Raw genomic sequence first — 57671 nt, forward strand, 5'->3', positions numbered from 1 at the left:
CGTCGGCGAGACCCTGGACGCGGGCGTGGACGACCGCGCGGAGGGCACCCTCGCGGCGACCTCGGTCGCGGCCTACCTCGGTGCGCGGGTCTTCCGCACCCACGACGTCCCGGGGACACTGCGTGCCCTCGAGATGGTGTCGTCGATCGTGGGGACGCGCCGACCTGCGCGAACCGTACGCGGCCTGGCGTGACTTGCCACACCGCCGGGGGCGGGCCGTGTGCCAGACTGGCCGCGGCGCTAGTCACTACAGGAGGGGAGCACGGGAATGCTCACCATCGTCGTCTACGTGGTCGTCACCCTGGTCGTTGCGGCGGGGCTGTTCGGGCTGTCGCTCGTGGTGTTCGGTCGTTCCGAGGTGTTGCCGCCCGTGGCCCGGGACCACACGGTCACCCACCTGCCGGACGGGGCCCTGACCGGTGATGATCTCCGGTCGGTGCGATTCGGTATGTCTGCGCGTGGTTACACCATGGCGGAGGTCGACTGGGCACTCGAACAGGCCGCGGTCGAGATCGACCGGCTCCGGGCCCGGTTGGGCGAGGACGTCACCGTGGCCGGGGACGCCGCGGCGAACGGGGCGCAGAACGGGGTGGACGGTCGTCCCGCTACGGCGTCCGGACGCGGCCGGACGCGCTAGAATCGACATCATCCACTCAGCAGTACCGATCGTGGGGACGGGCGCCCGCACAGTGCGCCGCCCCGCGGACAAGGACGAAGGGAAACGACTCGATGGCGGCTATGAAGCCCAGGACCGGTGACGGACCGATGGAGGCGGCCAAGGAAGGCCGTGGGATCGTCATGCGCGTCCCTCTGGAGGGTGGCGGGCGTCTCGTCGTCGAGCTGACCCCCGATGAGGCCAAGTCGCTCAGCGAGGAGCTGTCGCAGGCCATCTCCTGATCTCGTCGCCCCACCGATGCCGGCGCATCCGACCCTCGTGGCGGGTGCGCCGACTCATATCCCGGAAGGTCCTCCCGATGTCCGTCGTCCCTGGCCGTCCCCTGCCCTCGCTCCGTGTCGTCTCCGGTCCCGCCCCCGATGCCGCGCTGGCGGTCGTCACCCGCGCTCCCGAGCCCGGTCGCGTGCCGCTGGGGCACGCCGACGAGGCGCGGGTCTCCGTCCACGACGGGCGACCGGTGGTCGAGGTCGAGTTGGCCGACTCCGCGCCCCGTCCCGGCTGGTCGGGGGCGGTGGATCACGGTCTGGGGCACCGGCGGGCGGGCGCCGCGTTGGCCCGCCACCTACGGGACTCGCGGGCGGAGGGGCCGGTGACCGTGGCCGTGCCCGGGGCCCTACCGGCGGACCGGGTAGGCGATCTGGTCATCGGGTACCTCCTGGGTGCGCGGGGCCAGGACGTCTTCGCCGCGGACCCCGCACCGGTCGTTCCCGATCTGGTCGTGGAGGTGGCGGCCGGTCCGGGCAGCGGCGATGACGACGAGGTGATCGTCGCCCGCGCGGTGGCGGCGGCCGAGGAGGAAGCCCGGGCCACGGCGATGGCGCGCGATCTCGCCGGGGCCCCCTCCGATCTGAAGACACCCGAGTGGCTGGTGGCCCGGATGGCCGAGGCACTGGGCGAGGCGGGCATGCGGACCGAGGTCATCGAGGGAGAGGGGCTCGTCTCCGGCGGGTTCGGCGGCGTGCTCGCGGTGGGCGGGGGCTCGGCGGCCGGCCCGCGCGTCCTGGTGGCCCGCCGCCCCGGCCCGGGCCCGCGGGTGCTGCTGGTGGGCAAGGGCATCACCTTCGACACCGGGGGGATCTCGGTCAAGCCCGCCGACGGGATGCACCTCATGCGCACGGATATGGCGGGCTCGGCCGCGGTCGTGGCGGCGGCCGCGGCGTTCTGTTCGGACGGGTCGCCCGGGTACGCCGATGTCGACCTGACCGTGGTGGTGCCCTCCGCCGAGAACATGCTGTCCGGTTCCGCCTACCGCCCGGGTGACGTCGTCACGCACGTGGGCGGAACGACGTCCGAGGTCACGAACACGGACGCGGAGGGCCGGATGGTCCTCGCCGACGCGCTCGCCCACGGCATCGCCGAGTGCGACCCGGAGGTCGTCGTGGACGTGGCCACCCTCACGGGTGCGATGAAGGTCGCGCTGGGGATGCGCACGGGAGCGGTCATGGGGAACGACGACGACCTCGCCGACCGGGTCGCCGCGGCGGGGGCCGCGGCGGGGGAGCGATGGTGGCGGCTGCCGCTCCCCGACGATCTGCGCCCGGCGGTCCGCTCCGACATCGCCGACCGTCGGCAGGCACCCACGGGGCCGGGTGCCATCACCGCGGCGTTGTTCCTCGAGGGCTTCGTGGACGGTCGGCCGTGGGCGCACCTCGACATCGCGGGGCCGGCCCGCTCGTCCGAGGAGATCGATGAGGTCGGGCCGGTGGCCACCGGGTTCGCGACGCGCACGCTCATGGCGTTGCTCCGCGACCTCGCGGACCGGCCCCGCCCGTGAGTTCCTCCCCGTCAGCACCTGCGGGCTCGGGGCCGGCCGCCCTCGACCGCGTCGTGCCGCTGTTGCGCTGTCCGGTCTGCGGACAGGGTATGGAGGCCGTGGGCCGGGCGGTGGTGTGCGCTGCCGGGCATTCGTTCGACCGGGCCCGGCAGGGGCACCTCAGCCTCTTCGGTCCCCGCGGCCGGCGCTTCCCCGGCGACGGAGCGGACCAGGTCGCGGCGCGCGACCGGGTCCTCGGCTCGGGACTGTTCGACCCCCTCGTGGCGATCCTCGCCGGAGTCGCCCGCGAGGCGTTCGCGCCCGGGACCGGCGGCGTCCACGCGGGACCGGCCCGGCCGGTGGTGCTCGAGCCCGGCGCCGGGACCGGCTTCTACCTCGCCGGTGTCGTCGACGCGCTGGCGGGGGCCGGGCGACCGGCCGGCGCGCTCGGGGTCGGCACGGAGATCTCCACCGCGGCGGCGCGCCGACTCGCCAGGGTCCACGATGACGTCGCGGCCCTGGTCGCGGACACCTGGGACGGACTCCCGCTCGCGGACGACTGCGTCGACCTGGTGCAGGTGGTCTTCGCCCCGAGGAACCCGGCGGAGTTCGCCCGGGTGCTCCGGCCGGGTGGCACGTTGGTCGTCGCCGTTCCCGGGCCGGGCCATCTCGAGCCGCTGCGTTCGGCCGGCGGCATGCTGGAGCCGGCCCCGGACAAGTCGGACCGCCTGGACGCGGACCTCGCCGACCACTTCCGCCCCGGCGAGGTGCGTACCGTCGACGTGCTCACCGAGGTCCCCGCCCCGGTGGCCGTGGACCTGGCGCTCATGGGGCCGAGCGGCGTCCACCTCGACAGGTCCGGGCTCGAGGCCCGGTTGGGCCCGCAGGACCGCCCGGTCCGGATACACGTCGAGGTGCACACCTACCGGGCGCTGCCGGCCGGGAGGCCGCCTCCACGGCCGGGGGAGCCTCTACAGCAGTGAGGCGTACATCCGATGGGTCTGCTCGGCGATCGCCTCCCACGAGAACCGGGTACGGGCCCGCTCCTTGCCCGCCAGCCCCATCCGGGCGGCCTTGCCCGGGTCCGCCACCAGGTCGTTGACGGCAGCCGCGAGCCCGGCCTCGAATGCGTCGGTCGCGGATGCGTCGTAGTGCACGAGGGTGCCCGTCTCGCCGTCGACGACCACCTCGGGGATCCCGCCGACATCGGACGCCACGACCGCCGTGTCGCACGCCATCGCCTCCAGGTTGACGATGCCCAGTGGCTCGTAGACCGACGGGCAGGCGAAGACCGTCGCGGCGGAGAGGATCTCGATGACCTCCTCGCGCGGCAACATGTCGCGCAGCCAGAACACACCGTCGCGGGTGGACTGCAGCTCCGCCACCAGCGACTCCATCTCGGCGGCGATCTCGGGGGTGTCCGGGGCGCCGGCGCACAGCACCAGCTGGGCGTCAGGGTGGAAGTCCCGGGCGGCGCGCACCAGGTGGGGCACGCCCTTCTGCCGGGTGATCCGTCCGACGAACGCCACGATCGGCCGGTCCGGGTCCACGCCGTTCCGGCGCAGGACCGAACCCTCGCCGGCGAAGGTCTCGACGGGTGACCACACGGAGGTGTCGATGCCGTTGAGGATCACGTGGATGCGGTCCGGGTCGATCTCGGGGTAGACGCGCAGGATCTCGTCCTTCATCCGGGCGCTCACCGCGACCACCGCGTCGGCTCCCGCGAAGGCGGTGCGCTCCGACCACGACGAGACCCGGTATCCACCGCCGAGCTGCTCGGCCTTCCACGGCCGGCTGGGTTCCAGTGAATGCGCGGACACAACGTGCGGGATGCCGTAGAGCTGCCCCGCGAGGTGCCCGGCGAGCCCCGTGTACCAGGTGTGGGAGTGGACGAGGTCCGCGCCCTCGGCCGCGACGCTCATGCGCAACCCGGCGGAGAGAGTCTGGATCGCGGGGTTGGCGTCCGCGCCCAACTCGGGATCCGGTCGGAAAGCGCGGGCGGTGTCGCGGTCGGCCCCCATGCACAGCACGTCCACCTCGCACAGCGGCCGTAGGTTGGCCACCAGTTCGGTCACGTGCACTCCGGCACCGCCGTAGACCTCAGGCGGGTACTCCCTCGTCATCATCGCTACTCGCACACCGGCCAAGGTAGTCGCTCGGGCCCCCGCCCGAGGCGTGCCCGGCGAACACCGCCCGACCGCGGGGTTACGGTTCGGTACTGGGCGGGGGCAAACCCCACGATGACCGGTCCGGGTGAGGGCGGAGTCGATACGGTGGGGGCGTGAGGAATCAGCCGCACGTCCTAGCAATCGTCCTCGCCGGTGGCGAGGGCAAGCGACTCTTCCCGCTCACGGCGGACCGGGCCAAACCCGCGGTGCCGTTCGGGGGGTCCTACCGTCTCATCGACTTCGTGCTCAGCAACCTCGTCAACGCGGGGTTCATGCAGATCTGCGTCCTCACCCAGTACAAGTCCCACTCGCTGGACCGCCACATCGCCCAGGTGTGGCACATGCGCGGGATGGGCGGCGAGTACGTCGCACCGGTCCCCGCCCAGCAACGTCTGGGCCCCCGCTGGTACACCGGGTCGGCCGACGCGATCCTGCAGTCGCTCAACCTGGTCTACGACGAGAAGCCGGACCACATCGTCGTGTTCGGCGCGGACCACGTGTACCGGATGGACCCCAGGCAGATGCTGGACCACCACATCTCCACCGGCGCCGCCGTGACCGTCGCGGGGATCCGTGTCCCGCGCAGCGAGGCGTTCGCGTTCGGCTGCATCGACGCCGGCGACGACGACCTGATCCGCGGCTGGGTCGAGAAGCCCTCCGACCCCCCGGGCACGCCGGATGATCCGGACGCGACCTTCGCCTCCATGGGCAACTACATCTTCACCACCGACGCCCTCATCGAGGCGCTCAAGGCGGACGCGGAGAAGCCCGACTCCACCCACGACATGGGCGGCGACATCATCCCGGCCCTCGTCGAGCAGGAGCGGGCCTACGTCTACGACTTCGCCCTGAACAACGTCCCCGGCGAGACCGAGCGTGATGCCGGGTACTGGCGCGACGTGGGCACCATCGACGCGTTCTACGACGCGCACATGGACCTGGTGTCGGTGCACCCCGTGTTCAACCTCTACAACTCCCTGTGGCCCATCCGGACCCAGCAGGACAACCTGCCGCCGGCGAAGTTCGTCAACGGCGGCATGTCCCAGGAATCCATGGTCGGCTCGGGGACGATCGTCTCCGCCGCCACCGTGCGCAACTCGGTGTTGTCGAACAACGTCATCGTCGAGGACGGGGCGGTCGTCGAGGGCAGTGTCCTCATGCCGGGCGTCCGCATCGGTCGCGGGGCCGTGGTCCGCAAGGCGATCGTCGACAAGAACTGCCACATCGGCGACGGGGACCTGATCGGTGTGGATCACGAACGCGACCGCAGCCGGTTCCCGGTCAGCGCGGGCGGCGTGGTGAGCGTCGCCAAGAACACCACCACCTCACTGCAGGGCTGACCTCGCGCCCCGGGGGGTGAACCCTTGGGAGGGGAGGACCGCTCAGAGGGTGACCACGGTCAGGCCGGTCCCCACGGGGAGCACCGTGACGTGCGCGCGCTCGGGGAGCTCCGCGTCCTCGGGCAGCGGGGCGTGCTCGCCCATCAGGACCAGCGCGCCGCCGGCGCGCAACAGCTGGTGGGATCGGGAGATCACGCGCGGCACCGAATGTGCCGGGACGTCCGCGACCACGAGGTCGTAGGCGCCGTCCGCGAGTTTGTCGGCCACCTCGAGCGGCCGGGCGGCGATGTAGCGGGCGGAGGAGGCGGGATGGCCCGCGCCGCGGACGGCCGATCGCGCCGCCTCGAGGTGATGCGGGTCGTCGGTGATGCAGGTGACCACGGCTCCGGAGCCGGGCGCGGCCGCCGCGAGGATCGCCAGAGCGGGGACTCCCGGCGCGGGGGTGATGCACACGGCGGCGCGGGTGCCGTTCAAGCGGGCCACCAGGCGGATCGCGTCCGCGGTCAGGGCGTCCGGCGAGGCGGCCCCGAGTTCCTCGGCCTCGGCCCGTGCGGAGGCGTAGAGCGAGTCGTCGACGAGAGCGGCGCTGCGTTGCGCCATCCCGTCGAGACCGGAGCGATCGGTGGCGGGGACATCAGAGGAATCGGACACCTGAGCAGCGTATCCCCGACCGGGGAGGCAGCGGTGACCAACGCGCGGTGATCGGATCGGTATCAGACTCTCAGGGCTGTCTCAGTACGTGTATACCGTGAGGACAGCCCCGTAGGGGAGGGTGGGCACACGTCGCGCCACGAGGGCGCGGCCACCACCGCGCGGGCTCCCACAGGCCCGGGCCGGAAGGCGGCGGCAGCGCATGTACTCACGAACCGTGCACGGGACGGCGATCGCACCGGTCGCCCTCGACGAGGCGGCCGGGACCGCTCGTTTCGACGCCACCGGCGAGGCTACGGACATGCCGTCCTGGTCCGAGCTCGTCGCGCAGCACGGTGACCGTGTCTACCGCCTGGCGTACCGCCTCTGCGGGAACGCCCACGACGCCGAGGACATCACCCAGGAGGCGTTCATCAGGGTGTTCCGCTCGCTGGACCGCTACAAGCCGGGGACCTTCGAGGGCTGGATGCACCGTATCGTCACCAACCTGTTCCTCGATTCCGCACGCCGGCGCGGGCGCATCCGCTTCGAGGCGCTGCCCGAGGACGCCGAAAGGGTGCCCGGTCGAGAACGCAGCCCGGAGCAGGTGATCTCGGAGGAGACGTTCGACCCCGTCCTGCAGACCGCCCTGGCCAACCTGTCTCCGGAGTTCCGCGCCGCCGTGGTCCTCAGTGACATCGAGGACCTCAGCTACGAGGAGGTCGGACGCATCCTGGGCGTGAAGATGGGCACCGTCAGGAGCCGGATCCACCGCGGACGGGCCGCGTTGCGTGCGGAACTCGAGGCGGCCGGGGTCACCGGCGCCCACCAGCGCATCGACTGATCCCTCCGGCGATCGGCACAACCCGCGTCCGTACCGGGAACAGCGGGTGGCGGCGCGGGAACCCTGCGGGTACGCCGGACGTTGACCCCTCGACGGGGACTCGGACGAGCCCACGAGATGACCGGAGAAGGGGAGGGGCGTGGACAGACACCTCCACGAACGCGGACCCGGCCCCGAGTTCACGCTGTCGTTCGACTCGGCGCGGAAAGTGGTCGACAGGACCGGCCCGCCCCGCGCCAGGGAGAGCTTCCTGTCCACCGACCACCTCTCCACGGAAGCCGCGGCAGCCTATGTCGACGGTCGGCTACCGCCCTCGGGGCAGTCCCGGGCCGACGCCCACCTGGCCCGGTGTCCGCACTGTCGTCGGGAGGTCGAGGTCCAGCGTGAGGCACGCCGCGCACTGCGCGGATCCGGCCCCATCCAGATGCCCCGCGAACTCCTCGAACGGCTGCGGTCACTCGAGGACGCACCCGATCCGGCCACGCGGACGGGCCCCGATCCGGTGGCCGGGTCCGAGGAGACCCACGGTTGGTCGAGACTGCTTCGCCGGCTGTGGCGACGCGGCAACTAGGGTGGGCCGGGTGGAGGACGACACAGGCGCGGCCGGGCCCGCGGCGCGGGACGGGGAACCGGACCGCCCGCTTCGTGAACCCGCCCCGATCGATCGGCCGGCCGTGGGCGAGGACGATGTCGCACGGTTCGCCCGACCAGACGGGGTCACCGGTGGATTCGACCCGTCCCGTGCCGGTGCCGCCGCGCACCCCGGCCCGCTCCTCGGCAGCGACGCCGATCCGGTCCTCGAGCAGGCCTTCGCCCCGGCCCCGGGAGCCGCTCGGGGTATAGAGCGGCATCCGGCGTGGCAGGACGAGTCCGAGGTTCCACCGCCGCCCGCTCCGGACCCGTGGCGCGACCCCGACGCTCCGGTCGGGTACGGCGCACCCGCAGTGCCCGCCACTGCCGACCACGAGCCGGTCGACCTGTCGGGCGCGGCCGCGGCCCCCGCTGCCAGGCTCTCGCTGTCCGAGGCACTGTTCGAACGTCGGCTGAGCAGTCAGGCCGTGGCCGGCGCGACCGCGGCCGTCGCCGTCGTCGCCCTCGTCGCGGGCGCCATCGGCGCCGTCGTGGCGGACTCCGCGCGCGTCCTCACCACTTCCACCGTCCGGATCGCCGACGCCCCGGAGAACGTCATCCGATCCGACAACCCGATCGGTGAGGTCGCCCAGCGCGTCCAACCCGCCGTCGTCAACATCTCGGTGTCCACGGCGTCGGCCCAGGGGGAGGGCTCCGGCATCGTCATCGACCCACAGGGCTACATCGTGACGAACAACCACGTCGTCACCATGGACGGCGCCGCCGACCGCGCGGACATCGACGTCATCTTCCCCGACGGCTCCAGGGCCTCGGCCGAGATGGTGGGGCGCGACCCCGCCACCGACCTCGCGGTCCTCAAGGTCGACGACGTCCAGAACCTCACCGTCGCCACCCTGGGCGACTCGGACGACGTCCAAGTGGGGGAGCAGGTCATCGCCATCGGCTCGCCCCTCGGACTCGCCCGGACCGTCACCGAGGGCATCGTCTCGGCGACCCGGCGCCCGATCGCCCTCGGGGAGGCCACCTCGGACGGCGACGTGGTGATCGACGCGATCCAGACGGACGCCGCCATCAACCCCGGTAACTCCGGGGGACCGCTCATCGACGGGACCGGAGCGGTCATCGGTATCAACACCTCCATCTTCACCCAGTCCGGGGGTTCCATCGGTCTCGGCTTCGCCATCCCGGTCAACGACGTCCGCGAGATTGCGACGTCGCTCATGACCGACGGGGCGGTCCGCCACGCCACGATCGGCGTCAACGCCCGCAAGGCGGACAACGGGTCGGTGGAGGGCGCCGAGATCGTCAACGTGCGTGAGGGCTCGCCCGCCGAGGAGGGCGGACTCCGGGAAGGGGACGTCGTGACCAGGGTCGGTGACCGGCAGGTGCGTTCCTCCGATGAACTGGTGGTGGCCGTCCGTCGCGCCGGGGCGGACGTCGACGTCCCGGTCGAGGTCATCCGCGGTGGAACGCGGGTCGAACTGACCGTGCGCCCCGCGCTGGGCTGACCGGGGGCACCGGACAACTCGGGTTCCCACCGGTGAGCCCGGCGACGTATCCTGGCTGCGATGTTCACAAACGTGGGGTGGTCCGAGCTCCTGGTGCTCGGCGTGGTGGCCTTGGTGGTCCTGGGGCCCGAGCGCCTACCCGAGGCCGCCCGTTGGCTGGCCTCGGCGATCCGCAAGGTCCGTGAGTTCGCCAGCAACGCCCAGCAGCAGCTCCGGGATGACTACGGGACCGAGTTCGAGGAGTTCCGGGAGCCCCTCAAGCAGCTCAACGACCTGCGTGGGCTGAGTCCGCGCGCGATGGTCACCAAGCATCTCCTTGACGGTGACGACTCCCTGTTCTCCGGGGACTTCGGAGCCGCTGCGCCGGCGGGCGCTCCCGCGGTCGCCGGCGGGGCGGGTTCCGCGGGAACGGCCTCCGCCGACCCCCGCCGGTCGACGGCGCCGCGGACCGCCGGCACCGCACCCGTCCGGGACACCCCGGCGCCGCCGCCCCCGTCATCGGGACCCGTGTGGGACAGCGACGCCACCTGACCCGCCCTCACGACCGGTCCGGCGCGCGTCCGGCCCGACCCGCGGCGGACAGACGGCACGAACGGCCGGGGGCTGAGCCCCCGGCCGTCGCCGTCCGTCAGAGGTGCCGGGTGGTGTCGATCCCGAGGTTCATCCCCGCCAGGCCCCGGGGGCGCACGGCCAGACCGTCCGCGATCTCGCGGTATGCGCGCCCGGACGGCGAATCCGGCTCGGCGAGGACGATGGGCGTGCCCTCGTCCCCGTGCTCGCGCACGGCCTGCTCCAGGGGGACCTGACCGAGCAACGTGACGGGTGCACCGACCGAGCGGGACAGATTGGCCGCCACCTCGGCACCGCCGCCGGTGCCGAAGACATCCATCCTGGTGCCGTCGGGCAGCTCGAGCCATGACATGTTCTCGATGACACCCGCGATGCGCTGACGGGTCTGCAGCGCGATCGATCCGGCCCGCTCGGCCACCTCTGCGGCAGCCTGCTGGGGCGTGGTGACCACGAGGATCTCCGCGGAGGGGATGAGCTGCGCGATCGAGATCGCCACATCGCCCGTGCCGGGGGGCAGGTCCATCAGCAGGACGTCGAGATCACCCCAGTAGACGTCCGCGAGGAACTGCTGCAACGCCCGGTGGAGCATGGGCCCGCGCCACACAACCGGGGTGTTGCCCTTCGTGAACTGTGCGATCGAGATGACCTTCACGTCGTGCGCGACTGGCGGCAGGATCATCTGCTCCACCTGGGTCGGCCGCGCGTCGGTCCCCAGCATCCGCGGGATCGAGTGGCCGTAGATGTCGGCGTCCAGTACACCCACGGAGAGCCCCCGCGAGGCGAGGGCCGTGGCGAGGTTGACCGTCGCGGTGGACTTGCCGACCCCTCCCTTGCCCGAGGCGACCGCGTAGACGCGGGTCAGGTTGCCGGGCTGGGCGAACGGGATGACGGGCTCCGCGGCATCCCCGCGCAGATGCTTGCGCAGTTCGGTGCGCTGCTCGTCGCTCATCACGTCGAGCTCGACAGCGATCTCGCCGACGCCCGGGACGTCGGCCACCGCCGTGCGGACGCGGTCGGTGATGGTGTCCCGCATCGGACAGGTGGCGACGGTCAGGTAGATGCCGATGTCGACCCGGCCGGTGGCGGGGTCCACCTCGACACCCTTGACCATGCCGAGCTCCGTGAGCGGCTTCCGGATCTCCGGGTCGTCGACCTTCGCCAGGGCGGCCCGGATCAGTTCTTCGCTGGGTGCACTCATGATGCCCCGAGTCTAGGCGTCACGGCACCGAGTGACGATTCAGGCAGGCGGCGGCGGCACGCAGAACGGAGGTATGCAGGGCAACTCGATCACGGGCAAACCCGGTAGCGCCGGAGCCGGGGGCGCCACCGCCGGAGGCGCCGGGCGTTCGGGCGACGGCGTCGGAGTCGGCGTCGCCGACGGCGAAGGCGAGGCGCTGGGCGCGGGCGGGGCCGGAGTCGTCGGGGGCTCGACCTCCGTGCAACCGGGCACCGGGGCCTCGGGCTCACCCGGAGCAACGGGCTCGGGTGCCTCGGTGGGCTCGCCCTCCCATCCCTCGGGGCATCGCTCGGGCGGCTCCGGGGGTTCGATGGTGGGTTCGGGCTGGTGGATCTCCGGCAGGTCCGACGGCAGCGGGACGGCGTTGACCGCATAGCCGTGGGCCCAGGCGTTCACGTTGGCGACATAGGCCAGCGAGTTGTTGTAGGCCAGGACCGCCCGGGTGCGGGCGGCGGGATCGGCCATCGATCCCCCCTGCCCACACAGCAGGGACGCCGCCGACAGCGCGCCGTCGTAGATGTTGTTCGGATCGGCCACCCCGTCGTCGTTGGCGTCGCGACCGAGACCGGCCCAGGTCGAGGGGATGAACTGCACGGGGCCCACCGCGCGGTCGAACTCCGCATCGCCGTCGAACCGGCCCCCGTCCGTGTCGGTGATGACGGCGGTTCCCGGAAGGCTCCCATCGAGGCGGGGGCCCAGGATGCGGCCGATGGTGTTGCCGTGGACGTCGAACCGACCACGTCCCTGGTTGGACTCGACCTGGCCGATACCGGCCAGGAGAGTCCAGTCCATCTCGCAGGCGGGCTTCTCCGCATTGAGGCGGTCCGCGGCGCGGTGATAGGCGTCGAGGGCGATGCCGGGGATGCCCAGCGGCCCGTCCGGGATGGTCGCCGGCTCGATGTGGGCGGCGCCGGGGTCCTCCGGTGCGGCCGGTTCCTCCTCCGGGGACGGCTCTGTGGTGCGGGAGGTGGCGGGAGCCTCGGTCACCGTCGGCGTGCTGGGCGCGTACTCGGCCAGCGGAGTGATGTCCGGCGGCGCGGGGCGACTGGTGTCCATGTTCAGTCCCACGGCCGACAGCACAGCGATCGCGCTGGCGGTAACGGCGGCACTGGTCAGAACCCGGCGATCGGCGTTGTGCGCAAAACGGCGCAAGACTTCCCCCTACGACTTCCCGGTCGGCCCAGCGAACGTGCTGCGCCCCACGACGTTCCGTCCCGGCCGAGGCTACCCCCGGCCCTTGACGTCTGAATCGGTTTTGTTGTGATCGGCGTTACACGTCCCGGGTTCGAGGCCGGAGAGGAGGGTCTCGATCCGCTCGACGGAATCACGGAGGTCGTCGAGCTCCCGCCGGAGGTAGTCGCGGGTGACCGTCTCACCGACGGAGAGCCGGACCGAGGCGAGTTCCCGGGCGAGGAACTCGGTGTCCGCCTTGGTCTGCGTGGCGCGGAGGCGATCCTCCCTGACGGACTCCTTGTCGCGGTCCTCCTGCCGGTTCTGTGCGAGCAGGATCAGCGGAGCGGCGTAGGCGGCCTGCGTCGAGAACGCGAGGTTGAGCAGGATGAAGGGATACGGGTCGAAGCGCAGGGCGACCACCGCGACGTTGATGATGATCCAGACGATCACGATGATCGTCTGGATCAGCAGATATGTGCCGGTCCCGAAGAACCGCGCGACGGACTCGCTGTAGCGGCCGACCGCGTCTGCGTCGAAGCTGATCCTCGGTCTGCGCGAGGTCACCGGCATCGAGAGCGAGGACCGCACGGTGGGCTCGCTCATCGGGTCGCCTCCCTGTCGTCGTGCAGGTCCATGTCCCGCCAGTCGTCCGGGAGGACATGGTCCAGCAGATCGTCGACCGCCACCGCGCCGAGCAGGTGTCCCTCGTCGTCGACCACCGGCCCGCACACGAGATTGTAGGTGGCGAAGAACCTGGTCACGGCGTCCGTCGAGTCGGACGGGCGCAGCGTGGACAGGCTGGTGTCGACGGTCTCGGCCACCATCATCGACGGCAGCTCCCGCAACAGCGCCTGGATGTGGACGCATCCTAGGTACTTGCCCGTCGGTGTCGCGGTGGGGGGCCTCACGACGAAGACGAGGCTGGCCAGGGCCGGGCTGAGGTCGGGGTTGCGGCAGTGGGCGAGGGCCTCGGCCACCGTCGTCTGCGGAGACAGGATGATCGGCTCGGGGGTCATGAGCCCGCCCGCGGTGTCCGCGTCGAACGTGAGCAGACGCCGGACGGGAGCCGAGTCCTCGGGGTTCATGCGTTCCAGGAATGACTCGGCGTCCTGCTCCGGCAACTCGCCGAGCAGATCGGCCACGTCGTCGGGGTCCATCGCCTCGAGCACGTCCGCCGCGCGCTCCAGCTCGAGCCGGGTGACGATCTCGGTCTGCTCGTCGTGGGGCAGCTCCTGCAGGATGTCGGCCAATCGCTCGTCGTCCAGTGTCCGGGCGACCTCCAGCCGACGGACCTCTGGCAGTTCCCGCAGGGCGTTCGCGACGTCGGCCGGGCGCATGTCGGCATAGTGCTCGACCAGGCTCTCGGCACTGTGTTCCGGGGTGCCGATCGCGTCGTCGTCGAGTCCCCGGATCCGGCTCCACGGATGGATCGACACCTCGCCGCGGCGGCCGAGCGAGGCGCGCCCGCGTCGTGCGCGTACGGCGAGTCGGGAGACGAGCCAGTCCCTCGAGCGCTGACGCTCGATCTCCACGTCGACCACCTGGTAACGGATGTCCTTCTGGTCACCGCCCGACTTCTCCGAACCGAGCTGGTCCCGCTCGACTCCGATCACGGAGTCCACCAACGCCCCGAGCACCAGGTTCTCCCCGGGTCGGGACTGGAACCGGTGCAGATTGATGGTGCCCGAGACCAGGGAGACGGACCGGGGGTCGATCGAGGCGACCCTGAGCATCGGCACGAAGATCCTGCGACGCGTGGGTAGTTCGACCACGAGTCCGATCACCCGAGGGGGCTTGTGCCGAGACCGCATCGTCACCACGACGTCCCGGATCCGTCCGATGTCGTCCCCGTCAGGGCCGATCACCGGTAGTCCGGCTAGCCTGGCGACGAAGGCCTTGTTGAGGTTCGCCATGTCGACCAGGCTAGTCACCCACGGGCGGCGCCCGCCCGCCATACCGGACGTAAGGGAGTGCCACTCACGATGACCGCAGCCCCCCACGCGACACCCGCGCCATCGGAGGACGCCGCCGCGGCGCTCTCCGAACTCCGTGCCCGTCCCCGGCGCACGGTACTGGCCGTGCCCGGCAGCAGTGTCAAGATGATCGACAAGGCCAGGGGACTGCCGGTGGACGAGGTCTTCCTGGATCTCGAGGACGCGGTGGCGGGTCCCGCCAAGGAGGAGGCCCGCCAGAACGTGGTGGCCGCCCTGAACGGCGGGGACTTCGCCGCGCCCACGGTCGTGGTGCGCGTCAACGCGTGGGACACCGAGTACACGGTGCGGGACGTCACCGAGATAGTCGGTCGCGCGGGTGCCCGCGTCGACGCACTGTTGCTGCCGAAGGCGCGCTCCGCGGCGGAGGTCGTCGCCCTCGACCTGGTGCTGACCCAGGTCGAGAAGGCGGCGGGACTACCAGTCGGGCACATCGGCATCGAACCCCAGATCGAGGACGCCCTGGGGTTGACCAATATCGATCAGATCGCCACGGCCAGTCCCCGTGTCCTGACGCTGGTGTTCGGTCCGGCCGATTTCATGGCCTCCGTCGGGATGCGCACCCTCACGGTCGGGGAGCAACCGGAGGGTTACGCCCCGGGTGACGCCTACCACCACGTACTCATGACCATCCTCGTCGCCGCCCGCGCCCACGGCCTCCAGGCGATCGACGGGCCCTTCCTCAAGGTGCGGGACGTGGAGGGGTTCCGCCGGGCGGCCGCCCGCACCGCAGCACTCGGCTTCGACGGCAAGTGGGTGTTGCACCCGGCCCAGGTCGACGCGGGCAACGAGGTGTTCAGCCCCCGCCAGGAGGAGTTCGACCAGGCCGAGGCCATCCTCGCCGCCTACGCGCGGTCGACGTCCGTCGAGGGAGGTGCTCGCGGTGCGGTGATGTTCGGCGACGAGATGCTCGACGAGGCCAGTCGTAAGATGGCGCTGGTCGTGTCCGCGCGGGGTCGTGCGGGCGGGATGACCGTGACGGATCAGGCCGGTGCAGGAACGGACCCGGAAGGACGGACATCATGAGCTCTCCCGTGAATCCGGCAGGCGGTAGGACCCGGGCTGGTCAGACCCCGGGCCTGCCCACGCCGCCGACCGGTTGGGTGGTCGGGTCGTACCCCACCTACGCGCAGGCCCAGGCCGCGGTCGATCATCTCGCGGACGAGGAGTTCCCCGTCCACGAGGTCACGATCGTGGGAGTGGACCTGATGCAGGTCGAGCGTGTGACCGGCCGGCTCACATGGCCCAAGGTCCTGCTCGGTGGCCTGGCCACCGGCGCCTGGCTCGGGCTGTTCATCGGCCTGTTGCTCGGCATCTTCACGCAGCCCATGTGGGGAGTCGTCCTGACGGGCCTGGTGGGCGGGTCGGTGTTCGGGGTCGTCTCGGCCTCGCTGTCCTACGCGGCCACCCGCGGCAAGCGTGACTTCGCGTCCACCTCGCAGCTCGTCGCGGGACGGTACGACGTCCTGTGCGAGCCCGCCAACGCGGAACGGGTGCGCGACGAGCTCGCCCGCCTCGGGCTGAAGTAGTGCTGCCCGGCGGTTCGACGAGCTCCTCGGACGTGCTCTCCGTGGTGCGGGCGCATCTGATCGAGCACCACGGCCCGGAGCCCCAGGAGGCGTCGGTGACATTCCTCGGCGCGTCACCGATCAGGATCCTGCGGTTCGTGGACATCGAGTCCGGCGTGGTGCGGTATGTCTCGCTGGGGTGCTCAGCCGAACCGATGGGGGACCCCTCGGCCCTCGTTCCCGACCCCACCGCGCCGCGGGCGGAGCTGAGTCTGATCCTGCGTGGCGGGGTGGACGGTCTGGTCCGCGCGCTGGCGGTGCTCGCGGCCGCACCCGCGGTGGAGGGCCTCGTCCTGTCGGAGGGAGCACTGATCGACCTGGGCGAGCCGCTCTGGCCGGGCGCGTCGTTCACGGGGGTCGTCCTGCGGGCTCCGGAGATTCCGGACGTGCCGTTGCCCGGTGACGCCGCGCCGGTCACCGTGTTCCGGGCCGTTCCGGTCACCCACACGGAGGCGGCGTGGGTACGGATGAAGGGCGCGGCGGAACTGGAGGAGGCGTGGGCGGAGGCCGGCATCGATGTCACCGATCCCGGGCGCTCGGCGGTCAACCCCGGGCTGAACCGCTGATCACAACCAGCGGTTCCGGCGAAACAGCAGGAAGAGCCCGGCGCACATCGCCACCATGATCCCCAGCACCACGAAGTACCCGTATCGCGCCTCGAGCTCCGGCATGTGGCGGAAATTCATGCCGTAGACGCCCGCGATCATCGTGGGTACGGCCGCGATGGCGACCCAGGCGGAGATCTTGCGCATGTCGGTGTTCTGTTGGACCCCGACTATCGCCGCCGCCGCGCTGACGAGCGAGGTGCTCTGCTCGTCCAGGGTCGCGACCACCGCTGCCGCCTGTGCGTGGTGGTCCTGGACGTCGCGGAAGTAGTGGCGGGCCTCGGCAGGGACGAGGTCGAGATGATCGACCGACAGGCGTCGCAGGGGCGTGGTCAACGGCCCGATGACGTGTTTGAGTTCGAGTAGCTCCCGCTTGAGGACGTAGATCTGTTCGATGTCCACCCGGGTGCGCGGCGTGAAGAGCGCCGACTCGAGTTCGTCGATGTCCGCGGCCATCCCCTCGGCGGCCTCGATGTAGCTGTCGACGACACGGTCCGCCACGGCGTGCATCACCGCCGCCGGCCCGATCGCGAACCGTTCCGGCGAGTACCCGGGCGCGCCGACGAGGTCCGTGGGGGTGATCTGGTCCCCGTGGCGGACGGTCACCACGAAGTCCCGGCCCAGGACCACCATGACCTCGCCGGTGGACACGATGTCGGTGACTTGGGTGACCGTCTCGTGGGCCAGGTACCGCACGGTCGACATGTTGAGCACGAGAGCGTCGTCGTAGGCCTCCAACTTGGGACGCTGCCGGCCACTGGTCGCGTCCTCGGTGATGAGCTCGTGCAGCCCCAGGTCCCGGGACAGCGCTTCCATCTGGTCGTGCCCCGGGGCGTCGAGGCTGATCCAGACGAAGCCTCGACCGCTGTCGCGCACGCGGCGGATCGCCTCCCGGTGCGGGACCCGGCCGCGTTCACCGACACCGTCGATGTAGACGACGCAGTCCACGGTCGCGTGGTGCGCCGACCCGGCCGGGTCTCGTGGCGTGGCATCTGCTCGGGTTGTCGACGGCCGTCGTGGTGGGATCGCGGGCACCCGGTCCCCTTTCCTCGTCTCGCCTGACAATATCCGCCGTGCGGGCCCTCGGAGTGACGACCGGCGGGCGTGGCTGGGAGACTGTCCCTCGAGGTGATCCGCGCCGACCGGCGCGGCCGGGGTGAGGAAGGGCGTGGTCGGATGCTGCGGACGGGGGATCGGGCGGGGCGGTGCGCGATGGTGCTCGCGGGGGTTGGCGCGATGGCACTGTCCGGCTGCCAGGCGCAGTCGTCGATCGTTCCCGCGCACCGGGACGATCCGGTGGTGGTCGTCGAGACCGCATCCTTCGGCGAGGTCGAGATCGTCGGTCATATCTACGGCAACGCCCTGGTGCGGTCGGGGTCGCGGGTGACCGCCCGCCCGCAGGCCGGGACCCAGGACGAGGTCGTGGAGTCCGTGGTGACCGGGGAGGCGACGTTCACGATCGGGTTCACCGGTGAGTTGCTCCGGACCTTCGACGAGAACTCCACCGAGGTCGAGGCCGATGAGGTGTACACCGCCATGATGGCCGCCCTCCCGGAGGGCGTGACCGCGGCGGATCCTGCGCCCGCCGAGGACGCCCCCGTGTACGCGGTCACCCGGCACACCTCGGAATCGCGAGGCCTGCGGACGATGTCCGACCTGGCCGGGAGGTGCGGTGAGTTCACCCTCGGCGCACGCGAGGAGGCGCTCGCGGATCGGGAGCTCGCCACATCCGTCGGTACCACCTACGACTGCGGTTTCGGCCGTCGCGTGGCGCTGGGGCCCAACCCCCGCGCGGTGTTCGACGCCCTGCGGGAGGGGGAGATCGGGGTGGGTCTGGTCCAGTCGGCCGACCCCGTCCTCCATCCGGAGGACATCGTCGCGTTGGACGACGACGAAGCTGCAGTCCTCGCCCAGCACCTCGTGCCCGTGTTCCGCAAGGGCTCGCTCTCGGAGGATCAGCTCGCCCTGGTGAACCGCATCAGCGGGGAGCTGACCACCGAGGATGTCCGCGAGCTCCTGCTGGGGGTCGAATTCGGTTCCGCGACCCCCGTCGCGTTGGCGAACTACTGGTTGGACGAGCACGGTTACTGACCTCCGCGAGGGGTGGAACACGAGGAAGGGCCCGACCTGGTGGTCGGGCCCTTCCTCCTACGCGGTCACTCGAGGTCCGCAGTCCTCCGATTCGGCGGTCACTCGAACGCCTGGTCCACCAGCGCCTTCTGCTCGACGGCGTGGACCTTGCTCAGACCCGTCGAGGTCGCGGCCATCGGGCGACGCGAGACCCGCTTGAGGGGCGGGAAGTCCTCGATGCGCTCGGGCAGCTCCAGGGCGAGGAAGCTCCACGCTCCCTGGTTCGCCGGCTCCTCCTGCACCCACCGGACCTCGGTGAGGTTCGGGTAGTGGTCCAACGCCTCGCGCAGGCGGCGGTGCGGCACCGGGTGGATCTGTTCGACCCGGACGATCGCGATGTCGTCGCGGCCCTCCTTCTCCTGGCGGGCGGCGAGCTCGTAGTAGAGCTTGCCGGACACCAGCAGCATGGTCTTGACCTTGCCCGGGTCCTTCGAACCGTCGGCGAACGTCGGGTCGTCGAGAACCGAACGGAACTTGCCGTTGGTGAAGTCCGAGATCGCGCTGACGGCCTTCTTGTTCCGCAGCATCGACTTCGGCGTGAAGACCACCTGCGGCCGCTTGATGCCGTCGGTGGCATGACGACGCATGAGGTGGAAGTAGTTCGCCGGGGTCGACGGCTGCGCGACGGTCATCGAGCCCTCGGCACACAGCTGGAGGAACCGCTCGATGCGGCCGGACGTGTGGTCCGGGCCCATCCCCTCGTGCCCGTGCGGCAGGAGAAGGGTGACGGAGGACTTCTGACCCCACTTGGCCTCGCCGGAGGAGATGTACTCGTCGATGATGGTCTGCGCGCCGTTGACGAAGTCACCGAACTGCGCCTCCCACAGCACGAGGGCCTCCGGGTCCCCGACCGAGTAGCCGTACTCGAATCCGACGCCCGCGTACTCGGTGAGTGCGGAGTTCCACACCTCGAAGCGGCCCTCGGCGTCCTCGAGGTTCTGCAGGGGCGAGTAGGGCTCCGACGTGGTCTTGTCGACCACCACGGCGTGGCGTTGCGTGAAGGTTCCGCGTTGCGAGTCCTGACCTGCGAGACGCACGGTCCGGCCCTCCAAGACGAGGGAACCGATCGCCAGCAGCTCGGCGAACGCCCAGTCGATGTTGCCGTTGTAGGCCATCTTCTGGCGCGCCTCGTAGACCGGCTTCACCCGCGAGTGGATGTGGAAGTCCGCGGGCAGGTTGCCGAAGGCGTCGCCGATGGCGTGGATGACCGACTCGTCCACCGCCGTCACCAGGCGCTTGGGCAGCGGCTGGTTGGGCAGGATCGACTCGGATGCCTTCACCGGGTGCTTCTCGAGCTCGCGGACCTCGTTGAAGACCCGCTCGAGCTGCCCCTGGAAGTCGCGGAGAGCGTTCTCCGCCTCCTTCTCGGTGATGTCGCCGCGACCGACCAGATCCTCGGTGTAGGACTGGCGGACGCTCTTCTTGTCGTCGATGACCTCGTACATCCGCGGTTGCGTCATCGACGGGTCGTCGGCCTCGTTGTGACCGCGGCGGCGGTAGCAGACGAGGTCGATCACGACGTCCTTCTTGAACTGCTGGCGGAAGTCCATCGCCAGCCGGGCGACCCGCACGCATGCCTCGGGATCGTCACCGTTCACGTGGAAGATCGGCGAGCCGATCATCTTGGCGACGTCCGTGGAGTACTGGCTGGAGCGCCCGGCCTCGGGCGCCGTGGTGAACCCGATCTGGTTGTTGACGACGATGTGGATCGTGCCGCCGGTGCGGTAACCGTCGATCTGCGAGAGGTTCAGGGTCTCCGCGACCACTCCCTGTCCGGCGAATGCCGCGTCACCGTGCAGCATGAGCGGCACGACCGGGTACTCGGAGCGCCATTCCGGATCCTCGATGAGGTCCTGCTTGGCGCGGACGATTCCCTCCAGGACCGGATCGACGGCCTCGAGGTGCGACGGGTTGGCGGTGAGCGACACCTTGATCTCGTTCTCGCCGAACATCTGGTACTGGATGCCCTCGGCCCCGAGGTGGTACTTGACGTCACCCGACCCGTGCGCGGCGGAGGGGTCCATGTTGCCCTCGAACTCGGTGAAGATCTGCCGGTAGGGCTTGCCCACGATGTTGGCGAGCACGTTGAGCCGCCCGCGGTGGGGCATGCCGATCACGACCTCGTCGAGGCCGAACTCGGCGGCCTCGTCGATCACCGCGTCCATCATCGGGATGACGGACTCGGCGCCCTCGAGGGAGAAGCGCTTCTGGCCGACATACTTGGTCTGCAGGAACGTCTCGAAGGCCTCCGCGGCGTTCACCTTGGACAGGATGTACTTCTGCTCGGCGACGGTCGGCTTGTCGTCGACCCCCTCGAGGCGCTCCTGGATCCACTGGCGCTGCTCGTTCTCGAGAATGTGGGTGTACTCGATACCGATCTTGCGGCAGTAGGCCGCACGCAACGCGGACAGTACGTCCCGCAACCGCATCTTGTCCTTGCCGACGAACCCGCCGACGGAGAACTTGCGGTCGAGGTCCCACAGGGTGAGCTCGTGGGAGTTGACGTCGAGGTCCGGGTGGAACGTGCGACGCCGCTTGGCGTGCTTCCCGTCGAGCGGGTCGATGTCGGCCATGAGGTGGCCGCGGTCGCGGTAGGCGGCGATCAGCTCGAGGACGCGTGCGTCCTTGTCCACCCGCGGGTCGGTGATGTCCTGACGCCACCGGACCGGCTCGTAGGGGATGCCGAGGACGTCGAAGATCTCGTCGTAGAACTCGTCGGCGATCAGCAGGCGGTGGATCTCACGCAGGAACTCGCCGGATTCTGCGCCCTGGATGATCCGGTGATCATACGTGGAGGTGAGGGTGGTGATCTTGCCGATGGCGTTGTTGGCCAACTGCTCGTCACTCGCGCCCTGGAACTCGGCGGGGTACTCCATCGCGCCCACGCCGAGAATGGCGCCCTGGCCCACGGTGAGGCGCGGGACCGAGTGCACCGTGCCGATACCGCCGGGGTTCGTCAGCGAGATCGTGACGCCGGAGAAGTCGTCCATCGTCAGCTTGCCCTCACGGGCGCGGGCGACGATGTCCTCATAGGCGTCCAGGAATCCGCGGAAGTCGAGCTTCTCGCAGTTGCGGATCGCGGCCACGACCAGGGACCGGCCGGCCTTGGTCTTCATGTCGATCGCCAGACCGAGGTTGATCCCGTTCGGGGTGACGACGTTCGGCTTGCCGTCGACCTCCTCGTAGTGGTTGTTCAGGTTCGGGTAGGCCTTGACGGCCTGGACCATGGCGTACCCGATGAGGTGGGTGAACGAGATCTTCCCGCCGTGGGTGCGCTTGAGGTGGTTGTTGATGACCACCCGGTTGTCGACCATCAGTTTCGCCGGGACCGCGCGGACCGAGGTCGCGGTGGGGAGGGACAGCGACGCGTTCATGTTCTTGACGATCGCGTTGGCCGCGCCCCGGATGACCTTGCTCTCCTGCTCCGCGGGGGGCTCGTACTCGGGGCGTGACGGCTTCTTCGTCGCCGCGGTGTCGGACTTCTTCCGAGTCTCCGACTTGTGCTCCGGGGCGGGCACCCCCTCCCCGCGGGCCTTGCGCTTGGGCGAGGCGTCGGCAGCGGGCTTCGCCGCGATGTCCTTGGCGGCCGCCTCGGGGGTGGAATCGTCGACGGTGATCTCGGACGGCTTCTTGTCTGATGTGACCGATTCCCCGCTGCTCCCACCTCCCGATCGGGGCCGGCTGCTCTTGCCGGATCTACCGCCCGAGCTGCCGGGGGAGGTGCCGTTGGTCGAGTCACCACCGGAGGAGGAGGCGGCCTCCGGGTTGGCGTCGAAGAACTCGTGCCAGGACTTGTCCACGGAGGACGGGTCCTTGGCGAACCGCTCGTACATCTCGTCTACGAGCCACTGGTTCTGTCCGAACTGTGAGACGTTGTTGCTCACGATCTCTTGGTGCCTCTCTGGTTCTGTGGTGGGTTTCACACGTCAATGGATCCAGGCTAGACCTTCTGCCCGCGCCGGGCTCTTCGATCTCACCTGACAGGGGGATGCCCCGGGCCCGTCACGGCGGGTTCACGTGGCGGGCCACGAGTCCGGGGGCGTGCCGAACGCGGCATCGGCGGTATCCACGACAGTGCGCCCCAGCTTCCGGTTGCCCCACCCGCCCACGGCGGCGCCGAGCCCCGCGGGTGCCAGCTTGCCCACGGCGAGCCCTGCCCGCTTCACGGCGAACTTCCGGACGAAGCGGGTCATCATCCGTCGGTTGATCTCCTTCAGCCCGGGTACCCGGAGTGCACGGCCGGCCAACGAGCCGCCCGTGGCCGCCCCTCCCGACGAGCTGACCGCGTTGGCCAGGATGGCGGTGCCGGACGCACCCAACATGACTGTCATGACCAGCAGTTCCTCGTGCTCGTCGTGGCGGACGTCCACGCCGTGGACCTCGGCCACGGCGAGCGTGTAGAACGCGGCGGCCTCGAGGAACACCAGCGACTCCGCGCCGATCGCGCCGAAGGCGACGATGGTTCCGAGACCCGGCACCGCGGCCGTGGCGCCCACGGCCGCACCGGACGCGGTGACGGTGTTCAGGAACCGCGCGTCGAGACGCTCGCGGATCCGGGCCGGGCTCTCGTCCGGGTGATGGGCCCGGAGTGTGCGTACGTAGGCGCGGGCGGCACCGGTCTGACTCCGGATCGCCCGGCGCAGGGCGGCAGTGATCACCCCCGCGGCCGGGCCGGAGACGTCGGATTCAGCGGGCACTCGATCGGGCACTGGGCACTCCTGGAGGTCAAGGCGGCGCGGGGGGCGGGCCGGGCTCGAACCTCCACCGTACGTAAGGCGCGCGGGGTGGTGGTTCAGGGCAGCACACGCTCGGTGTAGTCGTTGCCGAAGACACGCTCCGGGTCGAGACGGTCACGGACGGAGACGAAGTCGTTGAAGCGGTCCACCATGGCGGACAGGTCCTCCGCGGTGCGGGTGTGCATCTTTCCCCAGTGCGGTCGCCCACCGGCGGCGAGGAAGATCCCTTCCGCGAGACGGAACAGTTCGGTGTGATCCATCAGGTGGTACTGGTGCACGGCGATGTAGCAGACCTCGCGCCCGTACGCCGTGGACATCCACACGTCGTCGGCGGCGGCGAACCGCACCTCCACGGGGAACGGGGTGACGATGCCGGAGCGGTCGATGGTGTCGCGGAGGTCGCGCAACACCCCGGTCGCCGCCGCGACGGGCACGGCGTACTCCATCTCCCGGAAGCGGACCCGCCGCGGCGAGGCGAAGACCCGGTAGCTCCGGTCGGTGAAGTCCCGTGCGGACAGAGCCCGTGAGGCGACCCGGTTGAGCCGGGGGGTCAGCGCCGGACGTCGGGTCGCGGCCCGGCACAGCACGTCGAAGACCTCGTTGGAGAGGAGTTCGTCGCCGATCAGACCCCGGATGCGTCCCACCGGGTGCAGCTCGGCGTCCCCGGGCAACCGGGTGTTGCGTTTGACGTTGATCGCGTCGGTGTGGGGGAACCAGAAGAACTCGGCGTGGTCCGCGGAACGGGCGAAACCCTCCAGGTCCGCCAGTGCGGCGGTCAGGGTCCACGGACGCTCCTCGGCCTGCAGTGCGAAGGCCGGGACGCATCGGACCGTCATCTTGGTGATGATCCCCAGTGCGCCGATCCCGAGGCGGGCCGCCTCGAACACCTCGGGGTCGGATTCGCGGGAACAGGTGAGAACGGAACCGTCGGCGGTGACGAGCTGGAGGCCGACGACCGTGGCGGGCAGGCCCGGTGCCGCACATCCCGTGCCGTGGGTCCCGGTCGACACCGCCCCGGCGAGGGACTGTTCGGCGAAGTCCCCGAGGTTCGGCTGTGCCAGACCGAGCTCCCACAGCAGCGGTCCCAGTCGGTGCAACCGGGTACCCGCCCAGACGGTCACGTCCGCGCCGTCGACGCGACCGTCAGCACCACGGGTCGGCACGATCGATTCCACACCGGCGAGGTCGTCCAACGACACGAGCACGCCGTCCGTCGCGGCCGCCGGCGTGAAGGAATGGCCCGCGCCGACACACTTGACCCTGGTTCCGCGCTCGGCCGCCCGCGTGACCACGTCGCTCACCTCGGCGACGGTCGTCGGGAGCGACCGGCCCGAGGGAGAGGCCAGGACATTGCCGGCCCAGTTCTGCCAGGGGGCCACCGAGGTCGTCATGGCAGGAGAGGGTACCCGCGCGAGGCGGGGCGGGAGGCGGTCCTGGACCATCGACCCGGAGTGGGGGCGGACGCCCGGCACGCCGGGGGAGCGGGTGCGGTGAACGGTGTGCGCGTCCACCTCGTCGTCGTACCATGGACGGGTGACCAGACGACTTCCTGCCGATCAGCGCCGGGCGCAGCTCCTCCAGGCCGCCCTCGAGATCGCCGAACACGACGGACTGGGTGCGGTGACCGTCCGCGGCGTGGCCGAACGGGCGGGCGTGTCGCTGGGGGTCGTCCACTACTGCTACACGGATAAGGAAGAGCTTCTCCGCGAGGTCATCGGCGCCGTCAACTCGGAGGTCCACCAGGCCGCCCGGGCCTTCGTGAGCGTCGACTTCGATTCCGGGATCCGGGGCACCGAGGGCCTGCGGCGACGGCTGTACGAGGCGATCGACCTGATCTGGGCGGTGATCTCCGCATCGCCCGACCGGCAGCTCCTCACCTACGAGATCGTGTCGTACTCGCTGAGGACCCACGGGTTGCCCGAAGTCGGCCTGGCCCGCGACCAGCAGGAATCCAACGAGGCCATCGTGCGATCCGTACTCGAGCGCACGGCGCAGTCCGCCGACGTGCAGTGGGCGATGGGCCTCGACGACATGGTGCGCGTCGTCCTGTCGATCATCACCGGCATCAGCCTGCGGTGGCAGATCTACCGGAACGACGACGAGGCCAACGACCTCCTCCACCGGGCGGTCGACCTCGTCGTACGGGACGCGCGACCGGTCGACGGTGCCTAGCACGGAGGCGGGCGGCCTCCCCGTGGTCGTCGACGCACTCCGGGTCGCGACCGCGGGCCTCGACGCGCCCCTCGCCGCTCTGTACCTGCCGAGTCTGCGGGCGAACGTGGACGATCTACGCCGCCGGGCAGGGGGCACCAGGATCCGGGTCGCGAGCAAATCCGTGAGATCCCGAGGCGTGCTGCGGGAGGTGCTCGGCGACCGGCTGCGGGGCGACGATTCCGTCCACGGGATCATGGCCTACTCGCTCACCGAGGCGTTGTGGTTGGTGGAGGCGGGGTGCGACGACGTCCTGATGGGGTACCCCACCGTCGACCGCTCGGCTCTGGGGCGCCTCGGATCGGATCCGCAGGCGTTGGAGTACGTGACACTCATGATCGACCATCCGCGCCAGCTGGAGATCGCACGGGACGCGGGGGCGTCCGGGGCGCGGGTATGCATCGACGTCGACTGCTCCCTCCGGCTCGGGCCCGTCCACCTGGGCGTGCGCCGCTCCCCGCTACGCGGACCGGACGACGTCGAGCCGCTGGTACGGCGGGCCGTCGCCACCGGCTTCCGCGTGGTGGGCGCGATGTTCTACGAGGCACAGGTGGCCGGGGTGCCCGATGACGTACCGGGGATCGGCGTCGTCAAACGGCTCTCGATGCGGCGGCTGCGGGATGTGCGACCGGCGGTGGCGTCCACGATCGAGTCGATCACCGGGACACCGCCGGAGATCATCAACTCCGGGGGCTCCGGGTCCGTCGCCGAGAGCGCCGGGGCGCCCGCCGTCACCGAGGTCACCGCGGGATCGGGACTGTACGTGCCGGGGCTGTTCGACGCCTATCGGACCTTCACCCCGCGGCCGGCGCTGCTGTTCGCACTGCCCGCCGTGCGGACGCCGGCCCGTGGTCTCACCACGTTCCTGTACGGGGGGTACGTCGCGTCCGGCGTCCCGGGGCGCGACCGGCTCCCGGTGCCCGCCGCCCCGGCGGGGTTGCGATACCTCGGTCGGGAGGGGGCCGGCGAGGTCCAGACGCCCGTGCGGGGGCAGGTGCCCATCGGCGAGCGCGCATGGTGGCGACACGCCAAGGCGGGGGAGTTGTGCGAACGGTTCGACACTCTCCACGTGGTGGACGAGACTGCTGACGGGCCCGCCGTGGTGGATCGTTGGCCCACCTACCGTGGTGAAGGGAAGTGTTTCGGATGACCGACGCCCAGCAGATGTCCGGGCAGGCGCGGGAGCGGATGCATGCCGAGGCCGTCGCGATCACGGCGGACCTCGTGTCGATCGACTCGACCAACACCGGTGACCCCGCGACGATCGGCGACGGCGAGACGAGGGTGTGCCGCCGGATCGCCGAGTACCTCGATGAAGTCGGCATCTCCAGCGAACTCGTGGAGTCTGTTCCCGGACGAGGGAGCCTGTTCGCCCGGATCGAGGGAGCCGACCCGGAGGCGGGTGGTCTGGTCGTGCACGGCCATGTCGACGTCGTCCCCGCGGTCGCCGAGGACTGGACCGTCCCGCCGTTCGCCGGTGAGATCCGCGACGGCTGGCTCTACGGACGAGGCACCGTCGACATGAAGAACATGATCGGCATGATGCTCGCCGTGGTCCGCCACTACCGCCGGGAGGGGATCGTGCCCCGGCGACCGCTGCTGCTCGCGTTCTTCGCGGATGAGGAGGCCGCGGGGATCATGGGTGCCAAGTGGGTGGTCCGGGAGCGGCCCGAGATCTTCGACGGCATGACCCAGGCGCTCAGCGAGGTCGGGGGCTGGTCGGTACCAGTCGACGGCCGCCGCCTCTACCCGATCGCCGTCGCCGAGAAGGGCGTCGCCTGGGCCACGGTGACCGCACACGGCACCGCCGCACACGCGTCCCGCCCGACCGGGGACAACGCCGTCGCCGCCATCGCCGGGGCGGTCCATCGCGTGGCCGACCTCGACTTCCCGGTGCAGCCGACAGAGGCCAACACCGCGCTGGCCGCGGCGGTCGGTCGGCTGGCCGGAGGAAGCGGCGAGGTCGCCGAACTGCCGGATCGGCTCGGGGTCCTCGGGCACTTCGGGTCCCTCGTCTCCGCCTCGCTGTCCCACACCGCCTCGCCGACGGTTCTGTCCGCCGGATACAAGACCAACGTCATCCCCACCGAGGCACGCGCGGAGATCGACTGCCGAGTACTCCCCGGAGGTGAGGACACGTTCCGTGCCGAGATCGAACAGGAGCTCGGCCCCGACGTCACGGTCGAGTGGATCTGGGAACCACCGATCGCCGCACCGGCCGACGCACCGTTCGTGGAGGTGATCCGCGAGGCCGTCAGGGAATCCGACCCCGATGCCATGGTCGTGCCGTACCTGTTGCCCGCCAGCACGGACAACAAGCATCTGGCCCCGCTCGGGATCGACGGCTACGGGTTCGTCCCACTGCGCGTGCCCGATGAGTTCGACGTCTTCGGCCATTTCCACGCCGTCGACGAGCGGGTACCGGTCGACGCACTGCACTTCGGCGCCGATGTGCTCGCCCGAGTGCTCCGATCCGCGTGAGGGGCGCGCTCACCGGACATCCGACGCCGTCTGCGCGGACCCGCCTGCCCGCGGACGTCTGGGTCCTCGTCGCGGCCGCGTTCGCCGTCGCGATCGGCTACGGCCTGGTCGCGCCGGTGCTGCCGCAGTTCGCCCGCAGCTTCGACGTGTCGGTCACGGCGGCGTCGGTCATCGTCAGCGCATTCGCGTTCTTCAGGTTGGTGTTCGCGCCGGCCGGTGGGTTCCTCGTCGACAAACTCGGCGAGCGGTGGGTCTACATGTCCGGTCTCCTCATCGTGGTGGTCTCCACGTTGGCGACCGGGCTGGCGCAGAACTACTGGCAGCTCCTGGTCTTCCGCGGTCTCGGCGGTCTCGGGTCGACGATGTTCACGATCTCCGCGATGGCCCTGCTCACCAGATTGTCCCCGCCCGGCGCCCGGGGACGGATCGCCGGCCTGTACGCGACCGCGTTCCTCATCGGCAATATCGGCGGTCCGGTCCTGGGCGGATTGTTGGCGGGCTTCGGCATGCGCATCCCGTTCTTCGTCTACGCCGGCACGCTGCTGGTGGCGACCGGCGTGGTGGCGGTCTTCCTCCGCGGGGGCCGACGGCCCTCACCCGACGACGGGTCCCCCGAGCAGGAACCCCTCCCGGTCGCCGAGGCGCTACGGCACAGCGGGTACCGCGCCGCGCTGATCTCCAGCTTCGTCAACGGGTGGACCTCGTTCGGTGTGCGGGTCGCCATCGTCCCGCTGTTCGCCGCGGCCAACTTCGATGCCGGCGCCGGTATCGCCGGCACCGCGCTGGCGTCGTTCGCCGTGGGGACCGCCTCGGTGGTCTCCGCGGCCGGGTGGTTGTCCGACAGGTACGGGCGACGTCCGATGGTGATCCTGGGTCTGGTGATCTCCGGTGTCACCACCCTCGTCCTGGGCTGGTGTGACACCGTGCCGTTGCTCGTGGCGGCCTCGGTCATCGCCGGGATGGGGGCCGGGATCCTCAACCCGTCGCAACAGGCCGCTGTCGCGGACGTGATCGGCGCGGACCGGGCAGGCGGCAAGGTCCTCGCCACCTTCCAGATGGCCAGCGACTCCGGAGCGATCCTGGGACCGGTCGTGGTGGGACTGGTGGTGGACCTGCTGGGCTACAAGGCGGGGTTCGCGGTGTCCGGCGTGCTCCTACTGGGGGCCGCGATCCCGTGGATCATCGCCGAGGAGACCCGTGAGGCCACGAACCCGGTGACCACGGGGGAGTGACCTGCGGCAGCCGTGTCGCTCAACAGCCCCCGGACGCCGTAGAATGTAAAACCTCATGGAGAACAACGACGAGGACCGTACCGCCACCGCCGGCGACGAGGTCGACACCGACGCCAGCAATCCCGAACCAGCCTCCGCCGCGGACAACGGCGCCGCGAACAATGGCGCCGCGGACAACGGCGCTGCGGACACGGCCGCGCCCGCGCGCACCGGCGCCGCCGCCCCTGCAGCCGGCGGTGAGGACGAGCCCGAGGTGACGTTCGCCGACATGGGGCTGGCCCCCGCCGTCGCGCAGGCGGTCAGGGACGTGGGTTACGAAGTCCCCTCCGCCATCCAGGCCGCGACGATCCCGCTGGTCCTCGAGGGGCGTGACGTGGTCGGCCTGGCACAGACCGGCACCGGTAAGACCGCCGCGTTCGCGCTGCCCATCCTGTCGCTGATCGACCCGGCGGTGAAGAGCCCCCAGGCCCTCATCCTGGCGCCGACCCGAGAGCTCGCCCTCCAGGTCGCCGAGGCCTGTGTCACGTACTCGGCGAACATGCCGCAGGTGAACGTCCTGCCCATCTACGGCGGGCAGGCCTACGGCATCCAGCTCTCGGGGCTGCGGCGCGGTGCGCAGATCATCGTCGGCACCCCGGGGCGTGTGATCGACCACCTGAAGAAGGGCACGTTGGACCTGTCGGGTCTGCGGCACCTCGTCCTGGACGAGGCCGACGAGATGCTCGCGATGGGGTTCCAGGAGGACGTCGAGCGGATCCTGTCGGACACCCCGGAGACGACCCAGGTGGCCCTGTTCTCCGCGACCATGCCCGCCGCCATCCGGCGGATCTCGCAGAAGTACCTCACCAATCCGACCGAGGTGAAGGTGGCGTCGAAGACGTCGACCGCGCCGAACATCACGCAGCGCTACGTCCTGGTCAACCACCGGGACAAGCTCGACGCTCTGACGAGGATCTTCGAGGTCGAGGACTTCGACGCGATGATCCTGTTCGTCCGGACGAAGTCCGCCACCGAGGAGCTGGCAGAGCGACTCCGTGCACGGGGGTTCTCCGCCGCGCCCATCAACGGCGACATCCCGCAGAACCTGCGTGAGCGCACGATCGAGGCGCTGAAGGACGGTCGCACGGACATCCTCGTCGCCACCGACGTGGCCGCCCGAGGTCTCGACGTCCCCCGGATCAGCCATGTCGTCAACTACGACATCCCGCACGACACCGAGTCCTACATCCACCGGATCGGCCGGACCGGTCGCGCCGGTAGGAGCGGTGAGGCGCTGCTCTTCGTCACCCCGCGCGAGCGCCGGCTCCTCTCCCAGATCGAGCGGGCCACCCGCCAACCGTTGACCGAGATCCAGCTCCCGAGCGTGGACGACGTCAACGAGATGCGGATGGCCAAGTTCGCACAGTCGATCACCGAGAGCCTCGAGGACCCGAGCATCGCGCTCTTCCGCCGACTGGTGGAGGAGTACGCCTCCGAGCACTCGGTCTCGATGTCAGACATCGCCGCCGCTCTGGCGACCCAGTCGCGGAACTCGGACGACTTCCTCATGCGGGAGCCCGAGCGCCCGCCGCGCCGGGACGACCGTCGCGAGCGGCCGGCACGCGACTTCTCGGACGGGCCGCGTCCGTCGCGGTCGGGCAAGAACATGGGGCAGTACCGGATCGCCGTGGGTAAGCGGAACAACGTCAAGCCCGGCTCGATCATGGGCGCCCTGGCCAACGAGGCCGGGCTCCGGGGCGGTGACATCGGACGGATCTCGATCCGGTTCGACCACTCGATCGTCGAGCTGCCGGCGGATCTCCCCGCGGACCAGCTCAACTCGATGAAGGGAATCCGGGTCGGAGGTTCCGAGATCGACATCCGCCCCGACTCCGGCGCTCCGTCGGGTCGTCCGTCGTCGTTCCGGGACGACAGGGGCGGCAAGCCGCGTGGCGGCGGACCCCGACGCGATGACCGTGGTGACCGTGGTGACCGGCGCGGCGGCCGTGACGAGAAGCGCGACGACCGTGGGGGCTTCCGCCGCGGTGACGACGACCGCCGCGGTGGTGGCTTCCGCGGGCGTTCCGGCGGGGGCCCGGACCGCCACTGACGCCGGGCCCTACGGGCCGGGCGGGCACCGCCGGATCGCGCCCGCGAGAGCGTCATGATCGGCCCTCGTCACCGGCAGGCCGTAGGCGACGGCCGCGGTGAGGTACCGGGAGGCGTAGAAGCAGTGTCGACCGGGATCCGGGGGTAGCCAGTCCGCCGGGGTCGAGTCGCTCTTGCCGGTGTTGACCGACGCTGCGACGGCGAGCAGGTTCCGGTCGACGTCGTTGGCGAACGCGGCACGTCGCCCGGCCGGCCACGACCACGCGCCCAGGTCCCACGCCGCGGAGAGCGGGTTTATGTGACTATCTTAGAACTGTTGGGCGCTTGCAGATCTGCGTACCCGGCAGGAGCGGTGCCCGCACAGTCGTAGCACCGGGCACGATGGCGACCATGTACCTCATCGGGACCGGGCCGAGTGAGTTGCACGCTCACATCGACCTCGACCGTCGCCTGCAAAACCTCGGACTCCTCGACGGGGCCGAGGCGTCCGTGGTGTCGGCCGCCCAGGAGGACGGGCACTGGTCAGTCGTAGCTGAGATCCGACCCGACACGGAGGGGGAGGGGCAATGACGCCAGCTGAGGCGAGGTCACTGGGGCGGGCCATCCGCACCGTTCGTCTGGAAGCCGGGCTGACGCAGCTCAGGCTGGCGCTCGCCGTCGGCGTAAGCGGGAGCCACATGAGCATTTGTGAACGGGGCCAGGTCCCCGCCGCCCGAGGCCGTCCGGCTCACCCTCCGACAATGAACCGCGAGCAGTTCGCAGCCATCGCCGATGCTCTGGGTTGCACCGCTGCGTACATCGCCGACCGCGCAGCCCTGTCGGCCACCACCCGAGTGAGTCTCGGCCTTCAACCGCTCGGCCCCTCGCGCACTCTCGTTGCGGGTGTCGCATACGACCTCACCGACGCCGAAGCAGACAGGGCCGCCGACTTCATCTCCGGCCTCATCGCCGCCCGCGACCTGCACTGACAACCGGTGTCGGAGGGGCCGGATACGGTGCCGGCGTGGACGAGCTGGTGGACCGAATCCGACAAGCGGCCGACCAGGCAGGCGAAACGCACTTCCTCGAGCTGATGCGCTGGCACCGCGTAGTCGCTGGCCTCCCAGAACCCGACTGGGGAGCCCGCGGCGTCTACCGACTCGCAGTCACCGAGCTAGGCGAAGATAGGGCCGCCGAGCTACTGCACGACCTGCGACGACTGGCACGCAACCCCCGCCGCTACCGCAACGGCGCCGACGGCAAACCCCGCTACCGGATCGGCGCCTCCACTGGACAGCGCTTGCGTCGGCCGCAGGTACCGAGCGCGGCAGGCGCAAGGGAGCTGAGGCACAAATTGCTCGCGAACGGGCGAGAGATAACACCTCCGGGCTAGTGCGCAGCTTCGATCAGGCTCGGATCGTGGCGATTCAACGTGCGCACGTTGTTGACCGCTCGGGACACCGGACGGGTCCGCAGTGTCGCCGCGACTGTTCGGGACTCGATATCAAGCAGGTCAAGCAAGTCGGAGGCCTGATCCTTGGCGATCTTCTCCGGGGTCAGCCAGGTGTCCCAGGCGGCTGGGGTCAGGAAGACCGGCATCCGGTCGTGGACCTCGCCCGCGGCATCTTCACCGGTGCGGGTGATGATCGTGAACGTCGTCTGCCACTCTTCGTCGCCGGTGTCTCGGTGGAAGGCGAGCAGTCCAGCTGCGAGCAGTAGTTCGTCGCCTGGGGAGTGGACGTAGCTGGGATTCTTGACCTTCTTACCGTCTTCGAGGGCCTCTTGCCACTCGTAGTAGCCAGTCATTAAAACTGCGATTCGGGCGGAAGCGAACGCCGAGCGGAACATGCCGTTGGTTGCCACGCCCTCGAGACGAGCATTGATCGGCCGTGGGCCCTTTTCCTTGACCCAAGACGGGCGCAAGCCCCATGTCGGTAGGAACGCCTCACGCACCCGCTGATCGTCGATCAGGCGATCCCGGATAACTGGTGCCCGCGTACGGGGAGCCACCGAATAGGTCTGCGACCACTCGAAATCGGGATCGGCCCCATCGAGATCGAGTTCCCCAACTAGAGCCGAGCCGGAAATGGCTACCGAGTACCGACCACACATGCCGAGACAGTAACAGTGGAGCCTCTAGATTGCTCGTGACCAGCAGATATGACGGAATGCAACATTATCGGCGCGTGGCAGTTGGCACTCCTGTCGCCCGGGGCTTGAGGACTTTGGTGACGTCGTTCCCACGAACGTTCGGAACTGTCACACCTCCCGCCTACCCTGTAGGGGGTGAAGGCTGAAGCTCTTGCCCCCCGCGCCCTGTTTGACGTCACTGTCCAATACGAGGTGCCGGTCTATCAGCGGCCCTATGTGTGGAATGAAGACAATCAGTGGAGTCCGCTGTGGGAGGACATTCGCCGTCTAGCTGACCGGCTCATCACCGCTCGACGGCAGAACGTACCCGTCGATGAGGAGTCAGCACATTTCCTAGGGGCCGTGGTCCTGAAGTCGAAATCGGCCTACTCCGGGGACGTGGTTCGCTACGAAGTGGTCGATGGTCAGCAGCGCCTGACCACTCTGCAACTGCTTTTGGACGCCGCAAGGGCCGAACTCGAAGACCTCGACGACTTCAAAGATGAGGCCGAGGCACTCGCTGAACTGACCACCAACAAGGCGCGCCGCTTCCAAGGGACCGAGAAGCAGTTCAAACTATGGCCCAGTCGTGGCGACCGCGAAGCGTTTGTCGCGGCAATGTCCGGTGCAGTTCCCGGTGGCGGAGACGACCATCGAGTGCTCGAAGCGCACCACTACTTCCGCTCTGAAATCGCCCAATGGCTCTCGGCGACTGACCCGGACACGCTAGGTAGCACCGAGGAGCGGGTGACAGCGCTTACGGACGTCCTCGAAACAAAGCTGCAGGTCGTCAGCATCAACCTAGACGGTAGCGACGATGACCAGTTGATCTTCGAGACGCTCAACGATCGGGGCACCCCTTTACTGAAGGCCGATCTGATCAAGAACTGGGTCTTCTCCCGAGGAGATGAACTCAACGCGGACGTCGAGAACTGGGCCGATACCTATTGGGTCGATTTTGAAGACGACTGGTGGCGCGAGGAAGTCAGCCAGGGCCGCCACCTGCGATCCAGAATCGACACATTTCTGCAGTACTGGCTGACAATGCGTACCAACGCGGAAGTTCTGACCGATGATGTGTTCGCTCGCTTCCGTCAGTACGGAGCGAAGATGATGACGTCGGGCGACGAAGCTGAGCAGCTGCTGCAACAGCTGCAATCAGATTCACTTCTGTACCGGAAGCTGTCTACTCAGAGCGGAACTGACGCCGTAGGCCGGTTCTACGACACAGTCGTAGGAACCTTCGAACTCGCGACGTTCGTTCCCCTGCTGATGCGTTTGGCGTCGTCAGCCTTCAACGTGCCTCCGAAACAAGCCGCTGTGGCGTTGGATGCGATGGAGAGCTGGGTTGTCCGTCGGACGTTGCTGCGGTTGACGATGAAGGACGTTAACAAGATGGTCGTCTCGCTCTTGCAGTCCGTACGGGACTGCGAGGACGAGGCGATCGGCGATCGCCTCAAGAGCGAGCTGGCCGGGCAGAAGGCCAACACACGCTACTGGCCTGACGATAAAGAGGTCACCGACAGGATTCCGACGCTGCGAATGTATGGCAACATTCGGCAGAACCGCTTGCGTGTGATCCTCCAGGGGGTGGAACAACAACTGCGCACGGAAAGACATGAGTCAGTCGCGATCCAGGGCACGCTAGACATCGAACACGTCTTCCCCCAAGGGTGGCGGCGCCACTGGGAGACCGATCCGCCACGAACGGAAGAGGAAGAATCCGAGGTGGAATACGAACTCAACTGCCTGGGCAACCTCACGCTCGTGACCAATAAGCTCAACGGGTCGCTGTCCAACCGGCCTTGGACCGATGAGGACGCCGCCAGGGTGGATCCCGACGGACCTAACCCTGGCGTCGGAAAGCGGTCACTTCTGAACACGTTCAGTCTGATGGTCCTCAACAAGGAGATCGTTGAGGACCACCCCAACGATTGGACAGTCACTGATATTCGCGCCCGTTCATCGCATTTAGCTCGCAAGGTATGTCAAGCCTGGCCCGGCCCACCGACAGCCGATACATAGTTGACTCAGCGAGGACGCACTCGCCGGCAGCGAGTCGATAGGAAGTAGCTCGTCCTCTGGGCCTTGACGCTTTGACCAGTGAAAACGACATAATCGACACTATCGACTCTCCAGCTGGAGACTGCGGCAGATCCCCTGGTGGAGCTAGGCTGGCCGTTGTTGATGCCCTACCGATGCACCTACTGCTCACGAATGAGATGGGGCCGTCCCGGGGTCAGATTTGCGGGTGCCTCGCACGGCCATCCAGGTCACTAGCCGGACCTCGTGGAGCTCAATGTCGGGGAGCGGTTCGCGTGGTGGGGGTGCGGTGATCCCGGCTTCCTCCAGAACGTCGGTGATCAGGGCGATGCGTTCTTCGTCCGTGCGTCCTTCGTTGAGGGCATGACGCATCCGGCGGGAGACCTTTGCGGAGGGGACGCTGCGGAGTCGTTTGGCGAGTTCGATCTGTCTGTCTCGCCCAAGATACCCGCCGGCACGGAAGACCAGTTGGTGAGCGTCGCGGAAGGACAACGGCATTTCGGGCTGGAACGCGTTCGGGTCGGTGAGCTGGCTCCAGGCATTGAAAGCATCGGTGCGTGCGACCTCCCAGGCATCGAAGGCTCGATCGTAAACAAGTTCATCGAGCCAACGCGGAGTGCTGGCACTGCCGGGGTCGGCAACGCGCAGTGAGATCAGTGTGTCGCCAGAGATCCGCGGGTTCCCCGTGTCGTCGTAGGCGAGGCTCCAGTTCTCGTCAACTGCCACGTATCGAAACCAGGGTTTGTGGCTGTCCCCAAGGCGGATGCAGAAGACGTAACCATTGCCGCCTGCGGCTGGGTTCTCAAATCCGCTTCCGGAGCCGTAGGGGAGGGAGGTGATCTCGGTTTTGGTCGTCGTGTCTGTGGTGAAGGATCCGTAGAGTCGGCGCCGGTACTCTTCTCCAGACAGAGATGCGCTGGAACCGCCAGCGTCGAGGAGTTTTTCGAACTCGTCGGTGACTTGATCGTCGGTTAGATTCACCTCGTGACCAGGTCCGCGGCCCGGCAGGACTTCTCCAGCGCCGACGGCGGCGTCAGCTAGTGCGAGTTTATTTTGGAGTCGTTCCTCGAGACGGAGCAAGTCGTCCAGTCTGTCACTGGGAAAGAACAGTCCAAGGTGGACGTAGTCGTGCTGGGATCCGATGCGGTCGACTCGGCCGTGTCGCTGGACGATTCGCATCGGGTTCCACGGCAGGTCGTAGTTGATCATTTGTCCGGCCTGCTGCAGGTTCATCCCCTCAGCGAGGACGTCGGTGGCGAACACGATGTCGTACTCGTCCTTGGCCGTGGGTTCCCCGTTGGCGTTGCGCGGGCCAGCTGTCCTGGGTGCGAATCCGGCGATGGTGGAAGCACGTCCGCCCTGGTCGACGCCACCGGACTCGCCCCGTTCGTGCACCTTGGCGTAGGCGCCCATAATTGGAGGTGCGACTCTGCGCTGAAAATCACTCAACGGTGACCCAGGCGGTGCCGTGTTGATCGCTGCGACGACAGCCTCATGGACTGCGATGATCGTGTCGGAGAACGCGGAGAAGATGATGACCTTGCGTCGGTCCCCGTGAGACACGCCGCGTGCGTCGATGCGACGAGCCTGCTCGGCGATCTGGGTGAGCTCCGCGATGAGCTTGTCGATCTTCGGTTCCGTCCCGCCCATGGCCTTGCTGGCGAGATCGCTCAAATGGCGTAGAAGAGCGATGTCGGATTGCACGTCTGTTACAAGTTCAGCCACGTGGTAGCCGCTGGCTGCGTCTACCTGGTCGTCGTCGTCGAATGCCTCCACGAATGCGTCAAGGTCGTCGGAGTCTGAGGAGACCCAGTCGTTGAGCGCATCTCCCTTCAGGACATATCCACGGTGCAAGGCGCCCAAGAATGACTCATGGGACATGAGCATGCGCTCAAGCGACGCGTGTAGTGCGTCAGGGCTCGACTCGAGCCGTTTCAACAGCCCGGAGCGAAGCAGGCCAACGTTGGTGATCTGGTACTCCAGCAGGTCCTGATCAAGGGTGTACATGCTGGATAGGTACCGGGCAAGCATCAGACGCTTGGGGTCCCGGGAGCGGTCTTCCCACGCCGTGGGCGCGTGGGGATCGGTGGGGTCATCGAGGGCATAGACCATCGCGTCAATGAGCTCCAGCCCGTTCTCATGGACGTCGTAGTCGAGACGGCGCACCTTCGGCTGGGGGAACTTGATCGTGGTCGTCTTCCCGTCTGCGCCGACGATCAGCTCGTTGCTGTAGTGCTCCTTGACGAACTTGCGGGTGCGGCGGACTGCCACCTGATCCATCAGATCGAATAGGTGCTCGGGGGTGAGGTTCGCGGGGTCGACCGCCTGGGCATGGCGGATGTACTCCCGGATGCTGGGAATGCCGAGGGACGCGAATCGAGCGTCGTCCCGGATGAAGTACTTGATCAATGTCTCAAGGTCAGCAAGCGAGTTGTTGACCGGTGTCGCGGTCAGCAGCACGACCTTTTTTGGCTGGCTTCCGGCGGTGATGACGCGGTCCACCGCCCCCGACCGTTGTGCGGAAGAGTTGCGTAGGTTGTGTGCTTCGTCGATCACGACCAGGGAATAGTCCTCGATCTCCTGCATGAACGCGTGATGACCTGGGTGACCAGGATCGAGTCGATTGCGTACCTCTTCGTACGAATAGACCTGCACCCACCTGGAGAAATCGTGCTCGTGCAGGAACGGCCCCCACATAGACGTCTTCAACGCAGCTGGGGCCACTATGAGTACGCGTTGCCGATTGATATTGGCAGTCCGGTAGATGACCTCACCGGCCAAGTACGTCTTTCCGAGACCGACCTCATCAGCGACGAGCACGCCGCCGTGCTCGTCCAGCAGCCTCTCCATCCGCACAACCCCGTCGGCCTGGAACCGGGTCAAGTTGAGACCGGTCTTTACATGCGGATTCTCGTCGTCCAGGTGCGCTCCGTACAGCTCCCACAGCATCCGCAAGTAGATGAGCCACGGGTCATGTGGGTCCCACAACCGCCCGTACAACTCGGCCAGATCGTACGGATCACTCGCTGCCCAGAAGCTTTCAAACCACTCCTGCACTTTGGCAGCAGCATGAGTGCCTCCGCCGGTTCCTAGGTTCAGCTCGGCATTCAGTGCCAGACCTGCGTAGGTCATGTTCGAAGAGCCTGCGATCGCAGCCTGGGTCGCGGAGTCCTCCACCAGGTATGCCTTGCCGTGGAGGAAGCCACCGGTGAACCGCCGAACCTCCACCCGTGCCGTCCCGTCCGAGTTAAGACCGCGCAGCCACTCCACCATCCGTCGGGCGTCTGCGTTTGGCTGTCGCGCGAAGCCCATGGTGTCTCGTTCCATGGCAAGCCAGTCGTCGTGCTGTTCGACCGCAGCGCTGATTCGAGACTCCATGGTCGCATCATGGGCGCTGACGGCTCGGACCGCGCTTTGCTCCGGTTCTGCTCCGAGCAGCAGACGGACCCGAGGGGCTCGCTCCAGCTCGTCAGCAAGGAGGGCAAACCCGCCAGGGTTAATGTATGCCGTTGCGATCGCGACGGGCGGCGGGCTCACCTTGTTTTCCCTAAGCAGCCGGAATAGCTCGTTCACCCGGTCCGCCACGCGGACCGTGGCCTCGCCTGCGAGGTGGTTGGTTGCGAAGTCTGGCAGTTGCGTCATGCTTGGCTCTTCCAGCGTGCGTAGTGGTCGAGGACTGCTACCAGTCGCGATTGATAGTTCCAGCCACGGTGAAAGGTCTTGAAGAGGTGCTCGACCTGGACCTCGGTCAGCCCATAGAGGAGACTGACCAGTGCATCGAGTTCGGCAACGAGATCGGCCTTCTCTGTCGGTGTGGTCACCGACCCGACCGGGACGCCCACCTCGTTGGCCCAGCCTTCGTATCGCTCGTCGACTGCTGCGAGCCGGCCGGCGACCTGGATGATCCGCGTGGCAATCGACGACTCGGCATCGAGCGCAGGGATGGGCAGGCCGTTAAGAATGTGCAGGTTCATTCCCAGCTCAACGTACTTGCGGGCGTACCAGTCGAGCGGTATCGAAGATAGGACACCGAGAAGGTAGGCCTCCGCGGCCGCTGATCCTTCGCGTCTATACAAGTAGGGCGCCTTGTTCGTCAGTGCGACGGTCGGCGGCACTAGCGCCGCGATCATTGTGCGGGTGTCTGTCGACCGCGCGATGTCCCGGAACGCGATGCGCGGTCGACGCATCGGCAACGTTTCCCGATTTCCCGCCCACTCTGGGGGCAGACCGTGGAATGCGGAACTTTTGAGCTTGATTTGACGCTTCCGTTTCGTCTGCAAGGCGGCCTCGATCTTGGACTGATCCCCGTGGGCGTACACCTCGCCGGTACTTGGATTCCAAATCTCGAAGCCGGCGCCACCCAATACCGGGACAGTGCCTGCTGCTCCCGCATCAAATGTGGAGCGGTCGTTGGTCGCATGAAACTCGGCCACTGGCCGGAAATCCCAGTCTGGTCTGCGCGAGTCCAACCTCGGAGCCTTGCGGATGGCGTTGAGGATCTCGGCGGACTGGCGGCTCGCAATCTGGGGGATCGTTGATCCGGTCGTCACCTTTAACGCCGCCACCTCGATTTTGCCGAGAGTGTCACGGCCTGCTAGGAACGACTTTTCATCGAAGTAGGGGCCAGATACTTGCACGTACCCAGATGGTGCGTTGCGCTTCTGGAAAACGATGAGCGCGATTGAGTACCGAGGATCGATCGGAAAGATCCACTGTCGCTCGTTTACAAGAGTAATCGCCTGTAGATCGCCTGCCGCAAAACTGGCCTCACGCCAAAGGCTGGGTCCAGCGGCGTTCAAGATGGAGCGCGGCATGACCACACCCGAATGTCCCTCATCTCTGAGCAGTTTGAGGAAGCGCCAAGCAAAGGCCTGGTAGAGGTCAATATCTCCGGTCCCGAGTCCGGGGTAGGGGCCTTTGAGCATGGTCTGGCGGACCTTACCGACGACCTCGACGAGCTTTTCCAGCTCTTCCACCATGTCCGGACGTTCGGTGCGCAATCGCGCGACCTCTGCTTTCATGGCCGCTGGTTTAAGGCCGAGCAGACCGGGGCGGACGCGGAGCCAGAACTTGGGTTCCTCAACCATGAGTTCTTCCCATGGCGGGTTTCCGATAAGGACATCGAAGCCCGGGTTAGAGCGGAGAAATACCTCAGGGAAGAGGACCGGCATGTGTGCCGGCCGCAGATCTTGGACGGTCTGCGTCACCTTGGGGGTACGGGCGAGTCTGATGATGTCGTCCTGAGTGAAGATCAAGCCGGCGTCGACGGCTCCGACGCGTGCAGCGACTGCGACGTCAAACACACGTTCCGCCGGTGCTGAAGCCTGACGCGCCTGGTCGAGGAGCCGCGCGGACTCCTCGATCTCGGCCTTGTTGGCCTCACCCGCGTTGGCGAGGTCGACTAGGAGTGTCTTGGCGGAGACGAGAGTATCGGTGACAACGTCGTCGAAGAACCCACTTTGGCCGGGGGTACGGCCAGGGTGCAGGACGTCCAGAGCCTCGTCGACCGTTCCGATCCCGGTCAGAGAATCGGCGTTGATGAGACCGTGGTCAAGGTTGCTCATCGGTAGGCCGGGCACGAAAGTGTGGATCCAGAGCGCAAGACGGGCGAGCTCGACTGCCATCGGGTTGGTGTCGAGCCCATAGATGCATCTGCGGGCTACTTGCCGCCGGAGCAGACCGATTTCGTCGACCTCGGACTTGGCGACATCGTCAGTTCCCAGAGCTTCCTTGGCTGCGCCGGCAAGTCGGAGCAGTTCGTCAGTCACACCCGGCACGGCGTGCTGGGTGAGGAAGGCACGCATCAGTGCTTCGATCTTGTCTACTGCAGCCACGAGGAAGTGGCCCGATCCCATGGAAAGATCTGCAACACGGAAGTCGAAAAAATCTCGGGCCGCTGCCGCCGCGTCACCCTTGTTGAGGTGGTCGGCGATCTTTTCTAAGTGTGATGTGAGAGACGGTACGAGAGATCGTTCGATGAGGTGGTCGACGATGACCTTTGGTGTGAAATAGGAGCCGGTTTCCTTACGTTCACCCGAGGCACTGTGGAAATACACCGCTCCCGCTCTGACGTAGACCTCGTCGCCCTGCTTAGCGGGAACCCAAGCGCTGTCACGATCGAGGGTGAGGTCTTGTTCGGCCTTGGACAGTGAGCTTTCGAGCAGGCCCTCGTAGATCGTGCCGAACTCGCGCACGCTGAGGGACCGGAAGTCCACGGGCCCATCGACGCCATCGCGGGTGGTGTCGATCAGTAGGTGCTTGAGGGCTGGCCCCATCGCTCGGTCCGGGATCTGGATTCTGGTGAACAACGCGCCGTCTGGCGATCGTTCAGGGTCTGAGGAGAACAGGCCTCCGTTGTAGGGGGGGATCTGCCATTGGGCATTGCCTTTGTCGATGGCGTCCCAAACCTGGGTCAGGTCGCGCCACAGGGTGGTGGAGTCGCCGAACTCGTGGTCAGCGGTGCTGATGAGGCGCTGAGCGTTGGTTTTCAGGCTGTTCGCGTCGAAGCCTTCGTTTCGGCCCGACGGTAGGAGCCCGCGGTCTTCGGCGTATGCCTGGAACAGGAGGCGGAAGAGGATGCGCAGGGTGACTCGGTACGCGGTCGCCAGACCATCGGCGTCGAGCCGTAATTGGGCGTGTTTGGCGAGCTGGTGGGTGACTTCGACAGCGAGCGAAGGAATAATCTCCTCGTAGATTCGTTCGCGAAGTCGATCTCCGAGTTCGGTGGCGTACCGGCTGCTCTCGTCGAGCAATTGGTCTGTAGTGCCCGCTACGGCCAGCGCGTCTGCGGTGAATACCAGGGGCAGTAGCCCAGCGAAGGCGGCGTCGACCGTAGACAGGTCAATCTCGAAGTAGGTTTCGGCCTGCCCCTTGGACCCGACACCAACACCGTCCCGGCCAGGATAGAGACGGATCTGATCCTTGCGCAGCACGACCAGCCATGGGACATCCTGCTGGGCCGCAACTGCAAGGCCATAGGCGACAGGAGACAGCTGGAAGCGAGGGCTCTTGGAGTCGAAGTGCTCGGCGTCGTCGAGCAGCACCGCAACCGCGCGTGACGCATCAGTGGGGGTCGATAGCAGGACAGTGCCGCCGGTCGCGGGCTTGGTCTTAAATCCAAGAGCGCTAATGAGCTGTTGTCCGCGGGCGGTGAGAAGGGCTTCGCCGACACGATTGAGGTCGCCCCAGTCGTGTCGCTGTGGAACGTTTTGAGTCAGGTGATGGGTGGCGAAGAGACCGCTGTTCGTGAAGCCGGCGACAGCGGTGGAGACGTGAGCCTTGCGGAAGCCGGTGATTCGGTCGGTCGCCGCTAAGGCATCAGGTTCCTCAAGCACTGATTGGAGTTGCCGTTGCGCCTGTTCCGTGGGTAACTCGATGGGCTGTGCCTGCGGGTCCGGACCGAAGAGATGAGTCGTGGAACCGTTGACGATGGCAACGACGAGCTGCAGCTGGGTCTTGCCGCGACGTGCATTGAACAGGTCGCGAAGTGTCTGCCGGGCGGGCGGGGCCGCCGACTGTCCAACGGCGACCTGTACGCCTCCTAGCCCGATCGGGTCGGGCCCGATGAAGACTTTGTCCGTCGTGACGCCGGTATGAGTGGTGGTGTCGTTCCAGTTGACAGTCCTGCTTGCGTTCAGACGCATTGGCTGCTTCGGCCTTTCGGATCGGATGGAGGCGATTTGTCCGTTTTGAACTGGTTAAGGTCCGGCAGGAGTGCGTTCGCCGGGGCGTGGTTCAATCCGAGAGTTTCAACCGCGATGTGCCGCTCGCGCACCACGGTGGGACGCCTCAATCACCTCATGCACAGAAGTCATGACGACAGTCTTACAAAACGGTGTTCACTGGTATCTCTTGGATGAAGCTTTTGGATGATGAAGCCTTCGCTCAGCGACCTCGGCACGCCAGCGTTGCCGCGAGCCTGAGCCAACGCAGTAGGGCCACAACTGCACGTAATTTGCAGACATGGCGGCAACATGCCCTGGTCTCTTGGGGTACACCAGTGCGGGACGGATGAGGGTTCGCCGTTCCGGCTGTGCCACAGGGTGGGTGTCGAGACTGATGACAGGCATCTCCTTCGGGTCTCGAGTGCATTGATACACATTCTCGGCAAAGGGGCCCTTTGACGGCGATTCGGATCGGGACGTTGCGCGGCCGTTCGGGTGCCGGTGGGTAAGAAAAACGGCCCAATCGGCCCGGTGTCTCGGTAGGCCTTCTGCCAGGCCTAGTCGGTGATCTCCCAGTTCCAGCCGCCGCCGTCGAGGGCGGCGGGCTGAAGCTGCAGTTTGGCGACGTTGGTGGGGACTACGAAGTCGATGGTGTTGCGTACCTTCTCCCCAGCGTTGATGCCGTACATGAGCAGTGAATAGTCCGACCCTGGACAGTTCGCGGTGACGTCGAGTGAGCGCAAGGTGTAGCCGTCGTTGGTCAGTGCCGACCAGGAGCCGAGATTGAACACGTCCAGTGCATCCGGGTAGGAGATCTCCTGGCGGGCCCTGGCCTCGATCTCCACGCGCACCAGCTCGTAGTCGCCCTCTGGGGAGTAGGAGTCGCAGGAGTGGCGGGACACGGAGTTGACGTCGAACTCCACGTCGCAGTCATCGCGGCCCGTGCAGCCGATCAGTCCGCCCTTTCCTGCCGGCTGCTCGATCATCTCGCCGGCGCCCATGTACTCGTCGCTGTCCGACGTCGTCGGTGATGGCGATGACTTGGTGGAGCTCGACGCCGCACTTGTCGGCGATGCCGGTTCTGACGCTTCCTGTTCGGTGCTCGACGAGCACCCCGACACCAGCATCACTGCGGCAACGACCGCGACTACAGAACGCACACTGACCTCCAAGGTAGATGCCCATGTTGTAGCAGTCCGGACCGGCCGGGCGGGACCGGATGGTGACGTTCGCACCTGTCGACGACGACTGCTGCACCTGGAACTAGGGGGGCAGAGGGTGGAGTCAGCAACCCACCCCAACCTTTGGAGGCCGCCATGACTGCCACTCTCCACCACCCGACCCGCGTCGACCTCGACCCCCTGCCCCACATTCCGGGCGCCGAGTTCAAGACCCAGCCCTGCCCGCACTCAAGGGCCGGGGCCACCAGCCTGGTAAGTGGCTGGGCTAGTACTCGACCGGTGTCACCGACGAGGGCTGGGGCGGGTGTACGCCGTCGTCGCCGGCGAAGTGGACTGCCCCACGGTGCTGCGTCGCCCCCGCGACCGCTCCAACGGCAAGCCAGATCAGATGTCACCTAGTACTGCGCCAGCCCCTTCCCCAGTGTGGCCAGTGGGTTATCTCACAGCTTGGCGAGATCTGGGATTGTTCCGCACGTCCTCGGTCGGCTTAGTGCTGCTGAACGGTTTTTTGAGGACGGTCGGCAGCAGCGTTGTCATCAGACCACTTAGAGCGTGCGGGCAACCGGAAACTCACCACATGCCGGTTATGGGGCTCATCCCAATCAAGGGTGTAGTCGGGCCTTGGCCTTCGGACGTGGGCAGTCTCCTGGCGATGTGCTTGGTGAGAATGCGAGACCCGAGCGCGCTCGCGCGGAGGTGCTCGAGCCGACCACTGATCGCCTTTGACGACCCGTTCGACGTGCCGCGGCGCGCGGTGACGCGGCCGCTCAGACGACTCGTGGGCCAAGCCCATCGGGTCGCGGTGTTGCGCAGGGCACCCTCAGCCATACCGGCGGGACCAGTGGTTGCGGGCGCGGGGTTCGGCAATGTTAGACGAGGACTGCGTGGTCGAGTTCGAGGTGCCAGCCAGTCGAACAGCTGGGCCCCGTCCGTCGCCTAACGTGGCAGCAGATCGGCTGCAGGAAGACATACCGGCGGCATGCGGTACACTTTTTCCGTGCATCTGTACTTCCTGTGACGGCTGAGTAGGCCCACCGCGCTCGTTGAGTATTCCGAGTCTGCGGCGGCCGCGCGTTCTGACCCTTCTGGGTCGCCGTCAGTTGCGTACCTATCTGCCTGTTCGTGGCCGGTGGTGCGTCGTCTCGAAGGACTTCAATGCTCACCCCGACAAACCGTCATCCGGCGCGCCAGCGCGCGCAGCTCATCGCTTCCGACGTGTCTTTAATGCGCGGAGCCACGCCCGTTCTCCATCATGTCGACCTCACCCTCACTTTCTCATCGCGTGTCGCGATCGTGGGCGAGAACGGGCGGGGGAAATCGACGCTCCTGCAGGTGCTCGCTGGCGTCCTGGCCCCGGACTCCGGAACAGTCCAGTGCATCGGCACGATCGGTGTTGCCGAGCAAGAGATGACCGCCACTGACAGTCGAACTGTTGGACAGGCGGTCACGGAGGCGATCGCCGAACCTCTGGCCGCGTTGGAGGCACTCGACGCCGCCGCTCTCGCTCTCGCGGACAACACGGACCGGGCGGAGGAGCAGTACGCGGCCGCGTTGGAACATGCCGAAGCGCTCGATGCGTGGGATGCCGAACGGCGCGTGCAGATCGCGCTCGAAGCGCTCGACGCGGAGACGGACACGACCAGGCTTCTCGCAGACCTCTCGGTGGGACAGCGTTATCGGGTACGGCTGGCGTGCCTTCTGGGCGCCGATCACGACTTTCTCCTGCTTGATGAGCCCACCAACCACCTCGACCGAAGCGGGCTCGGGTTCTTGGCCACGCAGCTCCGAGCGCGGAGCGGGGGTGTTGTCGTCGTCAGCCACGATCGTGCGCTGCTGTCCGACATCGCGGAGACCATCGTCGACCTCGACCCGACGCCGGACGATCGGCCGCGCGTGTACGGGAATGGCTATGCCGGCTACCGGGAGGGGCGCCTGGCCGAGCGGGAACGCTGGGAACAGGACTACGACCGCCAGCAGGCCGAGCATGCTCGACTGCAGGACAGTCTCAGCGCCGCGCAGAACCGATTGGTCTCGGGATGGAGACCAGAGAAGGGCACCAACAAGCATGGGCGCGCCACCCGGGCCAGCGGGCTCGTGCAGAACGTGCACCGACGCCAGGAAGCACTGGAAGCCCACGCCGTCACCGTGCCGGAACCGCCTCAGCTCTTCCGGTTCCCCGACCTCCCCACACGCACTGGGGCGGTTCTCCTCAGCGTCGATCAGGTCAGCGTCGCTGGGCGGTTGACCCGGCCAGTGTCGTTCTCACTCTCCCACCGCGGCCGTCTCGTCGTGACCGGCCCGAACGGTGCCGGCAAGTCCACACTGCTGAGCGTGGTCGGCGGTGAGCTGGCGCCGGACACGGGAGCGGTTCGAACGCCTCGGAGCACGCGCTTGGGCTTTCTCCATCAGGAGACGACCCTGCCGCCTGAGCGGAGAGCGAGCGAGGTGTACGCCACGCACGTCGGCGCGCTGGTGTCCGAAGGCACTTTGCTGGAGTCGGATGCGATCGGGCTCTCTCAGCTTGGTCTGCTGCGCCCGCGCGAGGCGGGCAAACGAGTGGGTGAGCTCTCGATGGGGCAGCAGCGCCGGCTCGATCTGGCGCTCGTGCTCGCGATGCGCCCGCATGTGCTGCTCCTGGACGAACCCACCAACCACCTTTCCATCGCGCTCGTTGACGAACTCACCGACGCGCTCGGAGCAACCACGGCGGCGGTCGTCCTGTCAACGCACGATCGGCAGCTGCTCCGTGACGTTGACGAATGGCCGAGCCTCGAACTGACTTCGATGGTCGAAGGCGAGGCCCTGGTATGAGCGAAATGAACCTCAACCGGATACGTGCCCTGCGGCCACTGGCTTCGCGGGACTATCGCCTCCTGTTCGCCGCGGTCGGCATCGAGGTCTTCGGCACCGGGATGTGGACCATCGTGATGGTCTTCCAAGTGCTCGCGCTCGATGACAGCCCGCTCGCGCTCTCAGCGGTCGCAACAGGGATGAGCTTGGGCCTGTTCACCTTCTCGATCCTTGGTGGCGTTGTCGCCGATCGGTTCTCCAAACGCCGCATCATCATCACCGTGCAGGGATGCACCGCGGCTGTGATGATCGTGGTGGCAGTCCTGTCCCTCACCGAGACGATCGAACTGTGTCACGTCGGCGTTGCCTCATTCGCGATGGGCGCAGGAAGCGCGTTCTTCTACCCCGCCTACAGCGCGTATTTACCTCAGGTGCTTCCGCCTGAGCAGCTCCTCGCAGCGAACGGGCTCGAAGGCGCTCTCCGCCCCTCATTGGGGCAGGGCCTCGGTCCCGCCCTCGGCGGAGTCATCGTCGGCATATTCTTCCCCGCCATCGGGGCCGTCATCGTCGCAGCCTCGTACGCAATCGCGTTCATCCTCACCCTGTTCCTCAGCCGACGCGACGAGCCGACCACGGCCACGTCTCCGGAGCAGCACACGAGCGTGTGGGGCGACCTTCGAGCAGGCGTGAACTATGTGGTTCACACCCGCTGGTTGCTCTGGACCCTGATTTTCGGATCCTCGCTCGCTCTCATCATCCAGGGACCGATCGAAGTGCTGCTGCCCTTCATCACTCGCGACAGGTTCGAGGACGCCGAATCCACGTTCGGCTTCCTTCTCGCCGCATTCGGCATCGGTGGGGCTATCGGCTCACTCGTTGTGTCGTCGCTGAAACTCCCGCGTCGCTACCTCACGTTCATGATCGCCTGTTGGGGCGGCGGAACCCTCCCCCTCGCGGTCATCGGCGTCGCCGACAATCTGATCCTGATGCTCGCAGCCCTGTTCATCGTCGGCGCAGCGACCGGAGCCGGTGTCGTCATCTGGGGAACCCTGCTGCAACGCTTGGTGCCGCTCGACATGATCGGCCGAGTCGCGAGCCTCGACTTCTTCGTCTCGATAACCTTCATGCCGGTCTCGATCGCGGTCGCAGGACCGCTCTCGCTGCTCGTACCCATCCCGGTGATTTTCACCATCGCCGGCATCGCTCCACCCGTACTTGCGCTGATCGCGTTGCTGGCAGGACGTATGCGCGAAAGCGAGATAGAACGCCTTCTGGACGAACGGTGAGACGCGACTGTCGACATGCCCAACGCTTCCGTCCGGGCGGGCTTCACCTGCCCGGACTTGACCACATTCTGCCGACTCGACGAGCTTGACCTTGTCGTCACCGGCCAACGCCTCGAGCCCGGACGAGCGGTGCTGGCCTGCCGGGTTCTCACATCGGACGAGTGGTGTCGGCGCTGCGGCGCCGAAGGGACTCCTCGTGACACCGTCGTCCGGCGTCTTGCACATGAGCCGCTGGGCTGGCGACCCACCGTCCTCGAGGTCGCGGTGCGTCGCTACCGCTGCATTGGCTGCGGGCACGTCTGGCGCCAAGACACTACCCGGGCGGCCGAGCCGCGGGCGAGGCTCTCGCGCCGCGGGCTGCGGTGGGCACTCGAAGCGCTGGTCGTGCAGCACCTGACGATCGCTCGGATCGCCGAGGCGCTCGACGTCGCGTGGGACACCGCCAACGACGCCGTTCTCGCCGAGGGCAAGCGTGTTCTTATCGATGACGAGCACCGTCTCAACGGTGTGAAGGTCGTCGGGGTCGACGAGCACGCCTGGAGGCACACCCGGCGCGGTGACAAGTACGTCACCGTGATTGTCGACCTCACTCCGGTCCGTGACGGCACTGGGCCTGCGCGGCTGCTCGACATGGTCGAAGGCCGTTCCAAGCAGGCGTTCAAGACCTGGCTGACTGAGCGTGACGAGGCCTGGCGTGAGGGGATCGAGGTGATCGCGATGGACGGGTTCACCGGCTTCAAGACCGCTGCGGTTGAGGAACTCCCGGACGTAGTGACCGTGATGGATCCGTTCCACGTCACGCGCCTGGCTGGCGAGGCGCTCGATGAGTGTCGCCGCCGGGTGCAGCAGTCCATCCACGGCCACCGCGGCCGCAAGGACGACCCTCTCTACTCCGCACGGCGGACCCTGGCCACCGGCGCTGGCCTGCTCACCGACAAGCAGATCGACCGACTACAGCGACTGTTCGACCCCGCCATCCACGGCGATGCCCATGTCGAGGTCGAGGCGACCTGGGGCATCTACCAGCGCATGATCGCCGCCTACCGCCATGAAGACCGCCGCTGCGGCCGCCAGCTGATGACCGCGCTGATCGACTCCGTCAGCACCGGCGTCCCGCCGGCCCTGGTCGAGGTCGCCAAACTCGGACGGACGTTGAAGAAGCGGACCGACGACGTGCTCGCCTACTTCGACCGGCCCGGCACTAGCAACGGACCGACCGAGGCCATCAACGGACGACTCGAGCACCTCCGAGGCTCCGCACTCGGGTTCCGCAACCTCACCAATTACATCGCCAGGTCCCTGCTCGAGGCCGGCGGATTCAGACCACGACTACACCCTCGATTGGGATGAGCCGGTTATGGTTCCCACCATCTCTTCCTAATGCCGCAGCGGCAGCAAGTGGCCCTCGTCCCGGTAGAGAGTTATTTCGGCAAGCGGGGTTCCGGCGTGTGGTTGTCGCTCGGTCATGATTCCTGCCGGGCTCGGTGCAGTGTTGCGTACATAGCCAGCACGTTATTGACACGAGGCATCGTGGTCGAGGTCCGACCACGCATACGGCAGGGGTGGAGGTCGTTTAGAGGGGATTGCGACCTCAGACACTGAGATGAGGTTCGGCGCCGCACCAGACGGCGTTCGTATCGTGTGGTGGCCGACTCCGATCAGTTCGGTGCGCCGTTGTGCGACTGCATGTCCCACCAAGGTGAGGCGATCTCCGAATGATGAGACCTCAGCGCGGACCACTGCCCCATGTCTGACGGTGGCCGGCGAGCAGTTTGTGCTCGCAACATCAATTAAGTCCGCCCGTTCAGCCCAGATATTTAGCACGCGGCTATTAGGGGACTTGCCCCCGGTCGTGATAAAAGCCAGTCCCACTCTCAGCTCATTTGTCACGGCAGAGCGGTGAATTGGGCCGAACACACTGTAAACACCAAATATCGGGCTACGGAATTGAACTGTCCATTGCTCCCCCTTCGAGTGCGCCTCGATCAAGCTCAACATCTGGTGGACCGGGCGCCGCTTCGGCGGCCGGAGCGCGGGTAGCGGGAGCGGCGAGTGCACCAAGGACCTCGAGACGATCGTAGCGAAACCGGACACTAGTGTCCTATAGTACCGCTGAGGGGCCCTCGGGTGCCAGAAAGGGTCGTGCCGGTCGCTCGACACGGTCGATCGACGGCGATAATGGGCCTGTGCCTATCTCGGATCACAAGTTTTCGCCCATGGAGCTGCGGGAGAGGGAAGTCGTGCGCCGAGCCATCGGAACGGTCGTAGCCCGGTTGCGGAAGGCGGCCACGCTCTCTCAGGTCGAAGTTGCCGAACAGGCGAACATGAGCGAGAGAGAGCTTCGACGGATTGAAAAGGGAGTCGGCGGAACCCCGCTGGATCGTCTATGGCCTCTAGCCCGTGCGATAAATTCAACGCCAGAAGAAATCGTGCTTGAAGCGCAGAAGCTCATAAGCGCCGACCCAGAACTCGGCTGAGAATACTAATGGGCCAGCCGCGACTCGTTTGATAGGCCGACCCAGTGGCGAGATTTGGCATGGCTGTAGAGATTGACGATCGTGGTCTGCACCCACCAACAACTTTCAGCTAGAACAGTCAGTACCACTGACGGCTAGGCTGTTCACTCCGTCGCGGCCTCCGGCAGGTTGCAGGGCGAAATCCTTGGGCTGATTGTTCGACACGCGCTGGTAAATAATTGGTTGACCGGCCTGCGTGGTGCTCAGGGTGGCGGCACCGATGTGAGACTTGGCGAGGGACGGTAGGTGAGGGCCGCGAGCGTCACTTGCGCGGCCAGCACCTCGTTGAGGGCTTTGAGTTCTTGAACTTCGGCCGTGAGAGACTCCACCTTTTCCGTATTGTCATTTCGGGTTCGGTCTCTATTTGCAGCTTGATAAAGTCCGATGAGTTCTTTCATGTCGAGGTGTTTGTGGGTCAGTGCCGTTCTTGCGAGACCGGCTTCCTCAGCCACCGCTTTGACGGAAAGACGTCCCGAACTTCTTTCGGGTTCACCTTTCAGGGTCCGAATGAGCGCGGCAATGAGTTTGTCGCGTTCTTCTGCATCATCACCGCGTCGGGTCATGAATTGTTCTCCCCTTGTTTGTGTCGGGCGATTTCCTTGGTGAGTTCGTCCGCGATTTGCTGGTTGCGCGCTGCCAGCGGGGCGGGTAGGTAGTCGATTTCAGCGAGTAGTTGGTCGCGTTGCCGCGTCTTCTCTTCGACGTGGCTGTCGAACAGGGCGATGTTGGGGCAGCCGCGTTGGCAGTTGGTGAGGTCTGGTGTGCCCGTGTCGTGGCTGGTAGCTCGGGTGGGGTGGCAGAGGGCGGTGGCGGCAACGTACGAGCAGACGTTGTGGGCGTGCCCGTTGTCGTGAATGAGAGTGAGTCCGGATCGTTTGAAACGGTCGAGTGCTGCGTCGGTTTTGACCTCACCGGCGAACTCGGCAGCGAAGGCGGTGACGCCATCACGGACGCGATTCGCGGCCGGGCCGCTAATGGCAGATCCGTCTTCGAGTTCTTCGGCGAGCAGCGTGAGGTCGCCCCAGGAGCCGAGGAGGGCGTCTAACTCCACTACATCGGGGAAGCCCGACTCCCCGCGCCCCGCGTAGCCGATGGAGACGACGTTTTTGACGTGTCCGTACTGGATGCCGAGCGCAATCTCACCGCCGGGCTGGTTGGCGATGTGGTAGGCGAGCGTGCGTCGGAAGCGGGAGGTTCCGATACGCAGGCGATTGGCGTCACCGGATTGGCCCTCGGAGAGGATGCTGGTCGGCCCGGAGATTGGAACGATGGGGTCTCCGTTCCGGGCAGCGTGGGCGTTCCAGAGCGTGATGAAGTCGCCGAGACTAATAGTCATGGAGGACGTGGTGGCTACTTCGCCTTGCCGCTGTCGGACTTCTCGGGGGCGGCCGTTCCTGGCGAACAAATATGGGGTGTCTGGTCTCGCGAGCTGTTCGAGCGCCTCAATGGCGCGGGCGGCGGGCTCGATGGTCACCCACGGCTGGTCGCGTTGAGCACCGTGACTGAGTTGGTCACCGTGCTCATCGCGGAGGCCCTTGAACTCGCGCGCGACGATTGTGTACTCAGCTGCTGCGCTGGCATTGCTGGTGACTGGGTTGTGGCGGAGGCAGCCGCGTTGAAGGTGCAGGACCTCTTGGGGGCGCATGCCGGTGAAGTAGGAGACGAGCACGAACGCTGCCGACCGCACGCTGCCCGTGTCGTAGGGCTGGAGCCAGTTGGTGGCGTCCTTCCATCGTCGGGCGTTCTCGGCGGAGAGGCGGCCCGGTGGGAGCGTGATCCCTTGCGCCGCGAACCATGGTTCAGCGGACTTCTTAAGGATGCGACTCCCGACGGTGAGTGTACCGTCGAGATAGCCGCTGATGACGGTGTGGGCGGCAACTATGAGCGCACTGATCGCCTCAGGGGGGAACGGTTCGGTTTTGTTCTCGTACCCGACTGGGGCAGGACCGAGCCACCGGCTATATTTCGCCGAGAACCATGAGGGTGCGGTGAACGCGTAGGGCGAGGGCAGGTCGACATTGTGGGCCCACAGTCGCCCTAGGTGGACGAGCTGCGAAACCTTGGATGAGTAGCCGCAGATCTCGCGTGCACCCACATGCTCGCCGTACTGGGTCCAGTTGTCGGTGGTGAGGTCTGCGATGCTACTGAGGCCGTGTGTGTCGATCCAGTCCAGCAACAGCTTCATGGCGTGGAATATTTGGACGGCGGTCCCGGCGGACGGGAACCGAGCCTTCATAGATGTGGTTCGGCGCTGAGTTTCCGTATTGAGGACGTTGTAGAGGTAAACCTTCGCCGCTTCGCGATGACGGGGCCGAATGGCAGCGAAGTTGATGTTCAATGTGATCTGGCTCTCGGAGAACGAGAGGTAGTGGAGCGGCCACACGTCGTCGCCGAACACTGGCTCCGGTGCTCCTACGGGAGTCCGGTGGCGACGGTTGGCGAAGAGTGGACTGGTCGGCAGCGGGACGACCGGCGTGAGCCCGACCGTCGGAGTCGCAGCAGTGTTGACGGCGGGGTTGGTCATGAGTCCCAAGTCCTATTCATCAGTCGTTTGATCTGGTCCCGGTCAAGATTGGTGACATCAGCGCGGGCAGCGAGGAGGTCGCCGTTCGAGAAGTGCCGATTGGGAACTAGCAGCGAGGCGATGCGGGCATGGTGAGCCGCGAATCGCGAGTCCCAGAGGTGTGCTGGCGTGACAGCGCGCAATCCCTCCAGGTGGTCGTGGAGGGCGACGATTCGAGGGAGGTGTCGCTTAAGGACCACCGCGTTCGTACACGCGAAACAAGTCAGGAAGGACGCGCGACACGGCTCATGAGTGTCGGGGGCATGCTCGTGGTCAACGCAGGCCGAGGCCACTGTGTCGCGCGCACCTGAGTTCACGTCCTCAAGCACGCCGCGGGAATCCGGAGGGAGGTCGTCGACCGTCGCCGCACCGTTCACGACTCGCGCCTGCACGGCGTGGAAATGGTCTTCAAGAACAGCGGCGATGACTGGCTGCACGGCCTTCTTCACCGTCGGATCGTTCAGGTTGTAGTCGATGTTGGTGTTGAGGCTATGGCCTTGCGGATGAACTTGTGTGGCGAAGAAGGATCGCAACCTGCGAGGCGTCGCAAAGTCCAGTTCGGGGTGTTTACCGCGCCAGTCCTTGAGGTATCTCATCATCGTGTGGCGATTGGCGTCTGCCAGCACGGTGAGCGGGACTGGTCGCGGGCTCATACCGATCGCATTTAATTGGCCCGAGAGGCACACGAGCACCGCGTCAGTGGGGTGCTCCACCTCCCGTAGCGTGCGCCGCGCCCCGTCGGTGAGTTCCAGAATCATCTGAATCAGGCGGGCTTTGGATCGAGGGCCGGTGTCGGTGTAGGTCTCAGTCCACTCGCTGACGACGCCCCGCCGCGGTTTGGTGAGCCTGACGCGAAGATGGAGAGGTTCACTGCCGTCACGGGCGTCCACTCGGTTGACGTCGCTCACGTTGAGAGTGAGGGCGGGGCCGAGGTTCCAGCCGCAGGTAATGATCAATCCGAGGACTGCGGCAGCGGCTTCGGCGGGAGTCGGGTAGAGGTTCTCCCACAGCGGAAAGACCGTTCGGCTATAGGTTTTCGAGTTCGGGTAGAGCCTGCGGTACACGCTCGGTGGCACGCGCCGCCTCCTCGGGGCCCCGGTGAAGCGGTCCGCTATATCGCCGGTGCGGGCCACCTCGTCGAGGAACTGGGCGTACTCGTAGTCGGGATGGCTGTCGTCATACTCGCCACGCTGAAAGGCGTCGACGACGTCCCAGCCACGCTTCACACGGGTGAGGGCATCACGCACGGTGTTGACACAGGTGAGTCGTAGCGACTCGATTTCCTCATCTGTCAACGCGCCGTCAGCGGCCTGCCGTTCCGGTCGCGGCGCAGTCGTCGATTCAATGACGCGTGCGCACTCCGCGCTGATGCCGGGAAGCGTGGGCAGGACGGCTCGAAGGACGCCGTGCCGGCTGTGGCGAGTGGAATGGGACCATGACAGCAGCCGTTCGCGGTACATCACCCCAGTCAGGTCACTGGCATTGACGACGCCGAGGTCGGAGAAGAACGCCCGGACTGCCGCCAGAGCTCTATTCGTCGTCGGTTTCGTGCTCCATGATCCCGAAGGCCCAGCCATGTCGATGAATCGCTCCATGAGCGCTTTTCGCAGGTTTGGTCCGACGTCAACAGGTTTGAAATCGAGGTCGAAGGGCCGTCCGCGTGACGGTGTCACCCGGATTACGTCATCGACTGCTTCGCATCTCATGCGTCTGCCACCCGGTCGTCCAGGGCAGCGACCTGCGAGAGTGTGTCGTCGAGGGCCAGCGGAGCACCCTCAGCGGCCCGCATGAACCACTCCCACTCCAGCGCCAGAACGGGTGCCAAATAGTAGTTCCGAGTGGTCTCGACGCTCCGGTGCCCCAGCAGCGTCTGGACTCGCAGCCAGATGTTTTGGCTGCGCACCATCGAGTCGAACGCGCCGGGCGTTAGTGCACCACGCTGGCACATTTCCATGTGTGCGGCGAGTGCGAACACATACAGCGCGAACGAGTGGCGAAGCATATGGGGATGGACCCGAATCGTAGTGTCATCGAGGACCGCGAGACCGGTCCCCCACGCCCCGCGAGCACCCGCCGTTCGGGCGGAAGCTGACTTGAAGACGCTGTTCCAGTTGGAGGCGCCGACAGGCTTCCCGCCCGTCCCGAGCCACACCATGAGAGGACGCCGACGCCCCTCCTCATCCAGTGCGTACATGCGTGTGCGCTGGGCGAGCGTGAGGTCGTCCAGCCGCCACCAACGCTCTTCACCAGCCATTGCGGGTCGGCTCACCAGGACCTTGGTCGGAATCCCTCCGCGGCGGGAAATCTCTTTCAGGATCAGCGGGTCCGCGTCCTGCTCGTAGATGCCAGACCGAAGGCCGAACGCCACCTCGACCTCACGCGCCCCGGTTACATATGACGTGATCGACTGGTGCGTCGCGCGGTCCAGGTACATCATCCGGCCCCGCGATGGGCTCCCTTTCGACAGCGAGGCTGGCACGCGCCCAGAGACTAGTCGCGTGCTGAAATCAGCGCTGGGAATCTCAAACGTCAGCAGCCCGGCACCTTCAGTTCGTCGCAGGCCAGTGTGGTAGAGCAAGTCCGCGTACGCGGTGTTCCTCTCACGCATCATCAGCGATTCGCCGCGAGCTGATCCAATCCCCAGCAGGCCCTCGGACCGCCAACGGTCGTACGCCCGGCGGGTCAGCCAGTTGACGTCCGCTGACGACTGTCCTTTGGTGGCATTGATCCGTCCCGACGGCACTGGATTGCCGGAGATAAATCCCAGACCCACAGCCACGTCGTAAAGCGAGCGAATTGCGACCAGGTTGCGAGCTAGCGTTGATGCAGATACCGGCTCCGCCGGAATATCTCGCAGATCATCATCGCCCGAGGCGCCAAAGCGACGGCGGTCCATGAAATCGTTTAACTCAGCGCGGCGCACCGTAAGCCAGTCATACCCCGGACCAAGCCATCTGAAAAAGAGCGCCACATCTGACGCATAAGCGGAAGCCGTATTGACGGAGTGATACCCTCGCGCCCACTCGGCAACCGCAGGATGAATATTCCCGTTGGCAGTCAACGGAATATAGAGAGGAGCCTTCCGGCCAAGAATCCCAGTCGACTGGCTCATTAAGGACTCCAGCCACGCAGGCCGGTCAACCATGTCCGACAACACACTCAGACGGACGGTCTTCACCTGCGCGAGGTTCATGGGTTGCGAGACGGTCATGTCAGCCAGCGTAGAGCGCACCCAACAGTCGCCGGTTATTACATAAGGTCGCAGACGTGGTCGACGTGGATGCCGCGCACCCCCGTGGTGCCCACGTCGACGAGCCTGCCGGTGTACGGATCGGTCAGGACTCCGCCAGACACCTCGCACCGTGCCCCGGGCGTCCTGGTGCCGCCGACGAGGTCGCGAGCCAGGACATCGTGACGGGTGGAGCACCCGTTTCGGGACCCCGGCGCCCCGGTGGTGTCACTCCAGGCCGGGCCGAACACGCACGCGGACGCCCCCGAGCAGTCCCGCTCGTACCCGGGAGCGGGGTTCCGCGACTCCACCACCTCGACCGCGTCGAGCAGTGCCCCCACCGCTTCCCGCGGTGGGCTGCCCGGGACGGAGCGGGGCGGTTGGCCGGACCACCACACGGCGGCGAGCACGCCGAGCACGACGAGGGCCAGGGCGAGCGCCCGGGGTGCGGGCGGCCGCACGACTCGGCCAGCAAGCGGGCGCCTCCGGGTACGGGGATCATGGCTCACGCATCGAGTCTGAACGCGGATGTCGCCGGCTCCCGCCCGCCGAGGGGGTCGGCAGGGCGGGACTGTGGACAGGTGCGCGCCTGTGGACAGCGGCCTCGCCTGTAGCTCTCAGGGGAGCACGCGGGCCCGCTGTCGGACCGGCGTGCTTACATGTGCACGTGACCCCGACCGCCGCACCCCGACTACACGCCGTGTGGCAGTCCGGGGTCGTGGGGTTGTGGTGCGAGACGGGATTGCGTAGGCCGGAAT

Annotated in this window: 47 protein-coding genes and 1 pseudogene (2 of these 48 only partly in view); 27 read left to right on the top strand and 21 right to left on the bottom strand. The window is 67.2% G+C overall.

Annotated elements, in window-relative coordinates; all coding sequences use genetic code 11:
* From folP to AC3DEV_RS07925, 5 genes are all read left to right on the top strand, one after another.
* Nucleotides 1-193: the 3' end of a dihydropteroate synthase gene (folP, locus tag AC3DEV_RS07905; protein ID WP_488371807.1), read on the top strand. Its footprint begins 620 nt before the window's first position; only the last 193 of its 813 coding nucleotides appear in the window; its start codon lies beyond the left edge, outside the window; it ends in the stop codon at nt 191-193.
* A gap of 75 nt (nt 194-268) precedes the next feature.
* Nucleotides 269-637: a DivIVA domain-containing protein gene (locus AC3DEV_RS07910; protein WP_132063448.1), complete on the top strand. Its 369-nt coding sequence runs from the start codon at nt 269-271 to the stop codon at nt 635-637.
* Nucleotides 638-729: 92 nt separating this feature from the next.
* Nucleotides 730-897, top strand: coding sequence for a DUF3117 domain-containing protein (locus AC3DEV_RS07915; protein WP_067718434.1), 168 nt, complete (start codon nt 730-732; stop codon nt 895-897).
* A gap of 77 nt (nt 898-974) precedes the next feature.
* A complete protein-coding gene (locus AC3DEV_RS07920) occupies nt 975-2450 on the top strand; it encodes a leucyl aminopeptidase family protein (protein ID WP_366220144.1) in 1476 nt (491 codons plus the stop codon).
* Between the two features lie 53 nt (nt 2451-2503).
* Nucleotides 2504-3412 (top strand): putative RNA methyltransferase, encoded by a 909-nt coding sequence (locus AC3DEV_RS07925; protein ID WP_488371808.1) that lies wholly within the window; start codon nt 2504-2506, stop codon nt 3410-3412.
* Here AC3DEV_RS07925 and glgA read toward each other — a convergent pair.
* Entirely contained in the window at nt 3401-4567 is a 1167-nt protein-coding gene (glgA, locus tag AC3DEV_RS07930; RefSeq protein ID WP_069388937.1) for a glycogen synthase, read from the bottom strand. The genes AC3DEV_RS07925 and glgA overlap by 12 nt on opposite strands.
* A 143-nt stretch (nt 4568-4710) precedes the next feature.
* On the opposite strand from glgA, the gene glgC reads away from it, so the two are divergent.
* Entirely contained in the window at nt 4711-5937 is a 1227-nt protein-coding gene (gene glgC / locus AC3DEV_RS07935; RefSeq protein ID WP_067718424.1) for a glucose-1-phosphate adenylyltransferase, read from the top strand.
* A 42-nt stretch (nt 5938-5979) separates the two neighbouring features.
* Here glgC and AC3DEV_RS07940 read toward each other — a convergent pair whose 3' ends face one another.
* Nucleotides 5980-6588 carry an O-methyltransferase gene (locus AC3DEV_RS07940; protein WP_067718421.1) on the bottom strand — a complete coding sequence of 203 codons (609 nt, stop codon included), beginning with the start codon at nt 6586-6588 and terminating at the stop codon, nt 5980-5982.
* Nucleotides 6589-6790: 202 nt separating this feature from the next.
* Between AC3DEV_RS07940 and sigE the strand changes: the two genes are divergently transcribed.
* From sigE to tatB, 4 genes are all read left to right on the top strand, one after another.
* Nucleotides 6791-7411: an RNA polymerase sigma factor SigE gene (gene sigE, locus AC3DEV_RS07945; RefSeq protein ID WP_069388940.1), complete on the top strand. Its 621-nt coding sequence runs from the start codon at nt 6791-6793 to the stop codon at nt 7409-7411.
* Nucleotides 7412-7550: 139 nt separating this feature from the next.
* Nucleotides 7551-7982 carry an anti-sigma factor family protein gene (locus AC3DEV_RS07950; protein WP_067718415.1) on the top strand — a complete coding sequence of 144 codons (432 nt, stop codon included), beginning with the start codon at nt 7551-7553 and terminating at the stop codon, nt 7980-7982.
* A gap of 10 nt (nt 7983-7992) precedes the next feature.
* Nucleotides 7993-9510, top strand: coding sequence for a trypsin-like peptidase domain-containing protein (locus AC3DEV_RS07955; protein WP_185950360.1), 1518 nt, complete (start codon nt 7993-7995; stop codon nt 9508-9510).
* 60 nt (nt 9511-9570) lie between these two features.
* Entirely contained in the window at nt 9571-10041 is a 471-nt protein-coding gene (gene tatB, locus AC3DEV_RS07960) for a Sec-independent protein translocase protein TatB (protein ID WP_067718409.1), read from the top strand.
* 97 nt (nt 10042-10138) lie between these two features.
* Here the strand turns inward: tatB and AC3DEV_RS07965 are convergent, their stop codons facing one another.
* The 4 genes from AC3DEV_RS07965 to AC3DEV_RS07980 all read right to left on the bottom strand — a co-directional run bounded on the left by AC3DEV_RS07965 (nt 10139) and on the right by AC3DEV_RS07980 (nt 14403).
* Nucleotides 10139-11278 (bottom strand): Mrp/NBP35 family ATP-binding protein, encoded by a 1140-nt coding sequence (locus AC3DEV_RS07965; protein WP_067718407.1) that lies wholly within the window; start codon nt 11276-11278, stop codon nt 10139-10141.
* Nucleotides 11279-11317: 39 nt separating this feature from the next.
* The gene (locus tag AC3DEV_RS07970; RefSeq protein WP_253695910.1) at nt 11318-12373 is read right to left on the bottom strand and encodes a lytic transglycosylase domain-containing protein; all 1056 of its coding nucleotides are present in this window, start codon (nt 12371-12373) and stop codon (nt 11318-11320) included.
* Between the two features lie 168 nt (nt 12374-12541).
* Nucleotides 12542-13093: a DUF1003 domain-containing protein gene (locus tag AC3DEV_RS07975; protein WP_067718401.1), complete on the bottom strand. Its 552-nt coding sequence runs from the start codon at nt 13091-13093 to the stop codon at nt 12542-12544.
* On the bottom strand, nt 13090-14403 hold the full coding sequence (locus AC3DEV_RS07980) for a magnesium transporter MgtE N-terminal domain-containing protein (RefSeq protein ID WP_119191780.1): 1314 nt from the start codon (nt 14401-14403) through the stop codon (nt 13090-13092). Before AC3DEV_RS07980 ends, AC3DEV_RS07975 begins: the two co-directional genes overlap by 4 nt.
* Nucleotides 14404-14472: 69 nt before the next feature.
* Here AC3DEV_RS07980 and AC3DEV_RS07985 point away from each other — a divergent pair, with 69 nt between their 5' ends.
* Genes AC3DEV_RS07985 through AC3DEV_RS07995 form a run of 3 tightly spaced genes read left to right on the top strand, consistent with a single transcriptional unit; the run spans nt 14473 to nt 16615 of the window.
* Nucleotides 14473-15507: an HpcH/HpaI aldolase/citrate lyase family protein gene (locus AC3DEV_RS07985; protein WP_488371763.1), complete on the top strand. Its 1035-nt coding sequence runs from the start codon at nt 14473-14475 to the stop codon at nt 15505-15507.
* Nucleotides 15504-16010, top strand: a complete 507-nt coding sequence (locus tag AC3DEV_RS07990) for a YflT domain-containing protein (protein WP_173674746.1) — start codon at nt 15504-15506, stop codon at nt 16008-16010. The genes AC3DEV_RS07985 and AC3DEV_RS07990 overlap by 4 nt, the downstream gene beginning before the upstream one ends.
* Nucleotides 16011-16042: 32 nt before the next feature.
* Nucleotides 16043-16615, top strand: coding sequence for a suppressor of fused domain protein (locus tag AC3DEV_RS07995; RefSeq protein WP_069389885.1), 573 nt, complete (start codon nt 16043-16045; stop codon nt 16613-16615).
* Here AC3DEV_RS07995 and AC3DEV_RS08000 read toward each other — a convergent pair whose 3' ends face one another.
* Nucleotides 16616-17689: a magnesium and cobalt transport protein CorA gene (locus AC3DEV_RS08000; protein WP_488371764.1), complete on the bottom strand. Its 1074-nt coding sequence runs from the start codon at nt 17687-17689 to the stop codon at nt 16616-16618. It abuts the gene before it with no gap.
* A 69-nt stretch (nt 17690-17758) separates the two neighbouring features.
* Between AC3DEV_RS08000 and AC3DEV_RS08005 the strand changes: the two genes are divergently transcribed.
* Complete coding sequence (locus tag AC3DEV_RS08005) at nt 17759-18745, top strand: glycine betaine ABC transporter substrate-binding protein (protein ID WP_253695908.1); 987 nt, start codon at nt 17759-17761, stop codon at nt 18743-18745.
* 98 nt (nt 18746-18843) lie between these two features.
* On the opposite strand, the gene AC3DEV_RS08010 is transcribed toward AC3DEV_RS08005, so the two are convergent.
* The 3 genes from AC3DEV_RS08010 to AC3DEV_RS08020 form a co-directional block, all read right to left on the bottom strand.
* On the bottom strand, nt 18844-22668 hold the full coding sequence (locus AC3DEV_RS08010; RefSeq protein ID WP_488371765.1) for a multifunctional oxoglutarate decarboxylase/oxoglutarate dehydrogenase thiamine pyrophosphate-binding subunit/dihydrolipoyllysine-residue succinyltransferase subunit: 3825 nt from the start codon (nt 22666-22668) through the stop codon (nt 18844-18846).
* A 129-nt stretch (nt 22669-22797) separates the two neighbouring features.
* A complete protein-coding gene (locus AC3DEV_RS08015; protein ID WP_341254188.1) occupies nt 22798-23493 on the bottom strand; it encodes a YbdD/YjiX family protein in 696 nt (231 codons plus the stop codon).
* Between the two features lie 83 nt (nt 23494-23576).
* Nucleotides 23577-24911: a D-arabinono-1,4-lactone oxidase gene (locus AC3DEV_RS08020; RefSeq protein WP_488371766.1), complete on the bottom strand. Its 1335-nt coding sequence runs from the start codon at nt 24909-24911 to the stop codon at nt 23577-23579.
* Between the two features lie 142 nt (nt 24912-25053).
* Here AC3DEV_RS08020 and AC3DEV_RS08025 point away from each other — a divergent pair, with 142 nt between their 5' ends.
* The 5 genes from AC3DEV_RS08025 to AC3DEV_RS08045 are packed head-to-tail and all read left to right on the top strand — an operon-like array spanning nt 25054 to nt 31533.
* Nucleotides 25054-25692, top strand: a complete 639-nt coding sequence (locus AC3DEV_RS08025) for a TetR/AcrR family transcriptional regulator (RefSeq protein WP_067718391.1) — start codon at nt 25054-25056, stop codon at nt 25690-25692.
* Nucleotides 25685-26881, top strand: coding sequence for a type III PLP-dependent enzyme domain-containing protein (locus AC3DEV_RS08030; RefSeq protein WP_488371767.1), 1197 nt, complete (start codon nt 25685-25687; stop codon nt 26879-26881). Before AC3DEV_RS08025 ends, AC3DEV_RS08030 begins: the two co-directional genes overlap by 8 nt.
* Nucleotides 26878-28212 carry a M20/M25/M40 family metallo-hydrolase gene (locus AC3DEV_RS08035; protein WP_488371768.1) on the top strand — a complete coding sequence of 445 codons (1335 nt, stop codon included), beginning with the start codon at nt 26878-26880 and terminating at the stop codon, nt 28210-28212. The genes AC3DEV_RS08030 and AC3DEV_RS08035 overlap by 4 nt, the downstream gene beginning before the upstream one ends.
* Nucleotides 28203-29444: an MFS transporter gene (locus AC3DEV_RS08040; protein ID WP_488371809.1), complete on the top strand. Its 1242-nt coding sequence runs from the start codon at nt 28203-28205 to the stop codon at nt 29442-29444. Before AC3DEV_RS08035 ends, AC3DEV_RS08040 begins: the two co-directional genes overlap by 10 nt.
* A gap of 55 nt (nt 29445-29499) precedes the next feature.
* On the top strand, nt 29500-31533 hold the full coding sequence (locus AC3DEV_RS08045) for a DEAD/DEAH box helicase (RefSeq protein ID WP_067718381.1): 2034 nt from the start codon (nt 29500-29502) through the stop codon (nt 31531-31533).
* 9 nt (nt 31534-31542) lie between these two features.
* Here the strand turns inward: AC3DEV_RS08045 and AC3DEV_RS08050 are convergent, their stop codons facing one another.
* Entirely contained in the window at nt 31543-31830 is a 288-nt protein-coding gene (locus AC3DEV_RS08050; RefSeq protein ID WP_488371810.1) for an HNH endonuclease family protein, read from the bottom strand.
* An 83-nt stretch (nt 31831-31913) separates the two neighbouring features.
* Here AC3DEV_RS08050 and AC3DEV_RS08055 point away from each other — a divergent pair, with 83 nt between their 5' ends.
* Nucleotides 31914-32102, top strand: coding sequence for a hypothetical protein (locus AC3DEV_RS08055; RefSeq protein WP_017838548.1), 189 nt, complete (start codon nt 31914-31916; stop codon nt 32100-32102).
* A complete protein-coding gene (locus tag AC3DEV_RS08060; protein WP_182653047.1) occupies nt 32099-32500 on the top strand; it encodes a helix-turn-helix domain-containing protein in 402 nt (133 codons plus the stop codon). The genes AC3DEV_RS08055 and AC3DEV_RS08060 overlap by 4 nt, the downstream gene beginning before the upstream one ends.
* Nucleotides 32501-32900: 400 nt before the next feature.
* Here the strand turns inward: AC3DEV_RS08060 and AC3DEV_RS08065 are convergent, their stop codons facing one another.
* Nucleotides 32901-33623 carry an SOS response-associated peptidase gene (locus AC3DEV_RS08065; RefSeq protein WP_488371769.1) on the bottom strand — a complete coding sequence of 241 codons (723 nt, stop codon included), beginning with the start codon at nt 33621-33623 and terminating at the stop codon, nt 32901-32903.
* Between the two features lie 174 nt (nt 33624-33797).
* Here AC3DEV_RS08065 and AC3DEV_RS08070 point away from each other — a divergent pair, with 174 nt between their 5' ends.
* A complete protein-coding gene (locus AC3DEV_RS08070) occupies nt 33798-35666 on the top strand; it encodes a DUF262 domain-containing protein (RefSeq protein ID WP_488371770.1) in 1869 nt (622 codons plus the stop codon).
* A gap of 186 nt (nt 35667-35852) precedes the next feature.
* Here AC3DEV_RS08070 and AC3DEV_RS08075 read toward each other — a convergent pair whose 3' ends face one another.
* The 4 genes and pseudogenes from AC3DEV_RS08075 to AC3DEV_RS08090 form a co-directional block, all read right to left on the bottom strand.
* Nucleotides 35853-39326, bottom strand: coding sequence for an SNF2-related protein (locus AC3DEV_RS08075; RefSeq protein ID WP_488371771.1), 3474 nt, complete (start codon nt 39324-39326; stop codon nt 35853-35855).
* Entirely contained in the window at nt 39323-43327 is a 4005-nt protein-coding gene (locus AC3DEV_RS08080; RefSeq protein ID WP_488371772.1) for an Eco57I restriction-modification methylase domain-containing protein, read from the bottom strand. Before AC3DEV_RS08080 ends, AC3DEV_RS08075 begins: the two co-directional genes overlap by 4 nt.
* A 578-nt stretch (nt 43328-43905) precedes the next feature.
* Nucleotides 43906-44349, bottom strand: a complete 444-nt coding sequence (locus AC3DEV_RS08085; protein ID WP_488371773.1) for a hypothetical protein — start codon at nt 44347-44349, stop codon at nt 43906-43908.
* Nucleotides 44350-45099: 750 nt separating this feature from the next.
* Nucleotides 45100-45279, bottom strand: a pseudogene (locus tag AC3DEV_RS08090) (hypothetical protein); the annotation flags it as partial.
* Between the two features lie 405 nt (nt 45280-45684).
* Between AC3DEV_RS08090 and AC3DEV_RS08095 the strand changes: the two are divergent.
* From AC3DEV_RS08095 to AC3DEV_RS08110, 4 genes are all read left to right on the top strand, one after another.
* Nucleotides 45685-47340, top strand: a complete 1656-nt coding sequence (locus tag AC3DEV_RS08095; RefSeq protein WP_246997545.1) for an ABC-F family ATP-binding cassette domain-containing protein — start codon at nt 45685-45687, stop codon at nt 47338-47340.
* Nucleotides 47337-48605, top strand: a complete 1269-nt coding sequence (locus AC3DEV_RS08100) for an MFS transporter (RefSeq protein ID WP_132064188.1) — start codon at nt 47337-47339, stop codon at nt 48603-48605. Before AC3DEV_RS08095 ends, AC3DEV_RS08100 begins: the two co-directional genes overlap by 4 nt.
* 15 nt (nt 48606-48620) lie before the next feature.
* Nucleotides 48621-49955 (top strand): ISL3 family transposase, encoded by a 1335-nt coding sequence (locus AC3DEV_RS08105; RefSeq protein ID WP_132064189.1) that lies wholly within the window; start codon nt 48621-48623, stop codon nt 49953-49955.
* An 836-nt stretch (nt 49956-50791) separates the two neighbouring features.
* Nucleotides 50792-51082 carry a helix-turn-helix domain-containing protein gene (locus AC3DEV_RS08110; RefSeq protein WP_488371774.1) on the top strand — a complete coding sequence of 97 codons (291 nt, stop codon included), beginning with the start codon at nt 50792-50794 and terminating at the stop codon, nt 51080-51082.
* Nucleotides 51083-51324: 242 nt separating this feature from the next.
* Here the strand turns inward: AC3DEV_RS08110 and AC3DEV_RS08115 are convergent, their stop codons facing one another.
* The 5 genes from AC3DEV_RS08115 to AC3DEV_RS08135 are packed head-to-tail and all read right to left on the bottom strand — an operon-like array spanning nt 51325 to nt 57422.
* Nucleotides 51325-51684 carry a hypothetical protein gene (locus AC3DEV_RS08115; RefSeq protein WP_488371775.1) on the bottom strand — a complete coding sequence of 120 codons (360 nt, stop codon included), beginning with the start codon at nt 51682-51684 and terminating at the stop codon, nt 51325-51327.
* Nucleotides 51681-53645 (bottom strand): hypothetical protein, encoded by a 1965-nt coding sequence (locus AC3DEV_RS08120; protein WP_488371776.1) that lies wholly within the window; start codon nt 53643-53645, stop codon nt 51681-51683. Before AC3DEV_RS08120 ends, AC3DEV_RS08115 begins: the two co-directional genes overlap by 4 nt.
* Nucleotides 53642-55357 carry a hypothetical protein gene (locus tag AC3DEV_RS08125; protein WP_488371777.1) on the bottom strand — a complete coding sequence of 572 codons (1716 nt, stop codon included), beginning with the start codon at nt 55355-55357 and terminating at the stop codon, nt 53642-53644. Before AC3DEV_RS08125 ends, AC3DEV_RS08120 begins: the two co-directional genes overlap by 4 nt.
* A 29-nt stretch (nt 55358-55386) precedes the next feature.
* A complete protein-coding gene (locus AC3DEV_RS08130; RefSeq protein ID WP_488371778.1) occupies nt 55387-56895 on the bottom strand; it encodes a tyrosine-type recombinase/integrase in 1509 nt (502 codons plus the stop codon).
* Between the two features lie 38 nt (nt 56896-56933).
* Complete coding sequence (locus tag AC3DEV_RS08135) at nt 56934-57422, bottom strand: hypothetical protein (protein ID WP_488371779.1); 489 nt, start codon at nt 57420-57422, stop codon at nt 56934-56936.
* A gap of 158 nt (nt 57423-57580) precedes the next feature.
* Here AC3DEV_RS08135 and AC3DEV_RS08140 point away from each other — a divergent pair, with 158 nt between their 5' ends.
* Nucleotides 57581-57671, top strand: the start of a protein-coding gene (locus AC3DEV_RS08140) for a DEAD/DEAH box helicase (protein ID WP_253702163.1). 2798 nt of this gene lie beyond the right edge of the window; the window shows 91 of its 2889 coding nt (coding positions 1-91); it begins with the start codon at nt 57581-57583; the stop codon falls past the right edge of the window.

This window comes from Dietzia sp. IBK-p2-15D (genome assembly GCF_057773105.1).

Bases quoted from the DNA above. Each gene is read 5' to 3' on its own strand.
- AC3DEV_RS08035 (WP_488371768.1), top strand. From the start codon at position 26,878: ATGACCGACGCCCAGCAGATGTCCGGGCAGGCGCGGGAGCGGATGCAT.
- AC3DEV_RS07990 (WP_173674746.1), top strand. From the start codon at position 15,504: ATGAGCTCTCCCGTGAATCCGGCAGGCGGTAGGACCCGGGCTGGTCAG.
- AC3DEV_RS08075 (WP_488371771.1), bottom strand. From the start codon at position 39,326: ATGACGCAACTGCCAGACTTCGCAACCAACCACCTCGCAGGCGAGGCC.
- AC3DEV_RS07980 (WP_119191780.1), bottom strand. From the start codon at position 14,403: ATGGCGAACCTCAACAAGGCCTTCGTCGCCAGGCTAGCCGGACTACCG.
- AC3DEV_RS08045 (WP_067718381.1), top strand. From the start codon at position 29,500: ATGGAGAACAACGACGAGGACCGTACCGCCACCGCCGGCGACGAGGTC.
- sigE (WP_069388940.1), top strand. From the start codon at position 6,791: ATGTACTCACGAACCGTGCACGGGACGGCGATCGCACCGGTCGCCCTC.
- AC3DEV_RS08085 (WP_488371773.1), bottom strand. From the start codon at position 44,349: ATGGGCGCCGGCGAGATGATCGAGCAGCCGGCAGGAAAGGGCGGACTG.
- AC3DEV_RS07970 (WP_253695910.1), bottom strand. From the start codon at position 12,373: ATGGACACCAGTCGCCCCGCGCCGCCGGACATCACTCCGCTGGCCGAG.
- AC3DEV_RS07985 (WP_488371763.1), top strand. From the start codon at position 14,473: ATGACCGCAGCCCCCCACGCGACACCCGCGCCATCGGAGGACGCCGCC.
- AC3DEV_RS07915 (WP_067718434.1), top strand. From the start codon at position 730: ATGGCGGCTATGAAGCCCAGGACCGGTGACGGACCGATGGAGGCGGCC.
- AC3DEV_RS08065 (WP_488371769.1), bottom strand. From the start codon at position 33,623: ATGTGTGGTCGGTACTCGGTAGCCATTTCCGGCTCGGCTCTAGTTGGG.
- AC3DEV_RS08100 (WP_132064188.1), top strand. From the start codon at position 47,337: ATGAGCGAAATGAACCTCAACCGGATACGTGCCCTGCGGCCACTGGCT.
- AC3DEV_RS07920 (WP_366220144.1), top strand. From the start codon at position 975: ATGTCCGTCGTCCCTGGCCGTCCCCTGCCCTCGCTCCGTGTCGTCTCC.
- AC3DEV_RS08115 (WP_488371775.1), bottom strand. From the start codon at position 51,684: ATGACCCGACGCGGTGATGATGCAGAAGAACGCGACAAACTCATTGCC.
- AC3DEV_RS07965 (WP_067718407.1), bottom strand. From the start codon at position 11,278: ATGAGTGCACCCAGCGAAGAACTGATCCGGGCCGCCCTGGCGAAGGTC.
- AC3DEV_RS08020 (WP_488371766.1), bottom strand. From the start codon at position 24,911: ATGACGACCTCGGTGGCCCCCTGGCAGAACTGGGCCGGCAATGTCCTG.
- AC3DEV_RS07910 (WP_132063448.1), top strand. From the start codon at position 269: ATGCTCACCATCGTCGTCTACGTGGTCGTCACCCTGGTCGTTGCGGCG.
- AC3DEV_RS08060 (WP_182653047.1), top strand. From the start codon at position 32,099: ATGACGCCAGCTGAGGCGAGGTCACTGGGGCGGGCCATCCGCACCGTT.
- tatB (WP_067718409.1), top strand. From the start codon at position 9,571: ATGTTCACAAACGTGGGGTGGTCCGAGCTCCTGGTGCTCGGCGTGGTG.
- AC3DEV_RS08055 (WP_017838548.1), top strand. From the start codon at position 31,914: ATGGCGACCATGTACCTCATCGGGACCGGGCCGAGTGAGTTGCACGCT.
- AC3DEV_RS08120 (WP_488371776.1), bottom strand. From the start codon at position 53,645: ATGACCAACCCCGCCGTCAACACTGCTGCGACTCCGACGGTCGGGCTC.
- AC3DEV_RS08080 (WP_488371772.1), bottom strand. From the start codon at position 43,327: ATGCGTCTGAACGCAAGCAGGACTGTCAACTGGAACGACACCACCACT.
- AC3DEV_RS08095 (WP_246997545.1), top strand. From the start codon at position 45,685: ATGCTCACCCCGACAAACCGTCATCCGGCGCGCCAGCGCGCGCAGCTC.
- AC3DEV_RS08105 (WP_132064189.1), top strand. From the start codon at position 48,621: ATGCCCAACGCTTCCGTCCGGGCGGGCTTCACCTGCCCGGACTTGACC.
- AC3DEV_RS08130 (WP_488371778.1), bottom strand. From the start codon at position 56,895: ATGACCGTCTCGCAACCCATGAACCTCGCGCAGGTGAAGACCGTCCGT.
- AC3DEV_RS07975 (WP_067718401.1), bottom strand. From the start codon at position 13,093: ATGAGCGAGCCCACCGTGCGGTCCTCGCTCTCGATGCCGGTGACCTCG.